Annotated in this window: 50 protein-coding genes and 4 tRNA genes (1 of these 54 only partly in view); 33 read left to right on the top strand and 21 right to left on the bottom strand. The window is 68.0% G+C overall.

The features are described from left to right. Together resB and ccsB are read left to right on the top strand one after the other, a co-directional pair. Positions 1-533: the 3' portion of a cytochrome c biogenesis protein ResB gene (resB, locus tag M3C25_RS00270; protein ID WP_259854474.1), read on the top strand. The gene continues 1,021 nt to the left of window position 1, outside the view; only the last 533 of its 1,554 coding nucleotides appear in the window; its start codon lies off the left edge, out of view; it ends in the stop codon at positions 531-533. Continuing rightward, positions 530-1,612 (top strand): c-type cytochrome biogenesis protein CcsB, encoded by a 1,083-nt coding sequence (gene ccsB / locus M3C25_RS00265; RefSeq protein ID WP_259854472.1) that lies wholly within the window; start codon positions 530-532, stop codon positions 1,610-1,612. Before resB ends, ccsB begins: the two co-directional genes overlap by 4 nt. A gap of 71 nt (positions 1,613-1,683) precedes the next feature. Here ccsB and M3C25_RS00260 read toward each other — a convergent pair whose 3' ends face one another. Then, entirely contained in the window at positions 1,684-2,253 is a 570-nt protein-coding gene (locus M3C25_RS00260) for a PLD nuclease N-terminal domain-containing protein (protein WP_259854464.1), read from the bottom strand. A gap of 135 nt (positions 2,254-2,388) precedes the next feature. Between M3C25_RS00260 and M3C25_RS00255 the strand changes: the two genes are divergently transcribed. Continuing rightward, positions 2,389-2,685 carry a DUF4229 domain-containing protein gene (locus M3C25_RS00255; RefSeq protein WP_170273243.1) on the top strand — a complete coding sequence of 99 codons (297 nt, stop codon included), beginning with the start codon at positions 2,389-2,391 and terminating at the stop codon, positions 2,683-2,685. A 30-nt stretch (positions 2,686-2,715) separates the two neighbouring features. Here M3C25_RS00255 and M3C25_RS00250 read toward each other — a convergent pair whose 3' ends face one another. The 3 genes from M3C25_RS00250 to M3C25_RS00240 all read right to left on the bottom strand — a co-directional run bounded on the left by M3C25_RS00250 (position 2,716) and on the right by M3C25_RS00240 (position 5,965). Beyond that, complete coding sequence (locus M3C25_RS00250) at positions 2,716-3,651, bottom strand: 1,4-dihydroxy-2-naphthoate polyprenyltransferase (RefSeq protein ID WP_102161378.1); 936 nt, start codon at positions 3,649-3,651, stop codon at positions 2,716-2,718. Between the two features lie 132 nt (positions 3,652-3,783). After that, entirely contained in the window at positions 3,784-5,028 is a 1,245-nt protein-coding gene (locus M3C25_RS00245; RefSeq protein WP_259854461.1) for an AMP-binding protein, read from the bottom strand. A 19-nt stretch (positions 5,029-5,047) separates the two neighbouring features. Further along, positions 5,048-5,965: a 1,4-dihydroxy-2-naphthoyl-CoA synthase gene (locus M3C25_RS00240; RefSeq protein WP_259854459.1), complete on the bottom strand. Its 918-nt coding sequence runs from the start codon at positions 5,963-5,965 to the stop codon at positions 5,048-5,050. Between the two features lie 59 nt (positions 5,966-6,024). Between M3C25_RS00240 and M3C25_RS00235 the strand changes: the two genes are divergently transcribed. Beyond that, positions 6,025-7,110, top strand: coding sequence for an o-succinylbenzoate synthase (locus tag M3C25_RS00235; protein WP_259854458.1), 1,086 nt, complete (start codon positions 6,025-6,027; stop codon positions 7,108-7,110). 4 nt (positions 7,111-7,114) lie between these two features. Here M3C25_RS00235 and M3C25_RS00230 read toward each other — a convergent pair whose 3' ends face one another. Further along, positions 7,115-7,762: a sensor domain-containing protein gene (locus tag M3C25_RS00230; protein WP_259854457.1), complete on the bottom strand. Its 648-nt coding sequence runs from the start codon at positions 7,760-7,762 to the stop codon at positions 7,115-7,117. A 73-nt stretch (positions 7,763-7,835) separates the two neighbouring features. Here M3C25_RS00230 and M3C25_RS00225 point away from each other — a divergent pair, with 73 nt between their 5' ends. Beyond that, positions 7,836-8,852: a GNAT family N-acetyltransferase gene (locus M3C25_RS00225; RefSeq protein ID WP_259854456.1), complete on the top strand. Its 1,017-nt coding sequence runs from the start codon at positions 7,836-7,838 to the stop codon at positions 8,850-8,852. Positions 8,853-8,897: 45 nt separating this feature from the next. On the opposite strand, the gene M3C25_RS00220 is transcribed toward M3C25_RS00225, so the two are convergent. Both M3C25_RS00220 and M3C25_RS00215 read right to left on the bottom strand, forming a co-directional pair. Then, positions 8,898-10,373 (bottom strand): alpha/beta hydrolase, encoded by a 1,476-nt coding sequence (locus M3C25_RS00220; protein ID WP_259854455.1) that lies wholly within the window; start codon positions 10,371-10,373, stop codon positions 8,898-8,900. Between the two features lie 97 nt (positions 10,374-10,470). Then, entirely contained in the window at positions 10,471-11,430 is a 960-nt protein-coding gene (locus M3C25_RS00215) for a CPBP family intramembrane glutamic endopeptidase (RefSeq protein WP_259854454.1), read from the bottom strand. A gap of 89 nt (positions 11,431-11,519) precedes the next feature. Here M3C25_RS00215 and menD point away from each other — a divergent pair, with 89 nt between their 5' ends. Continuing rightward, positions 11,520-13,181, top strand: a complete 1,662-nt coding sequence (gene menD, locus M3C25_RS00210; protein WP_259854453.1) for a 2-succinyl-5-enolpyruvyl-6-hydroxy-3-cyclohexene-1-carboxylic-acid synthase — start codon at positions 11,520-11,522, stop codon at positions 13,179-13,181. A gap of 21 nt (positions 13,182-13,202) precedes the next feature. Here the strand turns inward: menD and M3C25_RS00205 are convergent, their stop codons facing one another. After that, complete coding sequence (locus M3C25_RS00205; RefSeq protein WP_259854452.1) at positions 13,203-13,721, bottom strand: hypothetical protein; 519 nt, start codon at positions 13,719-13,721, stop codon at positions 13,203-13,205. Beyond that, on the bottom strand, positions 13,714-15,183 hold the full coding sequence (locus M3C25_RS00200) for an isochorismate synthase (RefSeq protein WP_259854450.1): 1,470 nt from the start codon (positions 15,181-15,183) through the stop codon (positions 13,714-13,716). Before M3C25_RS00200 ends, M3C25_RS00205 begins: the two co-directional genes overlap by 8 nt. A gap of 107 nt (positions 15,184-15,290) precedes the next feature. On the opposite strand from M3C25_RS00200, the gene M3C25_RS00195 reads away from it, so the two are divergent. From M3C25_RS00195 to M3C25_RS00185, 3 genes are read left to right on the top strand one after another with little or no spacing between them, the layout of a single operon-like run. Further along, entirely contained in the window at positions 15,291-16,019 is a 729-nt protein-coding gene (locus tag M3C25_RS00195) for a demethylmenaquinone methyltransferase (RefSeq protein WP_259854447.1), read from the top strand. Further along, entirely contained in the window at positions 16,016-17,335 is a 1,320-nt protein-coding gene (locus tag M3C25_RS00190; protein WP_259854446.1) for a geranylgeranyl reductase family protein, read from the top strand. Before M3C25_RS00195 ends, M3C25_RS00190 begins: the two co-directional genes overlap by 4 nt. A 17-nt stretch (positions 17,336-17,352) precedes the next feature. Beyond that, positions 17,353-18,384 carry a polyprenyl synthetase family protein gene (locus tag M3C25_RS00185; protein WP_259854444.1) on the top strand — a complete coding sequence of 344 codons (1,032 nt, stop codon included), beginning with the start codon at positions 17,353-17,355 and terminating at the stop codon, positions 18,382-18,384. A gap of 23 nt (positions 18,385-18,407) precedes the next feature. Here the strand turns inward: M3C25_RS00185 and rarD are convergent, their stop codons facing one another. Next, positions 18,408-19,481, bottom strand: coding sequence for an EamA family transporter RarD (rarD, locus tag M3C25_RS00180; protein ID WP_311200460.1), 1,074 nt, complete (start codon positions 19,479-19,481; stop codon positions 18,408-18,410). Between the two features lie 121 nt (positions 19,482-19,602). Here rarD and M3C25_RS00175 point away from each other — a divergent pair, with 121 nt between their 5' ends. Both M3C25_RS00175 and M3C25_RS00170 read left to right on the top strand, forming a co-directional pair. Then, positions 19,603-21,024 carry an FAD-dependent oxidoreductase gene (locus tag M3C25_RS00175; RefSeq protein ID WP_259854442.1) on the top strand — a complete coding sequence of 474 codons (1,422 nt, stop codon included), beginning with the start codon at positions 19,603-19,605 and terminating at the stop codon, positions 21,022-21,024. Positions 21,025-21,026: 2 nt separating this feature from the next. Beyond that, on the top strand, positions 21,027-22,340 hold the full coding sequence (locus tag M3C25_RS00170; protein ID WP_259854440.1) for an alpha/beta fold hydrolase: 1,314 nt from the start codon (positions 21,027-21,029) through the stop codon (positions 22,338-22,340). Here the strand turns inward: M3C25_RS00170 and M3C25_RS00165 are convergent. Continuing rightward, positions 22,331-22,822: a YajQ family cyclic di-GMP-binding protein gene (locus M3C25_RS00165; RefSeq protein ID WP_259833742.1), complete on the bottom strand. Its 492-nt coding sequence runs from the start codon at positions 22,820-22,822 to the stop codon at positions 22,331-22,333. The genes M3C25_RS00170 and M3C25_RS00165 overlap by 10 nt on opposite strands. A gap of 125 nt (positions 22,823-22,947) precedes the next feature. Between M3C25_RS00165 and M3C25_RS00160 the strand changes: the two genes are divergently transcribed. Continuing rightward, positions 22,948-23,029: transfer RNA gene (locus M3C25_RS00160), tRNA-Tyr, on the top strand. A 104-nt stretch (positions 23,030-23,133) separates the two neighbouring features. On the opposite strand, the gene M3C25_RS00155 is transcribed toward M3C25_RS00160, so the two are convergent. From M3C25_RS00155 to M3C25_RS00140, 4 genes are all read right to left on the bottom strand, one after another. Continuing rightward, a complete protein-coding gene (locus tag M3C25_RS00155; protein WP_259833735.1) occupies positions 23,134-23,478 on the bottom strand; it encodes a transcriptional regulator in 345 nt (114 codons plus the stop codon). Positions 23,479-23,513: 35 nt separating this feature from the next. After that, positions 23,514-23,969 carry a hypothetical protein gene (locus M3C25_RS00150; protein WP_259854438.1) on the bottom strand — a complete coding sequence of 152 codons (456 nt, stop codon included), beginning with the start codon at positions 23,967-23,969 and terminating at the stop codon, positions 23,514-23,516. A gap of 109 nt (positions 23,970-24,078) precedes the next feature. Next, positions 24,079-24,867: an LPXTG cell wall anchor domain-containing protein gene (locus tag M3C25_RS00145; RefSeq protein WP_259854436.1), complete on the bottom strand. Its 789-nt coding sequence runs from the start codon at positions 24,865-24,867 to the stop codon at positions 24,079-24,081. Then, the gene (locus M3C25_RS00140; protein WP_259854435.1) at positions 24,860-25,198 is read right to left on the bottom strand and encodes a S24/S26 family peptidase; all 339 of its coding nucleotides are present in this window, start codon (positions 25,196-25,198) and stop codon (positions 24,860-24,862) included. Before M3C25_RS00140 ends, M3C25_RS00145 begins: the two co-directional genes overlap by 8 nt. A gap of 266 nt (positions 25,199-25,464) precedes the next feature. On the opposite strand from M3C25_RS00140, the gene glsA reads away from it, so the two are divergent. From glsA to M3C25_RS00120, 4 genes are all read left to right on the top strand, one after another. Next, positions 25,465-27,258: a glutaminase A gene (gene glsA, locus M3C25_RS00135; protein WP_259854433.1), complete on the top strand. Its 1,794-nt coding sequence runs from the start codon at positions 25,465-25,467 to the stop codon at positions 27,256-27,258. Beyond that, a complete protein-coding gene (locus M3C25_RS00130) occupies positions 27,258-28,052 on the top strand; it encodes a glycerophosphodiester phosphodiesterase (protein WP_259854432.1) in 795 nt (264 codons plus the stop codon). Before glsA ends, M3C25_RS00130 begins: the two co-directional genes overlap by 1 nt. Positions 28,053-28,108: 56 nt before the next feature. Beyond that, positions 28,109-28,181: transfer RNA gene (locus tag M3C25_RS00125), tRNA-Thr, on the top strand. A 26-nt stretch (positions 28,182-28,207) separates the two neighbouring features. Continuing rightward, positions 28,208-28,281 (top strand) — tRNA-Met (locus M3C25_RS00120). 56 nt (positions 28,282-28,337) lie between these two features. Here the strand turns inward: M3C25_RS00120 and M3C25_RS00115 are convergent. After that, on the bottom strand, positions 28,338-29,969 hold the full coding sequence (locus tag M3C25_RS00115; RefSeq protein ID WP_259854431.1) for a class I adenylate-forming enzyme family protein: 1,632 nt from the start codon (positions 29,967-29,969) through the stop codon (positions 28,338-28,340). Between the two features lie 29 nt (positions 29,970-29,998). Beyond that, the gene (locus M3C25_RS00110; RefSeq protein ID WP_259854430.1) at positions 29,999-30,952 is read right to left on the bottom strand and encodes a cyclase family protein; all 954 of its coding nucleotides are present in this window, start codon (positions 30,950-30,952) and stop codon (positions 29,999-30,001) included. A gap of 376 nt (positions 30,953-31,328) precedes the next feature. Between M3C25_RS00110 and M3C25_RS00105 the strand changes: the two genes are divergently transcribed. From M3C25_RS00105 to M3C25_RS00085, 5 genes are all read left to right on the top strand, one after another. Continuing rightward, positions 31,329-31,790 carry a pyridoxamine 5'-phosphate oxidase family protein gene (locus tag M3C25_RS00105; RefSeq protein WP_259854429.1) on the top strand — a complete coding sequence of 154 codons (462 nt, stop codon included), beginning with the start codon at positions 31,329-31,331 and terminating at the stop codon, positions 31,788-31,790. 94 nt (positions 31,791-31,884) lie between these two features. Then, positions 31,885-32,775, top strand: coding sequence for a TetR-type transcription factor C-terminal domain-containing protein (locus M3C25_RS00100; protein WP_259854428.1), 891 nt, complete (start codon positions 31,885-31,887; stop codon positions 32,773-32,775). A gap of 124 nt (positions 32,776-32,899) precedes the next feature. Then, complete coding sequence (locus M3C25_RS00095; protein ID WP_165884664.1) at positions 32,900-33,355, top strand: FAS1-like dehydratase domain-containing protein; 456 nt, start codon at positions 32,900-32,902, stop codon at positions 33,353-33,355. Then, complete coding sequence (locus M3C25_RS00090) at positions 33,352-33,843, top strand: MaoC/PaaZ C-terminal domain-containing protein (protein ID WP_102161435.1); 492 nt, start codon at positions 33,352-33,354, stop codon at positions 33,841-33,843. Before M3C25_RS00095 ends, M3C25_RS00090 begins: the two co-directional genes overlap by 4 nt. Then, positions 33,840-34,970 carry a UDP-N-acetylmuramate dehydrogenase gene (locus M3C25_RS00085; RefSeq protein ID WP_259854427.1) on the top strand — a complete coding sequence of 377 codons (1,131 nt, stop codon included), beginning with the start codon at positions 33,840-33,842 and terminating at the stop codon, positions 34,968-34,970. Before M3C25_RS00090 ends, M3C25_RS00085 begins: the two co-directional genes overlap by 4 nt. 35 nt (positions 34,971-35,005) lie before the next feature. Here the strand turns inward: M3C25_RS00085 and M3C25_RS00080 are convergent, their stop codons facing one another. After that, positions 35,006-36,028, bottom strand: a complete 1,023-nt coding sequence (locus M3C25_RS00080; RefSeq protein WP_259854426.1) for an adenosine deaminase — start codon at positions 36,026-36,028, stop codon at positions 35,006-35,008. Positions 36,029-36,134: 106 nt separating this feature from the next. Between M3C25_RS00080 and M3C25_RS00075 the strand changes: the two genes are divergently transcribed. From M3C25_RS00075 to rplL, 8 genes are all read left to right on the top strand, one after another. Continuing rightward, positions 36,135-37,874: a metallophosphoesterase family protein gene (locus tag M3C25_RS00075; RefSeq protein ID WP_259854425.1), complete on the top strand. Its 1,740-nt coding sequence runs from the start codon at positions 36,135-36,137 to the stop codon at positions 37,872-37,874. A 107-nt stretch (positions 37,875-37,981) separates the two neighbouring features. After that, a tRNA-Trp gene (locus M3C25_RS00070) sits at positions 37,982-38,054 on the top strand. Between the two features lie 94 nt (positions 38,055-38,148). Further along, entirely contained in the window at positions 38,149-38,346 is a 198-nt protein-coding gene (gene secE / locus M3C25_RS00065) for a preprotein translocase subunit SecE (RefSeq protein WP_217007169.1), read from the top strand. A gap of 92 nt (positions 38,347-38,438) precedes the next feature. Continuing rightward, positions 38,439-39,206: a transcription termination/antitermination protein NusG gene (gene nusG / locus M3C25_RS00060; RefSeq protein WP_259793569.1), complete on the top strand. Its 768-nt coding sequence runs from the start codon at positions 38,439-38,441 to the stop codon at positions 39,204-39,206. Positions 39,207-39,444: 238 nt separating this feature from the next. Further along, entirely contained in the window at positions 39,445-39,882 is a 438-nt protein-coding gene (gene rplK / locus M3C25_RS00055) for a 50S ribosomal protein L11 (protein WP_102161444.1), read from the top strand. 103 nt (positions 39,883-39,985) lie between these two features. Continuing rightward, a complete protein-coding gene (gene rplA / locus M3C25_RS00050) occupies positions 39,986-40,681 on the top strand; it encodes a 50S ribosomal protein L1 (protein ID WP_102161446.1) in 696 nt (231 codons plus the stop codon). A gap of 953 nt (positions 40,682-41,634) precedes the next feature. Then, positions 41,635-42,171, top strand: a complete 537-nt coding sequence (gene rplJ, locus M3C25_RS00045) for a 50S ribosomal protein L10 (RefSeq protein ID WP_102161448.1) — start codon at positions 41,635-41,637, stop codon at positions 42,169-42,171. Between the two features lie 71 nt (positions 42,172-42,242). Then, positions 42,243-42,635 carry a 50S ribosomal protein L7/L12 gene (gene rplL, locus M3C25_RS00040; RefSeq protein ID WP_102161449.1) on the top strand — a complete coding sequence of 131 codons (393 nt, stop codon included), beginning with the start codon at positions 42,243-42,245 and terminating at the stop codon, positions 42,633-42,635. A 104-nt stretch (positions 42,636-42,739) separates the two neighbouring features. On the opposite strand, the gene M3C25_RS00035 is transcribed toward rplL, so the two are convergent. Next, positions 42,740-43,081, bottom strand: a complete 342-nt coding sequence (locus M3C25_RS00035) for an MGMT family protein (RefSeq protein ID WP_259834635.1) — start codon at positions 43,079-43,081, stop codon at positions 42,740-42,742. Continuing rightward, on the bottom strand, positions 43,074-46,304 hold the full coding sequence (locus tag M3C25_RS13085; RefSeq protein WP_311200458.1) for a hypothetical protein: 3,231 nt from the start codon (positions 46,302-46,304) through the stop codon (positions 43,074-43,076). The genes M3C25_RS00035 and M3C25_RS13085 overlap by 8 nt, the downstream gene beginning before the upstream one ends. A 167-nt stretch (positions 46,305-46,471) precedes the next feature. On the opposite strand from M3C25_RS13085, the gene M3C25_RS00025 reads away from it, so the two are divergent. Both M3C25_RS00025 and M3C25_RS00020 read left to right on the top strand, forming a co-directional pair. After that, positions 46,472-46,618, top strand: a complete 147-nt coding sequence (locus M3C25_RS00025; RefSeq protein WP_180964714.1) for a hypothetical protein — start codon at positions 46,472-46,474, stop codon at positions 46,616-46,618. A gap of 246 nt (positions 46,619-46,864) precedes the next feature. Beyond that, positions 46,865-47,431 carry a hypothetical protein gene (locus tag M3C25_RS00020; RefSeq protein WP_102161458.1) on the top strand — a complete coding sequence of 189 codons (567 nt, stop codon included), beginning with the start codon at positions 46,865-46,867 and terminating at the stop codon, positions 47,429-47,431. A gap of 45 nt (positions 47,432-47,476) precedes the next feature. Here the strand turns inward: M3C25_RS00020 and M3C25_RS00015 are convergent, their stop codons facing one another. After that, positions 47,477-48,277 (bottom strand): MBL fold metallo-hydrolase, encoded by an 801-nt coding sequence (locus tag M3C25_RS00015; RefSeq protein WP_102161460.1) that lies wholly within the window; start codon positions 48,275-48,277, stop codon positions 47,477-47,479. Between the two features lie 313 nt (positions 48,278-48,590). Here M3C25_RS00015 and rpoB point away from each other — a divergent pair, with 313 nt between their 5' ends. Together rpoB and M3C25_RS00005 are read left to right on the top strand one after the other, a co-directional pair. Further along, positions 48,591-52,067, top strand: coding sequence for a DNA-directed RNA polymerase subunit beta (gene rpoB / locus M3C25_RS00010; protein ID WP_259854424.1), 3,477 nt, complete (start codon positions 48,591-48,593; stop codon positions 52,065-52,067). 107 nt (positions 52,068-52,174) lie between these two features. Further along, positions 52,175-56,047 carry a DNA-directed RNA polymerase subunit beta' gene (locus M3C25_RS00005; RefSeq protein ID WP_102161464.1) on the top strand — a complete coding sequence of 1,291 codons (3,873 nt, stop codon included), beginning with the start codon at positions 52,175-52,177 and terminating at the stop codon, positions 56,045-56,047. Positions 56,048-56,106 lie beyond the last annotated feature (59 nt).

Genomic DNA, 56,106 nt, shown 5'->3' with positions numbered 1-56,106 from the left:
TCGGCTTCGTCGGCATCCTGCTGCCGACCGCCTCACAGAACGAAAAGGGCGAGCTCGTCTCCCAGTTCGCTGAGCTGCGCAACCCTTACCTCGTGATGAACGTCTTCGCCGGCGACCTCGGCCTCGATGCCGGGATCGCCCAGTCGGTCTACGAGCTCGACACCGACAACCTCGACCAGCTCGCCGGGCCCGACGGGCAGCCGCTGCAGCTGTACCTCAAGCCCGGGGAGACCGCCGAGCTGCCCGATGGGCTCGGCAGCGTCGAACTCGAAGAGATCAAACGCTACGTCGCTCTCGACATCCGGCATGACCCCACGCAGGGGATCATGCTCGGTTTCACGATCTTCCTGCTCGCCGGCCTCGGGCTCTCCCTGTTCGTGCCGCGCCGGCGCATGTGGGTCCGCGCCGCCGACACCGGCGACGGGGTGGCCACCGAGGTCGCCTCGCTTGCCCGCGGAGAGGACCCGCGCGTGGTGCAGGCGGCCGAGAGCCTTGCAGTAGAATTGAACAACTCACCCAGTCGAAAGGCATGACCTCCATGGACGTCAACGTCACGCTTGCGACGTGGTCGAATCTCCTGATCTACTCGGCGATGGCCGTGTACGCGATCGCCTTCCTCCTCTACTCCAGCGACCTGTTCGCCGGCCGCACCCTGGCCAGCAGCGGGAAGAAGGCCACCGCCCGCAGGGCCGGTGCGAAGACGAGCGCGAAGGCCTCAGCACCGGTGCGCACCACACGCAACTCCTCCGTCGCCGTCCTCGACCGCGAGGACGACGCCGAGACTGCTGATGCAGGGGCAGCAGACGCTGAGACCGGCGGGCCCGAGGAGAAGGCGACCGGCGCCTCGGGAACGGCCGGACGCCGCACCGCCGCCCGCATGGCGACCGCACTGACGGTGCTCGCGACCGGCCTGCACGTGGCCGCCGTGCTCACCCGCGCGCTCTCGGTCACCCGCGTGCCGTGGGGCAACATGATGGAGTACGCGCTCACCGCCTCCGCACTCGCTGTGCTCGTCTACATCGTTGTGCTGTACTTCGCCGACATCCGCTACCTCGGCACCTTCGTCGCCGGCGGCGCGCTCGTCACCCTGGGCCTGTGCATCACCGTCTTCTACACCCCGGCCGCGCAGCTCGTGCCGGCGCTGCAGTCGTACTGGATCTGGATCCACGTGCCGATCGCGATCCTCTCGACCGCACTGCTGAGCGTCTCGGCGATCCTCGCGATCTTCCAGATCCTCAAGGCCCGCACCGAGAAGAAGGACACCGTCACCGGGCTTGCGCGCATGTTCAACCGGGTGCCGGCCAGCGAGGCCGTCGAGCAGCTGTCCTACCGGATCGCCGCCGTCGGATTCGTCACCTGGACGTTCACCGTCATCGCCGGCGCGATCTGGGCTGAGGTCGCCTGGGGCCGCCCGTGGGGCTGGGACGCCAAGGAGATCTGGTCATTCGTCGTCTGGGTCGTCTACGCCGCCTACCTCCACGCACGCGCGACCCGCGGCTGGTCAGCCACCCAGGTGGCCGTGCTCAACATCGTCGGCTTCTCCAGCCTCATCTTCAACTTCGCCATCGTCAACGTCTACTTCGACGGCCTGCACTCCTACTCCGGGCTGTGATCGGCCGTGGCGTGAGCTGAATGCAATGATCCGCAGGACCCCACGGTCCTGCGGATCATTCTTCTGTCTGCTTATGATGAGCGGCCGTTGGCGGAGTTGGCGCCGTTCTCGCCGCTCTCCGGGTGATCGTCCGGGGTTTCGCCGGCGGCGCGCTCCTCGCGTTCGCGTTCGGCCAGCCAGCGCTCGAACTGCTCGTGCGGGCTCAGCTCCTCTTCCGGGGCCTCCGGCTCGGCTGCCGGTTCGTCAAAGGGTTGGGGCGTGGCGGGTGCGTCGACGTCCTCCTCCGACTGGGCCTGGGTGCCGTGCGCCGCGGCAGTGCTGCCGGTGGACCTGCGGCGGCGCTCGAACTCCTCGCGGCGCTTGCGGCGCTCGGCCTGTTCGACCTCATCGGCGATCTTCTGCAGGTAGTCGGGATCATCATCCGGGGCCACCGGGCCGGCCGAGCGGCGCCGGCCGAAGCTGGAGCGGCCGAACAGGAACCACAGCAGCAGCCCGAAGACCGGGACGAAGAGGATGACGAGCAGCCAGCCCCATTTGGGCAGGACTCGAATGTGGGCGCGGTCGCGGACGACGCAGTCGAAGAAGCTGTACAGCGTGACAGCGACGAGAATCAGTGCGGCGGCTACCAGAATCCTTGTCATATTGCCTATCAGGATAGTCGATCGGCGCAGGCGGACGGAAACGATTGAGCATCTCAGATGCGGCCTCTCAGCGCGGACTCAGGTGCGCCTCCCGCGTTCGGACGGACCGCCGGCACCGGTACACTGGTGGGCATCATGCGTGACTATCTGATGTACCTGCTTGCCCGCCTCGCTGTGCTCATGGGCACGATCGTCGTCGTCTGGTGGATCGCGGGCCCCGGCCTCATCTCGACGATCGCGGCGATCATCATCTCCGCCCTCATCAGCTATCTGGCGCTCAGGCCGCTGCGCGATTCGGCGACCGGTTCGCTCATCGCCTGGCAGGAGCGCCGCCGGGCCCGCAGCGGGAAGGTCAAGGCGCGCACCGTGAAGAAGGGCAGCGACGAGGACCTGGAGGACCGGGAACTCGACCGCAGAGATCCTGACCGCTGACGTCTGCTGGCCCAACATCCGTCTGCACGCCTACAGTGCCAGGCCGAGCGCCAGCAGCGCCGCATAGGCCAGAGCCGCGAGCCCCGTGTGCTTGATCGGCGGGATGAGTGCTGTGCCCTCCGAACCGGAGAGCACCACCTGCAGGGGTGAGATCGTGAGCACCAGCGACAGCGCCGCGAGCACCGCAGCCGGATGTCCGGTGAGAATCGGTACGAGCAGCAGCGCATACGGGATGAACACGAGCAGCGTGTAGGCCAGCCGCGCCCGCTTCTCACCCAGCAGCACCGCCAAAGTCAGTTTGTCGGCCTGCCGGTCGGTGGGGATGTCGCGCAGGTTGTTGACCATGAGCACCGCGCAGGCGAACAGCCCGATCGCGACCGCACCGGCGATCGCGGCCGCTGAGATCGTTGAGACGAGCGCATAGGTCGTCCCGAGCGTGGCGACGAGGCCGAAGAAGATGAAGACGAACAGCTCGCCCATCGCCCGGTAGCCGTACGGCTTCGAACCGCCGGTGTAGAACCAGGCCGCCCAGATCGCGGCGGCACCGACCGGGATCAGCCACCACGCCTGGGAGATGATGACGAGGATCGCACCGGCGGCCACAGCGACGCCGAAGCTGATGAATGCCGCCCGCTTCACCGCCTCGGGCGCAGCTGCCCCGGAGGCGGTCAGCCGCAGTGGTCCGACTCGCACGTCGTCGGTGCCGCGCACGCCGTCGGAGTAGTCATTGGCGTAGTTCGACCCGATCTGCAGGGCCAGGGACACGATGAGTGCGAGCGCCGCCTTCAGCAGCAGGAACGACAGTGAGACATCAGGGTCCGGGTCGTCGAGCATGCTGCCGATGACGAGGGCCGACAGACCGCCGAGCACACCGAGCGCGGCTCCGGTCCCCAGCAGCACGGGGGCGACAGCCAGCGGCAGGGTGCGCAGCCGAGCTCCCTCGACCCACTGCTGGAAGGTTGCCATCGACGTCCTCAATGTCAGTCAGATCATGCCATGGTCAGTGCGCTGGCCAGCAGTTTCGCTGGCCGCAGACCAGTCTAGTCTGCCACTGCGTCAGGCCGTTTCCCAATGCGGCGCATCACAACTCGGTTGCAGTCAGGTGCGCTCGGCCAGTCCGAGACGCTCAACCAGCTGGCGGCGCAGGGCACGCCTGTCCGGTTTGCCCAGACCGGTCGCCGGCAGCGCATCAAGTTCGACCGCATAGACCGGACGGTGCAGGCTCGGCTGGTCCGGCACCGCGGCTGTGAGCCGGTCGGCGAGTGACCGTGCGGCGGCGACGGGGTCGCCGTCAGTCGTGCCGGGGCGGTCAGTGACGATCGCGCAGGCGAGCACCTCACCCCATTCGGCATCCGGCACCCCGGTGACGAGCACCTCGCGCACCCCTGCCGGTTCGAGGGCGACGAGCAGTGTGTTCTCGACGGCCAGCGGGCTGATGTTCTCCCCACCGGAGATGACGACGTCATCGGCCCGGCCGAGGACGCTCAGCACACCGTCGGTGATCGTCCCCAGATCACTGGTGACGAACCGGCGGGTCCCGTCCTCACCGGTGGTGAACCCACTGCCGGTCCAGGGATCGGGGAGTGCGCGCAGCCGACCGCCGGTGACATCGACATAGCCGTCGGCGAGCACATCGCCGGCCAGCACCACCCGGCCGGTGTCGTCGATGCTGATGTCGACGTCTGCGAAGGGGACCCCGTCGTAGACGCAGCCCCCGCAGGTCTCGCTCATCCCGTAGGTGCGCACGATGTTCAGGCCGGCTGATGCGGCGCGGGCGAGCAGGCTGGGGGAGATCGCCGCCCCGCCGAGCAGGATCGCGTCGAAGGAGCGCGCGAGCTCAGCGGCGACCGGATCGGCCATGATGCGGGTGAGCTGGGTGGGCACGAGCGCGGTGTAGAGCGGTCCGGGCGGGCCGGATGAGGCGATCATGTGCAGGGCCGCCTCCTGCAGCGCCATGACATCGGCGCTGAAGGACTGCGCGGTGAACGGCCCGCGCGCGGCGAAGGGCACCGTCTGGGCCTGCAGCGAGCGCAGCACCACCTGCGTGCCGGCGATGTGGTTGACCGGCAGCGCCAGGTACCAGCGGCCGGGCCCGCCGAGGATTCCCTCGGTCGCCCGCGCCGAGGCGGTGAGTGCCTGAGCAGAAAGCGCCACTCCCTTGGCCGGTCCAGTGGTGCCCGAGGTGTGGACGACGAGGGCCGGGGGCCGGCGGCCGGTGCCGGCGTCGTCGTAGTGGTGCGGGTCGACGACGGTGATCTGCCCGTCGCGGGTGGGCGGCAGCACGACGGTGTGTGCGCCGGCGAGTGCCCGGCGCAGCAGTTCGGCGAGTTCGGTGTGGTCCATCGAGCGGGCCCTCACCGGCTCAGTAGTACCAGGGGAACGGCGACCAGTCCGGGTCGCGCTTCTCCAAGAACGCATCCCGGCCCTCGACGGCCTCATCGGTCATATAGCCGAGGCGGGTGGCCTCACCGGCGAAGACCTGCTGGCCGACGAGACCGTCGTCGACGAGGTTGAAGGCGAACTTCAGCATCCGCTGGGCGTTCGGGGACTTGCCGAGGATCTCGCTGGCCATCGTCAGGGCCGCGGTTTCGAGCTCGGCATGGTCGACGACCTCGTTGACCGCGCCCATCTCGGCCATCTCCTGGGCGGAGTAGGTGCGGCCGAGGAAGAAGATCTCCCGGGCCCGCTTCTGCCCGACCATCTTCGCCAGATACGCCGAACCGTAGCCGGCATCATAGGAGCCGACGTCGGCGTCGGTCTGCTTGAACTTCGCATGCTCACGCGAGGCGATCGTCATATCGCACACGACGTGCAGGCTGTGGCCGCCGCCTGCCGCCCAGCCGGGAACGACGGCGATGACGATCTTGGGCATCGTGCGGATGAGCCGCTGGACTTCGAGGATGTGCAGGCGCCCGGCGCGCGCCGGGTCGACGGTCTCGGCGGTCTCGCCAGCGGCGTACTGGTAGCCGGAGCGTCCGCGGATGCGCTGGTCGCCACCGGAGCAGAACGCCCAGCCGCCGTCCTTCTCGCTCGGTCCGTTGCCGGTCAGCAGCACACAGCCGACGTCGGGGGTCTGCCGGGCGTGGTCGAGGGCGCGGTAGAGCTCATCGACGGTGTGCGGGCGGAACGCGTTGCGCACCTCGGGCCGGTCGAAGGCGATGCGCACACAGCCGATGTCGGCGCCCTCGGCGTCGATGGCCCGGTGGTAGGTGATGTCGGTGAAGTCGAAGCCGGAGACCGCGCGCCAACGGCTGGGGTCGAAGATCTCAGAGACAGACATGCCCTAACCCTAACGCTTGGGCCCGTCGCAGGTGCCGGTGCGCGGCGTAGTGTGGAGGCATGATCCCAGACTGGCTGGCCGACCTCGTCACCGGCACCGACGACCTCGATGAACTGCTGCCTGAGCGCCGCGTCGTCGAGCTGCCGATGATCACCCGCTTCCGCGGCATCACCTCCCGGCAGGCCCTCATCTTCCAGGGGCCTGCCGGCTGGTCGGAGTTCTCACCGTTCGTCGAATACGCCGCGCCCGAGGCGGCACGCTGGCTGGCAGGTGCGCTCGAGTTCGGTCACCGGCCGGCTCAAGAACCCCTGCGCGATGCCGTGCCGCTCAACGGCACCATCCCCGACTGCCCGCCAGAGGCGGTGCCGGGTCTCATCACCCGCTATCCGGGTGCGGGAACGTTCAAGATCAAGATCGCAGCAGATGGGATCGCGAGCCTGAACACGGATCTCGCGCGCATCCGGGCCGTGCGCGCCCACGCTCCGGCAGCCCGGCTGCGCTTCGACGCCAACGCCGGCTACCCGCTCGCCGACGCCCAGCAGCTGTGTGCCGCCGTCGCCGAGCTGCCTGAGGTGGGCGACTGGCTGGAGTACATCGAGCAGCCCGTCGCCGCGGTCGAGGATCTCGCCCGGCTGCGGGAGTGGATCGCCGCCCGCGGGCTGCCTATCCGCATCGCTGCCGATGAGTCGATCCGCAAGGCCGATGACCCCTACCGGGTCGCAGCTCTCGGGGCGGCTGATGTCATCATCGTCAAGGCCCAGCCGCTCGGCGGCGCCCAGCATGCCGCAGACGTCGTCACCGGATGCGGGCTGCCCGCTGTCGTGTCATCAGCTCTGGAGACCGGCATCGGGCTGCGGGCAGGTGCGCTGCTGGCCGCCAGCCTGCCGGTCGACTCCGCTGCAGAGGCGATCTTCGCCGGCCCGCCGGCCTGCGGGCTGGGCACTGGGGCGCTGTTCACCGAAGACATCATCAGCGACTCCGGCACACACGGCCCTGACGATCCGGGCACTGCCGCAGTCCTGCCCGCGGCCCGCACGCACCCTGACCCAGGCCTGCTCGCCGCCCACACCGCAGACGCCGAGACCTGCGCCTGGTGGGACGCCCGGGTGCGCGACTGCCTGTCCGAGCTGCGCCGCCTAGCCTGAGCCCTCAGCCGAAGACGCCGAGGGCCTCACCGGCGATCGCCTGCAGATCGGCCCGGTAGGCCTCATCATCGATCGGCGCCGGCGAATCCGGTGCCCCATACGCAGACACCAGCGTGTTGCCGGCCTGGGCGTAGACGTAGAGGAACACGAACCCGTCCGCCTGCTTCTCCGCATAGCCCAGCGCCGCATCAGCACCGTCGACCTCGACGTCGAAGGGCGTGAGCGTCGAGGACGCATAGGTCTCCCCACCGCTCGTGCGCTCATAGCTGGCACACGACTCGACATAGGCACGCACCTGCTCAATGCCCGCCTCGGCGGCGTCGGCATCGGGGTAGCTGGTCGCATCGAGATCAGCGCGCGGATGCTCACCGTGGGAGAAGTGCTCATGCATCTGCACCTGCTCACGCTGCACCGCCGTCAGCGCGTCGGCACACGCAGAGTCCGCGATCTCCTCGGAGATGAACCCGATCTCCTCCTCACTGGGCACCGTCTCATTGCCGTGCGCGGTGAACGCCTCACCATCGAAGCTCACCTGGTCGATCCTCTCCGAGATCGCATCCGACTCCAGCTGCTCATCGCCACCGGCACCGCAGCCGGCGAGCAGGAGCAGGGAAACAGCAGCGCAGGCAGTGACAGCACGACGGGTTCGCATTCCCCCAGCCTATCGGGCACCGGCATGCACCACACGGCATATGCGCAACCTGCCGCGCGCCTAGGATCGCTGCATGGACACCGTCTTCGATCCCGCACCCCACGCCGCGCTCGCCCGGCTCACCACTGAGCAGACCGCCCGACTGGCCGCCCTCGACCCGGCCTGGGCGCCCCTGGAGGTCCCGCAGCTTGAGCCTGGGGATGCGGTCGTCGGTGCCGATCCGGCTGCTGCCGTGCCCGAATCGCCGGCCGCTCTGGCCGTCGTGCGCACCCATGTCTCCGGTCCCGACACCCCGGCTGCCGTGTGGGGCACCCGAGTGGCGCACACCATCCAGCTGCGCGTCGGCACCGATGCCGATGCCGCCGGAATCGCCGCGGTGCTCGCCGCTGCCGTCGCAGAGGCGCGGGCCCGGGATGCCGATACGGCCCGCGGGGCCGGCAGCAGGTTCGGTGACGGGGAGACGATCGACGACGAAGACCGGTCGATCCGCGTCTCGATCCCCGCCCGCGAGGCGGCCATCGCCCAGGCGCTGGCGGCCACCGGCTTCCGCCTCGACTCCATGGACGGACTGCGGGTTCTCGACCGCGACGCACCCGAGGTGCCGGCTGGGGATGTGCCGTTCGCTGCGCCGGAGGAGGCTGATGAGGACGCGCTGACGGCGGGGATGGTGAAGCTGCAGGCATTCGATGCCGCGTTCATGTCCAAGCTCATGCGGGAGAGCACCGAGGAAGCCATGCGCCAGTATGCGCGCGAGGCGATCGCCGCCGGTCCCGGCTGGTCGGCGATCGTGCGCGGCCAGGAGCCGGGCACCATCGACGCCTACCTCACCATCACCCCACCCGAGGAATCAGCGTGGGCCGCCGGCCTCACCGTGGGTGCCAGCGCCTATGTCGGCTTCGCCTGGACCGAACCGCACCTGCGCGGCACCGGGCTGGCCAGCCGGATGCTCGCCGCCGGAGAAGCCCACGCCCGGGCACAGGGCGTCGACACGCTGCTCATCGGCTACGCGGCACAGAATCCGCTCTCAGGGCCTTTGTGGATCCGGCGCGGCTACCGTCCGGTCCGCGCGCACTGGCTGCTGCACCCGTAACCATCACCAGGGCTGCCACCGGGATCCCTCACCCGGGTGCGGAGGTCAGAGTTTCTCGGCGGCGTCCCCGCGGTGACGCTTCCGGGTCGTGGATGCGGCCGGCACCGGTTCGCAGGGTGCGATTGTCACATGGGTGATCTCGTCCTGGCCCCAGGTGCGGTAGTGGCGGGTGCGCCGGCCGGGCACGATCGGGTCGTGCAGCGCACCGGCCATCCGGCCGGTGAAGTCGAGCCGGCCCTGCGCATCGGCGCGCAGCGTCGAGACTGACTCCGACAGCGGCGAGGAGATCCGCAGCTCATACATCTCACCCGGGTGGTACAGCGCAGGAGTGCGGATGCGGAACGTGCCCGCCCCGTTGAGGGTGAACCCGGCAGTCGTCACCTGCCCGAAGGTCACCAGCTGCGCGCGCCGGCGGGAGATCGAGACCTCCCAGCCGTGCACCGAGAACACCGGCAGACCGGTGATGAAGGTGAACGCTGCGCCATCGGAGACCTGCCCACCACCTCGGGAACGGCGGCCGGCGGCAGCCTGAGCGGTCAGCCGCTGCGGCAGCGCAGTGAGCCACTCGCCGAGTTCGCGCTGCCAGGCGAACCAGTTGTGCAGCCCGGTGGCGCGCGGCGTCCACATGTGCCTGATGCCCAGCTCGCTCAGCCGCCGGTGGAAGGACTCACCGTGGTGGCTGACGCTGGCCTCCAGCACGTCGACGTGCTCCTCGGCCTCCTCGGGGTCCGGGTCGCCGGAGCCGGCGGTGAACCACAGATCGGTGGCGGCGAGGTTCTCCGCCAGGTGCAGCGGGGAGTTGGCCAGCCATTCGGCCTTATCGCGGCGCGGATCGCCGAACAGCGAACGCGGTTCGCCGCCCTCGCGCAGCGAGATGATGTCCATGAGCGGCACGGCGGCCAGCGGGTCGAGCGGGGAGGAGAATGCGGCGGCCGCGCAGTAGCGGTCGGGATGCCAGGCGGCGTACTTCATCGCCGCATATCCGCCCATCGACAGGCCGGCCAGGATCTGGCCGCCGCGTTCGGCGTTGACGGAATAGCGGCCGGTGACGAAGTCGACGAGCTCCCCGGTGTGGAACTTCGGCCAGTCGAGCAGCGTATCGCCGAAGGCATGCGTCGAGTAGCTCGCCGCCCCGGCATCGGGCATGACGACGAGATACGGGCTCTCAGCGGTGATCCGCTCAGCAGCCCCGAGGTCGGTCCAGGAGCGGAAGTCATCGCCGGAGCCGTGGAAGAGGTAGATGACGTCGGCGACCTCGCTCGGGGTGCCCGGCAGCAGCACCCGCAGCCCGACAGTGCGCGACAGGGCGGGGGAGTAGACGAAGAACTCGCGCAGCCGGCGGGAGAGCTTGCGCTTCTCCCGCACATGGAAGCGGGCGGCGTCCTCACCGGTGGGCTCAGGGCCGAGGAAGGTGAGCGTCTGGTTGCGGCCGGGGAACTCGCCGGCCCGGTTGCGGGCAGCGGTCAGGGCGCGCACGGCGCGCGCGCCGACGGAGAGCATGATGTGACGTCGCTGGATCATAAACGTCCTCGCAGGGCTCGGCAGAGGTGGGCGCGACACGGGGTCTCACCGCTCACGATAGGACGTGTGGGTGAACGGGAGGAGACGGGCGTGCGACTCAGTGCTGGGGATTGGCTGCCCGGCGGCGCTCGGTGCGCACGCTCGGCAGCAGCTGGCCCTGCCGGTGGGCGAGGAAGAGCATCGCCAGGCTGGCCAGCGAGCACACCATGACGGTGATGACCGATCCCTCCATGCCGAGGTCCCCGCCGGTCAGCCAGTCCGGCCCGGAGAATGTCGCAGCGAACAGACCGTCCCCGGAACCGACGCCGGAGACCGGGGAGCTGAAGATGCCACCGGAGAGGAAGTTCCACGTGGCGTGGATGCCGATCGGCAGCCACAGCCGGCGGGTGAGCAGATAGGCCCCGCCCAGCAGCAGACCGGCCTCCACAGCGATCGCGGTCGCACCCCACCAGCTCGAGCCGGGATTGCCCAGATGCGCGGCACCGAACAGCGCTGAGGAGATGATGAGTGCTGCCCATGAGCCGAACCACGCATCGAGGATCCGCAGCAGGATCCCGCGGAAGACGATCTCCTCGATGACACCGGCGCTGATCCCGCTGGCCAGGCCGATGAGGATCCCGTCACTGAGCTGGATGCCGGTGATCCGGTAGCCGCCGAGCAGCGCGATGATGCCGATCGCTGCGAGGATGACCGCGACACCGACGGTGATGCCGAAGAGGAACTCGATGGTCTTCGAACCGCCGCGCAGCCCCTGACCCGGATCACCGCCGATCCAGCCGACGATGAGCCGGTAGAGCAGCAGCCCAACGGCGGCGGCCGCGCAGGCGCTGCTGACGCCGATCCAGCCGGGACGCGCGATGGTGCCCGGATCGGTGATCTCGATCGGGCGGCCGGAAAGGTTCAGCAGCGCCCAGTCGACGGTGAGCAGCACGACGCTCGTGAGGATGAACAGGACGATCCCGGCGAGCAGCTGCAGGATCCGCCGCCTGTCCGTGCGCTGCGTCGTGGGCTCCTCAGGCTCAGAGCGCAGCAGATAGGGATGCGGCGGGTAGGTCATGAGCACATTCTAAGCTGTCCCGCAGAGCGCCCGGCACGCTGCCACCGGAGCAGGAACAGCTTTCGGGAGGGCGTGGTTGAATCGAGGTGATGAACACCTCTCCTGATCAGCAGCTGCAGCCCTCGACCGCGGTGGCCCGCGCCGTCGTCCGCGCCCTGACCGCCGCTGGGGTGCGCGATGTCGTCATCTGCCCCGGCTCCCGGTCAGCACCCCTGACCTATGCGCTCGCGCAGGCAGCCGCGGCCGGCCGGATCGACACGTTCGTGCGCATCGACGAGCGCTCGGCAGCGTTCCTCGCCCTCGGCCTGGCCAAAGGCCACCGGATCGCAGGGCACCCCCGCCCGGTCGCCGTCGTCACCACCTCGGGTTCGGCGGTCGCGAACCTCCACCCGGCGTTCGCCGAAGCCGCCTACGCCCACCTGCCGCTCATCGCGCTCACCGCCGACCGGCCGGCCCGGCTGCGCGGTACCGGCGCCAATCAGACTCTCGATGCTCAGGCGACGATGCTGCCGGAGGCGCTCACCGGCTGCGATATCCCCGCCGGCGCCGCTGATGCCGAGGCGATCGCCGGGCGCTGCCTGGCAGCGGCCTGCGGTGCCGGGCCGGGTGGGCAGCCGGGACCGGTGCAGATCAACGTCCAGTTCGACGTCCCGCTCGTGCCCACCGCCGTCGAGGCGGCAGACGACTGGGCAGCAGAGCTCACGTGCCCGCCGGTCCCCGCGCCCGAGGCGGTGGAGACCGCGCAGATCACCGCCGCTGCCGAAGCGCTGACTGCCGCGGCCGGGGAGACGATCGTGCTCGGCGGGGATGTCCACGGCTTCCCGCTTGCAGGTGTCGCCGCAGCATTGGAAGCCACCGGTGTGCCGATCCTGGCCGAACCCTCCTGTCCGCTCGTCGACTCCAGCGCCGCGGTGCCGGCCCACCCGCAGGTCCTCGAGGCGCACTCAGAGCTCCTCGACGCCTGCCGGCGGGTCGTGGTCATCGGCAAGCCGACTCTGTTCAGGCCCGATGCGAAACTGCTGGCCTCCGACCGGCAGATCATCCGCATCCCCGCCGGCGCCGAGGTGGGTCTCGCCGCAGCACTGGATGCTGAACGCGAGGCCGGGTGCAACGCCGAACGTCCTGCTGGTGTGGGCAGCTGGTTGGGCCGCTGGAGCGAGGCTGGCCGGAAGCTCACCGGAACCGGCGGCAGGCGGGCGGAGATCGTGCAGGCGGCGCTCACCGCCGCGGGCGATGTGCGCCCGCATGTCTATGCAGCCAGCTCCTCGGCCATCCGCGTCATCGCCGAGACCATCCACGCTGTACCGGTCGAGAAGCGCGCGCATGTGCATGCCTCGCGCGGACTGGCCGGCATCGATGGGCTCATCTCGACAGCCACCGGGTTCTCCCGGGCTCTTGACTCGACCGTGCCGGTGCGGCTCATCATCGGGGACCTGGCGATGCTGCATGAGATCGGCGGGCTGCTGCGCGAAGCCGGCGAAGAGCTGCCAGCACTGCAGATCATCGTGCTCAATGATGACGGCGGGCAGATCTTCGCCGGACTCGAACACGGTCAGGATCACCTCGTGCCGTACTTCCAGCGCTTCTTCGCCACCGCGCACGGCCGGGACTTCGCCGACCTGGCTGCTGGCTACGGCTGGCCGTACACGCGGGCCGGCAGTCCTGCTGAGCTCGCTGAGGTGCTTGCGGCCGGTGAGCCGGGCATCATCGAGGTGCCGCTGCCACCGGTCGTGAGTCCCGCGGTGCGCTGATTCTGCGGTCAGCCGCTGGGTTCAGGCGCTGCCGCGGCGGCGCTCGGTCCGCCTGCGAGAAGCGGCGATGAGAGTGAGCGCGACTCCGGCGATGAGGATGACGCCGGCTGCGAGCATGATGACCGCGGCGGTGGTCGCCCCGCCGTCGGATGGGGCGAAGAGGTCGGTGACGTAGCCGATGAGGAACGTCCCGGCCCCGGCGTAGACGACGATGTTGGCGACCTGGCCGAGTCCGGTGGCCGGGTTCTCGGCTGAGTCGGTGAACTCGCGGCGCGAATCGTCGTGCCGGGTGCCGCCGGAGGTGACGTCGTGCTCGGCATCGCCGTCATGGTCGCCGGTGCCGTCATCGAAGGATCCGGCGACCGTGCTCGCCACCTGCAGGCCGAAGCCGGTGGCGATGAGCACGGCCGCGACGGTGAGGACGAACTCCTGACCAGCCGGCACCCCGTCGCCGAAGAACCCGAGCAGCAAGCTGATGAGCGCACTGAACGCGACGATGACCGCACCTGCGAAGATCGCCAGATACCCCGACCTACGCATGACTGTCCTCCCGCACGGCAGCCGTAGGTGCTGCATCCGTCGGCATGGCCGCCGCACGCTCCTCGGCGATCGCGGCCTGCGGGTCGATGCCGAGGGCGGTGCGCATCGGCGCGAACTTCGCACCGGTCTCGACCAGTTCGGCCAGCGGATCGGAATCGGGCATGATCCCAGCCCCAGCGAAGAGCCGGATGCGGTTGCGGGCCTCGAATTGACCGCACCGCAGGGCGATGCCGAACTGCCCGTTGCCGGCTGAGTCCATCCAGCCCACCGGCCCGGAGAACCGGCCCCGGTCGGTGTGCTCGTACTCGGCGATCGTCGCGGCAGCCAGCGGCGTCGGCACCCCGCCGATCGCAGCAGTCGGATGGACCGCCTCGGCGACGGCCAGTGCAGTCGGCATCTGCCCGTCGCGCACCGTGAGCGTGCCCGAGGCGTCGGAGGCCAGGTGGATGACATTGGCCAGCTGCAGCAGGTGCGGCTCCGCATCGACATGCAGCTGATCGGTCAGGCGGGCCAGCGGCGCGACGATCGACTCGATCGCATAGCGGTGCTCCTCCTGATCCTTCGCCTTGCCCAGCAGCTTGCGGGCGGCGGCGAGTTCGGCGCGCGGATCGTCCTCGACCCGGTAGGTGCCGGCGAGCACCCGGGTGGTGACCCGGCCGTCCTCGACGCCGACGAGCAGCTCGGGGGTCGCACCGATGAGGCCTGCGACATCGAAGGTCCAGCAGCCCGGATAGGCGGTATTAAGTGCCGCCAGCAGGGCGCGCACATCGATCTCATCAGGAGTCTCGATGAGCTCATCGCGGGCGAGCACGACCTTCTTCAGCGCCTGCGCACCGGTCTGCTCCCGCATGAGCGCGCTCGCCTGGGCGACGATGTCGAGGTAGTCCGACCCGGTCGTGTGACCGGGTTTCCGGGCCGCGCCGACCGGCCGGCGGATCGGGGTCGGGGCGAGGACGAGCTCCCCATCGTCACTGCCATCGCCGTTGCCCGCCGGGTCGGCTGTGTGAGCATCGAGCGGTTCGATCGAGGTCAGCCACACGCGCCCGTCACGACGGCCGAGCAGATAGCGGGGGATGTCGATGACCGAGGTGGTCTGCGACTGGGCGGAGAACGTCACCGCTGAGAAGCACATGAGTCCCGAACCCGGCAGGCCGACCGGATCGTCGATCGTCGAGGTCGCCACGATCCGCTGCCAGGCCCGGTCGAGGTCAGCGAACCGGCGGGTGCCGGTGGCGGTCAGCCGGGCTGCCCGGCCGAACCCGACGAGCCCGGAGGTGTGCCGCACCCAGCACGAGAATCCTGCAGCCGGCAGCTGGGAGATGAACTCCTGCGGCGTCGTCGGCAGTCCGTGGGTGAAGGGCACTGGGGCATGGGGGCTGAGGCCGTCGATGAACCATGAACGCACCGCGAACCGCGGCAGCCCAGGGTCGTCGTCGCTCACATCGATCCTGTCCATAGTCATGCCATCCTACGTGCTCACCGGACCCGGCGGCAGGCACCTCGAGCCGTCCGCGCCACGACACCGGGCCCCGATTGGCTCCCGGGCGGCTCAGTTGAGACGATAGGGCAATGAACCGGGCCCAGCTGGACAAACAGGCCGCCGACGTCGCGTCGATGTTCGACGACGTCGCCGAGCGCTACGACCTCACCAACGACGTCATGACCTTCGGGATCTCACGCCTGTGGCGCATCGCCAACACCGAGGCGGTCGACCCCAAGCCGGGTGAGAAGATCCTCGACCTGGCCGCCGGGACCGGCGCCTCGTCCGTTCCGTATGTGCGCGCCGGCGCCGAGGTGGTGGCAGGCGACATCTCCGAGGGTATGCTCGCTGTCGGAAGGAAACGCTACCCGGACATCGAGTTCGTCTACGCCGACGCCCTCGACCTGCCGTTCGCCGATGATCATTTCGATGCGGTGACGATCACCTACGGCATCCGCAACTTCCAGGATGTCGACGCTTCCCTGACTGAGATCCTGCGCGTCCTCAAGCCCGGCGGCCGGCTTGTCATCGCCGAGTTCTCCACCCCGACGTTCGCACCGTTCGCTGTGGCGTACAAGGAGTACATCATGGCCGCGCTGCCGGCCCTGGCGAAGGCCGTGAGCTCGAATCCCGATGCCTACGTCTACCTCGCCGAGTCGATCCGCGCCTGGCCGGACCAGGACACCTTCGCCCGGCAGATCTTCGCTGCCGGCTACGACCAGGTCAAGTACCGCAACCTCACCGGCGGCATCGTCGCCATCCACCACGCCCTCAAACCCGCCGCCGGACCCAACCCGGCTGGCAGCGCGACGACATGACCCGCATCGACGCCGATGTCGTCATCGTCGGTGCAGGACCGGCTGGCTCGACCGCAGCCGCCCACCTCGCTCAGGCGGGCTTCGACGTCGCGCTTCTGGAGAAGGCCTCCTTCCCGCGTGACAAGATCTGCGGCGACGCGCTCACCCCCAGGGCGGTGCGCGAAACCCAGCGCCTCGGCATCCCGACCCGGGCCGAGGACGGCTGGCACCCCAACCGCGGGCTGCGGCTCATCGGCGCCGGCCACCGCCTGGAGATCGACTGGCCCGATGTGCCGGGCATGCCCGATCACGGGCTCACCCGTTCGCGCATGAAGTTCGACGCCGACCTCGCCGGCTTCGCAGCCGCGTGCGGCGCGCACCTGCACGAGAACACGATGGCCACCCATCCGATCCTCGGCCCCGACGGCTGGGTCACTGGGGTCGCCGCCCGGGCCACCGATGAGCGCGGCCGCAGGACCGGCCCCGAGCTGACCTTCCGCGCCCCGGTCGTCATCGCCGCCGACGGCGTGTCCTCCCGCATGGCCGTCTCCCTGGGCATCGAGAAGCGCAACGACCGCCCGATGGGCGTGGCCGTGCGCACCTACCATTCCTCCCCGCGCCATGACGATGACTACATCGAAAGCTGGGTCGAGCTCACCGCACCCACCCAGACCATCGCCTCGGGCCAGGCGACCGGCGGCGAGGTGATGCCCGGCTACGGCTGGCTGTTCCCGCTCGGCGACGGCACCGTCAACGTCGGACTCGGGATGCTCAACACCTCCCCGGCCTTCGGCCAGGTCGACTACCGGGCGGTGCTGCGTGACTGGATCGCAGCCATGGGTCACGAGTGGGACATCGACGAGACCACCGAACTGACCCCGGTGCGCTCAGCGGCCCTGCCGATGGCCTTCAACCGCACCCCGCACTTCAACCGCGGCATGCTGCTCATCGGCGACGCCGGCGGAATGGTCAACCCCTTCAACGGCGAAGGCATCGACTACGGCATGGAAGCCGCCCGCATCGCCGCCGAGGTCATCTCCACCTACGCCCGCTATCCCGAGGCCGCCCGCCGGCACCGCCTGGCCGAATACCCGGCCGCCGTGCGCGAGAGCTTCGGCTCCTACTTCACCCTCGGACGGGTGTTCGCCGGGCTCATCGGACGCCCCGAGCTCATGAGCCTCGGCATCAAGTACGGTATGAGTAGCAGACTGGTGATGACCTTCGTGGTCAAGCTGCTGGCGAACCTCTACGACGACGGATCCACCACCGATCGGGACGCCTACGACTATGTCATCACCGCGCTGACGAGGCTGACACCGGCGACGACGAACGACTGAGGGCTGAGGGGACGGACATGACGAAGCATTCGACACCCATGACGGGTCCGCTGTCGCCGGTCTCCTTCACCGGCGCCGGATCCGAGCTCAGCGCTGCCCTGACAGCGCGCCTGGATGAGGTCGAGGAGTTCCTCGACATCGCCGTCACGCAGACCGACAAGCTGCCGAACGAGACCTCCCATCATCTGCTGCGCGCCGGCGGCAAACGGGTCCGGCCGATGCTCGTGCTGCTCGCCGCCGAATACGGCGACTCCAGCACCCGCGATGTCGTCAAGGCCAGCGCGGCCGTCGAACTCATCCACCTCGCGACCCTCTACCACGACGACGTCATGGACGACGCCCCGGTGCGCCGTGGCGCGCAGGCCGCACACGAGGTGTGGGGCAACTCGGTGGCGATCCTCACCGGTGATCTGCTCTTCGCCCGCGCCTCGCTGCTCTCAGCCGAACTCGGCCTCGCCGCCGTCGAACTGCAGTCGCGTACCTTCGAACGCCTCGTCCTCGGCCAGCTCAACGAATTCGTCGGCCCCCAGCCCGGTGACGACCCGATCGAGCACTACCTCAAGGTGCTGGCTGACAAGACAGGTTCGCTCATCGCAGGCTCCTGTGAGTTCGGGCTGCTCGCCTCCGGCGGCCCAGCCGAGCTCGTGCCGGTGCTGCGCGACTACGGCGAACGCGTCGGTGTGGCCTTCCAGCTCGCCGATGACATCATCGACCTGACCTCCGACGCGCAGACCTCCGGCAAGACGCCCGGCACTGACCTGCGCGAGGGCGTGCCGACCCTGCCGGTGCTCTACCTGCGCCGGGCTGCCGCAGCCGGTGACGTTGAGGCGCAGCGCATCGTCGAGCTGCTTGCCGCCGACCTGTCCTCCGATGACGCACTCGAGACCGCCCGTGCAGCGCTCGCCGCCCACCCGGTGACCGCTGAGGCGCGCGCCGAAGCACGCCGCTGGTCCGATGCCGCGGTCAGCGCCCTCGAAGCGCTGCCGGCCGGCTGGATCAAGGACAGCCTCGCCGCGTTCGCCGACACCGTCGTCTCCCGCGTCGCCTGAGGCTCACCCGGCAGGCGACTGCCCTATGCGCGGTGGCCGGCTGCCGGCGGTTCGTCTGCCTCCGGACGATTCGCGTCCACACCTTCGGTAGCCCTCGCATCCCCAGCCGCTGAGACATCCGGAGTCCCAGTTGCCGCCGGCAGAGGAGGTTCGGGCCGGTCGGCCTTGCGGATCTCACGGCGCCGCTGAGCCTGGGTGGCGCGCAGCATGTCGACGGTGAGCATGACGACGGCGATCCAGATGATGATGAACCCGATCCAGCGGGCCAGCGGCATCTGCTCGCCGAGCACCGTGATGCCGAGGATGAACTGGATCGTCGGGGTGACGTACTGCATGAGCCCCACCCACGACAGCGGCACCCGCCGGGTGGCGGCGCCGAAGAGGATGAGCGGGATCGCGGTGATCGGGCCGAGCGCCAGCATGATGAGCAGATGCCCGGTGTCCTCGGAGCCGAAGTGCGAAGCACCGGTGGCGGTGAGATAGATGATGTAGGCCCCGCAGACCGGGGCGAGCACCGCAGTCTCGACTGTCAGCCCCTCGAGCGCGCCGACCTTCCCGCCGACCCGGTTCTTGATGAGCCCGTAGAAGCCGAAGGAGAACGCCACGAGCAGCGCCAGCCACGGCATCTGCCCGTAGCCCACGGCGATGACCACGACGGCCAGGCAGCCGACGATGACCGCCGCCCACTGCAGCCTGCGCAGTCGCTCGCCGAGGAAGACCACCCCGATGAGCACAGTGACGAGCGGATTGAAGAAGTAGCCGAGTGAGATCTCGACGACGCGATTGAGGCTGACGCCGAGGAGGAAGCCGAACCAGTTGATCGAGACGACGATCGCGGCCAGGGCGAGCGTGCCGAGCACGCGCAGGTCGCGCACCGCGGCCAGGACGCGGCGGAACCCGCGGGCGAAGATGAGCAGGATGGTGCAGAACACCAGAGACCACACGATCCGGTGGGCGAGGATCTCGATCGGCGTCGCCGGGGCCGCAGCGGCGAAGACGAGCGGCATCCCTCCCCAGAACAGGTAGCCGGAGAGACCGAGCATCAGGCCCGAGCGGCGGCGGGCGGATTCCTCGTCAGTCAGCGGGCGTTCAGTCACGAACGGCAGTCTAGTCCACAGCAGGATCGCTGCTGTGACTTCCCACATACTGACCGCCCGAGATGTCGACATCAGGCGCCTGGACGTTAGAATCGTGAGTTGACTAGGTGAAAGGTGTGTTATGACTCGTCCTCTCCGGGTGGCCATCATCGGCGCGGGCCCGGCCGGCATCTACGCCGCAGACCTGCTGACCAAGGCTGAACGGGAATTCGACGTCAGCATCGACCTCTTCGAACGCCTCCCCGCCCCCTTCGGGCTGGTGCGCTACGGTGTGGCTCCTGACCACCCGCGCATCAAGGGCATCACCAACGCACTCATCAAGGTGCTCGACCGCGGGGACATCCGGCTGTTCGCCAATGTGGACTACGGCACCGACATCACGCGTGAGGAGCTGCAGCAGCACTACGATGCCGTCGTCTTCTCCACCGGCTGCTTTGTCGACGCCAAGCTCACCATCCCCGGCATCGACCTGCCCCGCTCCTACGGCGCCGCTGACTTCGTCAACTGGTACGACGCCCACCCCGATGTCTGCCAGGACTGGCCGCTGGACACCAAGGAGGTCGCCGTCATCGGCAACGGCAACGTCGCCCTCGACGTGGCCCGGGTGCTGGCCAAGCAGGCCGACGATATGCTCACCACGGAGATCCCCGACCACGTCTATGAGGGACTCAAGCGCTCCGAGGTCACCGATGTCCACGTCTTCGGCCGCCGCGGCCCGGCCCAGGCGAAGTTCACGCCGCTGGAGCTGCGCGAACTCGGCCACGTCAAGGACGTCGACATCATCGTCTACCCCGAGGATTTCGAGTTCGACGAAGCCTCGATGGCTCAGATCCACTCGAACAACCAGACCAAGCAGGTCACCAAGACGCTGACGGACTTCACGCTGCGTGAGCCAACCGGTGCCAAGCGACGCCTGCACCTGCACTTCCTCCACGCCCCGGTCGCCGTGCTCGGCGACGAGGACACCGGCGTCACCGGCCTGCGCACCGAACGGCAGGAGCTCGACGGCCGCGGGGGAGTCAACGCCACCGGCACCTTCGTCGACTGGCCGGTGGACGCGATCTACCGGGCGGTCGGCTACTTCGGCACCCCGCTGACCGAACTGCCCTTCGACGAGCTCAAGGGCGTGATCCCGAACCACGAGGGCCGCGTCGTCGATGCGCTCTCGCAGTCGGAGTCGGCTGATGCGCCGTGGATCCCCGGCGTGTACGCTACCGGCTGGATCAAGCGCGGACCCGTGGGGCTCATCGGTCACACGAAGGGCGATGCGCTCGAGACGATCACCCACCTCATCGAAGACCATGTCGCCGGCCGGCTGCCGACCCCGTCGGCCCCGGGCGAGAACGCGATCACCGAACTCCTTGCCGCCAAGGGCGTCGACTACGTCGACTGGGAGGGCTACCACCGGCTCGAAGCCGCGGAGAAGCAGCTGGGCGAACCGCACGGCCGTGAGCGGATCAAGATCGCCACCCGTGAGGGCATGCTCGCCGAAGCCCGCCGCGCCGTCGAGGCCGCCGACCCCGTCGCCGTCGGCGAAAGCTGATCGTGGGTGCAGTGGAGCGGGCCGAGCACATCGTCCGCTCCGTGCGCGGGCTGCGCCGGGTGCGCCGGCCAGCCACCGCCTCGGGCCCGGAGTTCGACCTCCACTACGTCCGCCAGCCGGTGACCGGCACCCGCCCAGCAGGCCTGCCGATCGTCATCATCCCCGGCGGGCCGGGTCTCGGCTCCCTCCTGCTGTTCACCGGGCTGCGGGCCCGTGCCGCCCGCGCCGGTCTCGAGGTCATCATGATCGAGCACCGCGGCATCGGCCTGTCCCGCACTGACACAGACGGCGCAGATCTGCCGCTTGAGGCGATGCGCGTGGCTGCGGTGGCCGATGACATCGCCGCTGTCCTGGATTCGGAATCCGTTCCCGAGGCGGTGCTCGCCGGATCCTCGTACGGCACCTATGTGGCCCAGGCCTTCGCGGCCGACCATCCCGAGCGCACCGCCGCTCTCGTCCTCGATTCGGCGATGATCGACGCGGGCTTCCCGCAGCGCATCGAGGACTACAGCCTCCAGCTGCTCGTCGAGGGCCGCCCGCCAGCAGAGCTGAGCGAGATCGGCCCGGTGCCCGGCATCGCCGGGCCGGTCGACCCGGCCGCTGACCTGCCCGGGACCGAGCGGGTGGCGATGAAGATCCGCGACCTCACCGGCTCCCAGCTCATCGGGCAGCAGGACCTCGGCCGCATGGTGCGCTCGGTATTCGAGTTCGCCGGAGTCAGCACACTCGACCGGCTGCTCAACCAGATCGCCCTGGGCCGCGCCGGGTGGACGCAGGCGATGCTGACCACGCTCATCACCGGCGAGCTCGAATCGCGCAGACCGCATATCATGGAATTCGACCTCGTCGGTGAGATCGCGGTGCGCGAACTCGGCTATGCACTGCCGGGCCGCGGCAGCCTCTTCGACTCCTCCGCGGACTTCGGAGACGCAGGCGGCCGCTTCACCCCGTTCGCCGGAGAGTCCTATGATCTGCCGGCAGCGCTCAAGCGGCTGCAGGCCCCGGTGACCGTGATCTCCGGGAATCGCGACCTGCGCACTCCGCGCAGCATCGCCGCACGCATCGCAGCTGACGCACCCGACGGCGCGCTCATTCCGGTCCCCGACCACGGGCACAGCGCTCTCGACACGCACGCTGGGCTGTTCCTCGCCGTCGTCACCGCCCACGCTGCCGGCCGGCGCCCGCGGGCAGACGAGCTGGCTGCGGCCAGCGGCCGGCGTCCCGGTTCAGGCTCGCACCGCCTCGGCGGGATGCTGCGCGCCAGCCTGCTGGCCGACCGGCTGCGACCGGTCAGTCAGCGTCCCGGTCAGCGGTAGTTGGTGAACTGCAGGTCGACGTCGAGGTCCCTGCCCTTGAGCAGGGCGATGACCGCCTGCAGGTCATCGCGCTTCTTCGAGCTCACCCGCAGCTCCTCGCCCTGGATCTGGGCTTTGACGCCCTTGGGGCCCTCATCGCGGATGATCTTCGCGATCTTCTTCGCGTTCTCCTTGTCGATGCCCTCCTTGAGGTGACCCTCCAGTCGGTACTCCTTGCCCGAGGCGTACGGGTCGCCGGTCTCGAGGGACTTGAGCGAGATGCCGCGGCGCACGAGCTTGGACTGGAAGACATCGAGCACGGCCTTGACGCGGTCCTCGCTGACCGCCTTCATCATGATCGACTCGCCGGACCATTCGATCGAGGCGTCGGTGCCCTTGAAGTCGTAGCGGGAGCGGATCTCCTTCGCTGCCTGGTTCAGGGCGTTGTCGGCTTCCTGCCGGTCGACTTCAGAGACGATGTCGAATGACGATTCGCTGGCCATGGATCCTCCTGCAGACGGTGACGTTTCGCACACCATTCTAGGCGCTGAGGCGATTGGCGTTTCTGCCGCGGAGCTAGTATTCTTCCATAGGTGCTTGAGCGCGCATGCGCCTCAAGCAGACACCTGGCAGGTTGCCCGAGCGGCCAAAGGGAGCTGACTGTAAATCAGCCGGCATTGCCTTCATAGGTTCGAATCCTATACCTGCCACAGCCAAGGCCCGAGGCGTTCTCGCCTCGGGCCTTTGCCGTCGCCGGGACTATGCCGTCGCCAGGCCTGTGCGGTCGGGTTTGCAGGGTGGTGCCGGCTGCGGCTCACCTGGTGCTCGGTTCGTTCTCCGCTTCGGCCTCGCTGAACGCCAGGCCCGCGATCTGGCGCAGCCCGGCCATATGCGCGTCATAGACCTTCCGGCCGGCTGGGGTGAGGCTCAGCCACGTGCGCGCCCGCTTGCCGATGAAGCCCTTGCGGACTGCCACGATCTCCTCGTCTTCGAGGGTGGAGATGTGCTTCGACAGCGTCGAATCGCTGACGCCGAGCTGCTCGCGGATCGTGCGGAAATCCGCCCGCACACAGCCGTGGAGTCCGGCGACGAGGGCCAGCCGCGTCGGGTTCGTCAGCAGCGGGCACAGCTGTGCAATCGCATTCTGCGGGGTGGTCATGATCGTCTCCTGTCTGCCGGTTCATGTACGCCGGCTCATGCCCGGCGGCGCAGCACGGCCATCGCCACGGTCGTGCCGAGGATGATGAAGCCGGCGGCCAGGTCCGCGTACAGCGGGGCGGAGAGCAGGTTCGCCGCCATCGCTGCGGCGATGTAGGCACCCACCTGCAGGAGCAGCACGGTGACGAGCAGGATAGTGTCCCGGCGCGCCCACGAGCGAGCGGCGGAGTAGATGACTCCACCGGGGATCAGCAGAGCGAGGGAGAGCAGGATCCGCAGGATGAACAGCGGTGAGCCTCCCGCCTCGGCGTCAGCGGCGACGACGAGTGATCCGGCGGTCATCGCAGCCCCGGAGGCCAGGAGGCCGGCAGCCAGAGGAAGCGTGTTGGCCTGCGCGGAGGCGGTGCGCGCCTGTTCGGCGGCGGCGAGTGATGCGCGGGCTTCGACTGGGTCGGGGTGCTGGTGGGCGTGCGCTGAGGTGTTGTCGGTCATCGTGACTCCTACATCTCATCGTCTGTCGTCTTCTGCGGCTGATGTCACACTAACAACCACTTTCCATAGTGGCACGTTGTTGAGGCGAGGGCATCTGATCGGCTGTGCCTCAGCGCTGTGTGATGTCCTCTTCGGCATCGCGGCGCCGACGGCGGGCCGCGAGCACCGCAGTGATGCCGGCGCCGATCGCCGCCAGCCCTGCCACCAGGAGCAGCAGCGTCTCCGCTCCGGTGCGCGGCAGCGGTGCCCAGCGGTCGGCCTCGTCATCGCGCGGCAGGCTGCGCTCGCCGTCCTCGGAGTCGCTTTCAGGTCCCGGCGGGGTGGACGAGGCGGGCGGGTCCGGCCTGGGCTCACCGCTCGGGCCGGGATCGTCGTCGCCGCTGAGTTGGAGGACGAGGTCGAGATCGAGGTACCGCGACTGCGTCGCATTCGGCGCCGAGAACGGAAGCACGGCCTCGGCGTCGAGACGGGCAGTGGCCTGCGGGGCGAGCTTACCGAGGTCGACTGTCAGAGGTTCGGCCCGCAGCTGGCGGACGGTCGCAGAGCTCCCGTTCATGCCCACCACGAGAACATCGTCGATCGCTGCCGTGTCTGCCGGCCCGATCCAGCGCATCTGCACGCGGTCGGCGATCGGCGCAGCGGTGGCATTCCGCAGCCACACCGCGTCTTCGACGCGGTCACCGGGAGAGAGGCGATCGACGCTGTCGAACAGCTGCCGGGGCAGCTTTGGCGCCCAGTTCTCACCGTCGACGGAGACGTCGATGGGAGCTGATGCCGAGGCGGTTGTCGCCGTGGCAGGCAGCACTCCCAGGGCAAGAGCGAGGGCTGCGAGGGCAGCCAGCAGGGCGCGTGCGACCCGGCGCGCGAGAGCGTGCTGTGAGGCGGAGGTCTCAGGCATCGGTGCGCGCCTCCTCGGCGTCGGTGCAATGCTCACCGGGTGCGGTCTCATCCTCGGAATCCGGGTGGTGCCGTACGCGGTCGCGGCCGGCGAGCAGCAGCTGCCAGATCGCGTAGCCGATGAATGCCAGGCCGATGACGGTGATCGCGGCGATCTTCGCCGGTCCGTCGATGCCGAGTGCGATGTGTCCGACGTAGGGCAGGTGGTAGACGACAACGCCCTTGATCTGCTTGGGCATGAGCGGTTCCGGATCTGGGGCGTTGTTGGCATCGCCCTGGATGCAGATGAAAGCGCAAAATCTTTTTGGAGCCGCTTCTGCGACAATATTCATGAATGCATGCTTGAGCCACGCATTACTGCCGAGTAGAAGCAGGTGAGTGATGAGCAGGCAGCAAACGGTCATGGGTGCACACCTCTGCGGGGTGACCGTGAGTGCCTTCGCAGATGTAAAGGGCTCACCTTGCCGCCCACTGGTCGCTCACTCGTCGAACAGGTGCCCACCGGTCTCTGCCGTGCGACCGATGCATCAACGGTGTTCACTGTCCCCGCCGTGCGAACAGTCAGCGTGGGACAGGATGCGTCGGCTAGCCTGGAACCATGCAATCGCCCATTCAGCAGTACCTCGACTCCGTGCACGAGCGTCTCTTCGATGTTCACGGCGGTGAACAGCCGAAGAACAACCCCTCCCTCGCCGAGGCCGACCCCGATCTGTGCGGCCTGGCGATGACGACCGCTGACGGATACACCTACACCTCTGGCGACGCCGAGGTGCCCTTCAGCATGCAGTCGATCTCCAAAGTGTTCTGCTACGCCATCGCGCTGCAGGACCGCGGCTTCCGGTTCATGGACGCGAAGATCGACGTCGAGCCCTCGGGCTCCTCGTTCAAGGACCTTTCCAGCGAGGCCAACACCGGCAGGCCGAAGAACCCGCTCATCAACATCGGTGCGATCGCTGCGACCGCGCAGATTCTCCCGGACTCCGACGGCGAGGTCTTCGACAAGATCCTGCGCGTCATGTCCGACTGCGCTGCACGGGACCTCGAAGTCGACGAGGTCTCCTATGAAGCAGATCGCGACGGCGGTATGCACAACCGCGCGCTGTCGTGGTTCCTCGCCTCATGGGGCATCATCGACGGCGATCCGCTGCCGGCCTTCGACGACTACAGCCGCCAGTGCGCCATCCTCACCAGCGCGAAGGACCTGTCGATCATGTCCGCGACGCTGACCAACCTCGGCGTCAACCCGGTCACCGGCAAGCGCGTGTTCTCCCGCCAGGTCGCCCAGCGGGTGCTGTCGGTCATGCTCACCTGCGGCATGTACGACGACTCCGGTGACTGGGTGTCCTCGGTCGGCATGCCGGCCAAGAGCGGCGTCGGCGGCGGCATCATCTCCGCTCTGCCCGGCCAGCTCGGCATCGCCACCTACGCACCGCCGCTCGACCAGCATGGTTCGAGCGTGCGCGGTCTGGCCGCCCACCGGATCCTCTCCCGCGACTTGGAGCTGCACTTCGTGCGCACCTCCAAGGCCGGTCTGTCGACGATCCGCACGCACGACACCATCGACCATGTGCCCTCGACGACGCGTCGCCCGGAAGCCGCCGAGGCGGTGCTCGCAGAATACGGCGAGCGCGCCCATGTGCTCGAAATCATGGGCGACCTGCTGTTCTCCGGCATCGAAGTGCTCTCCCGTGAGGTCGCGACGTTCGACAGGAACACCGTCTGCGTCGTCGTCGACCTCTCGCGTGCCGATCACATCGCCGAGGTCTCAGTCAAGGCGATCTCGCGGCTGGCCGCCGCGCTCGCCGACGTCGACACCGCACTCGGTCTCGTCGACCCGTTCGACCGGCTGGCGAACCTCCTCGTGCCCGTCGATATGCGGGTCGAGATCTTCGAGGACCGCAACGATGCCCTCTCGTGGGCTGAGGATCAGATTCTCCGCCAGTACGGCGACGAGGACTGCTTCCCCGACGAGGCGATCTCCACTCCAGTGCTGCTCGAGGGCATCGACGAGCAGATCCGTGAGAAGGTCGTCAGCCTGCTCAAGCGCGAGGAGTACGACACCGGCGATATCGTCCGCAAGGTCGGTGACGAGTTCGACGGCATCCGGTTCATCGTCTCCGGCGAGGTGCACACCCTCAATCCTGAGGATGAGGGCGGCGACGTCAACGCGCAGCTCGTCGCCGGCATGTCCTTCGGTGAGCTCGCCCTCAATGAGACCTACCATCAGCCCTTCGACGTCCGCGTGGCTGAGCCGACCGTTGTCGAACTGCTGTCGAAGTCCGCGATCGAGAAGCTGGAGAAGTCGGATCCGGAAGCCGCGGCCATGCTGTGGCGCGCGATCGCGGTCGAAGGCTACAGCCGCCTCGGGCAGGTCATGCGAGGAGTCAACTGATGTTCGAGGCGTTCCTCGCCGATCACGGGTACCCGCACGCTCCCGGTGGGGAGCACAAGCCGTGGGTCATCGCCCACCGGGGCTACTCGGGAGTCGCACCGGAGAACACCCTCGTCGCTGTCGAAGCTGCCCGGGTGCTCGGATCCGACTGGATCGAGATCGACATCGGGATCAGCGCTGACGGGACCCCGATCGTGCTGCACGATACGACGCTGAACCGCACCACCTCGGCGACGGGAACCGCAGCGCAGATGAGCGACGAACGGATCTCGTTAGCCGATGCCGGCTCATGGCTGGGCCCGGGCTTCATCGGCCAACGGGTGCCGAAGCTGCGCACCGTGCTCGCCAATCTGGCAGACTTTGACGGCAACCTGCTCTTGGAGTTCAAAGACGACTGGTCACCCGGTGCGATCGCGAAGGTTGCCGACGACATCATGGCCACCGGGATGGCTGACCGGATGATCCTGCAGAGCTTCTCGCCCAAGACGCTCACCGCCGTGCGCGACCTCATCCCGATGGTCGCCCGCGGGCTGCTGCGCATGGTGCCCCGGCCAGAGGACAAGACGCTGGCCGCCGACCTCGATGTGACGTTCTACAACCCCTCACGTCGCGGATTCTTCCTGCGTCAGGCGCTGCTGGAGGAATTCATGGCCGAAGGCTACGGCTGCCTCGTGTGGACGTCGAATGTGCCGGCCGACTGGGAGCGTCTCATGGCCGCCGGCGTGCACGGCATCATCACTGATCATCCGGGTCGTCTGCAGGGCTATCTGACTGCCAAGTACGACGCAGACTGACCGTCAGGACGCCGATTTTGTCAGCACCGGGAAAGTGTGTATAGTATTTTCTCGTTGCCCCGATAGCTCAGTCGGCAGAGCATCTCCATGGTAAGGAGAAGGTCAAGGGTTCGATTCCCTTTCGGGGCTCTCGTGCCGCTCAAAAGCGGTACTGCGGCGGGGTAGCTCAGGTGGTTAGAGCGCACGACTCATAATCGTGAGGTCGCGGGATCGAGCCCCGCCCCCGCTACGGCAGAAGAACGGCCACCACACAGCGCGTGTGGTGGCCGTTTCGCGTCTGCAGGTTCAGGGCGTGCGCAGCTGGCGGCGTAGGATCTTGCCGGTGGCCGTCTTGGGCATCTCGTCGAGGATCTCGACCTCGCGCGGATACTTGTAGGCCGCCATATTCGCCTTGCAGAAGGCCACCAGTTCCGCAGGCTCCACCTGCTGCCCGCTCTGCAGCGTCACGAAGGCCTTGACCGTCTCGCCCCGGTACTCATCGGCCACCCCGATGACCGCCGCCTCGGCGACGGCCGGATGCGTGTAGAGGACGTCTTCGACCTCGCGCGGCCACACCTTGTAGCCGGAGGCGTTGATCATGTCCTTCTTCCGGTCGACGAGGTAGAACCAGCTCTCGTCGTCGACGAAGCCGATGTCCCCGGTCTTGAGCCAGCCATCGACGAAGGCGCCCTCAGTCGCCTCGGGCTTGTTCCAGTAGCCCGGGGTGATCTGCGGGCCGGTGATGACGATCTCGCCGTACTCACCCGGCGGGAGGTCGGCGAGGTTCTCGTCGACGATCCGCGCGCGCGTGTCATAGACCGGCTTGCCGATCGACAGGGCACCCGAGGTGGGATCGACCGGTGCGCGCTGGCCGCGCGGCACCAGATGCGTCGGAGAGGCTGTCTCGCTCATCCCGAAGATGTTGTGCACATACGCGCCATAGATCCTTTCCAGGCGATCACCGAGCGACGGCGCGATCGGGGCGCCGCCGGAGTAGATCGTGCGCAGGCTGGTGAAGTCCTCGGCCCTCGCCTCCGGGCTGTCGGCCAGTGCCATGAGTGCAGTGATCGCACCGACGGTGAAGGCCGGGCGGGTGCGGCGGATCGCCTCGAGCATGACGCTGGGGTGGAAGCGGTGGGTGATGACGATCGGGGTGCCGAGCCGCAGCCCGAGCATGACGTGGCCGACCATCCCGGTGATGTGGAACAGCGGCGCGACCGCCAGGATCGCCTCGCCGGGTTCGAGCGCGGAGATCTGCACATAGGTCTCGGCATTGAACGTCAGGTTCCCGTGCGTGTTCATCGCACCCTTGGGCTTGCCGGTGGTTCCCGAGGTGTAGGTCAGCAGCGCGACATCGTCGCCTGTCAGCTCGGCCGGTTCGTAATCCGAGCCGGCCGGCAGGTCATCAGCCGAGCACACGACAGCCTGACCAGCCGGTTTGAGGAGCTCGTCTGTCACCTCCGCGCGGGACTGCTCCGGCCGGTCGCCTGTCATCCGCCACTCATCGTGGCCTGCGACGATGACGAGCTCGACAGCGCCGATGCCGGCAGTCACGACCTCACGGGCGACGAGCGACCACAGACCCGGCAGTGTGATGAGAGCCTTCGCCCCTGAGTCCTCCAGCTGGTAGCCCAGCTCGCGGGCCGTGTTCATCGGATTGACCGGCACCGCAATGGCACCGAGCTTCCAGGCTGCCAGCAGCCCGGTGATGAAGATCGGGTCGTTCTGGGCGAACAGCGCGACCCGGTCGCCTGCGGCGATCCCGTGCGCGGCGAACACACGGGCGAGGCGCTCGGCTTCCGCCTCGGCGTCAGCGCACGTCCACGTGCGGCCGAAGCAGTCGATGAGTGTGGCTGACGGACGCTTGGCCACGGTGGCGGCGAACATCTGCGGCACTGTGGCGTAGGGGACTGGCAGGTGCTGATCGAGGGGCAGCATGTCTGACATGGAATCTGACGTGGGTGTGTTCATAGCAGTGCAATCGGGTTGACGGGTGAGCCGGTGGCGCGGTGGATCTTGAGCGGGGCTGCGATGTAGCAGAACTTGTAGCGGCCTTCGCGGTCGCAGGCTTCGGCGAGCGATTCGAGGTCGCAGATCTCGGTGAAGGCGATGCCGAGGTTGCGCATGAGCGCGTTGTGCAGGACGAGGGCGGCGCCGGTGGAGGGGTCCATCGTCACCTCGTTGGCGATGGTGTCGGTGACGAGGTTGGGGATCTCCATATCGGCGAACCACTGCACGAGCTCCGGGCTGTACTCCAGGCCCGGTTCGCAGAAGTCCTCGTAGAAACTCTCGCCCTGCTCGAAGAACAGCTGCAGGTGGTTCGTGCGGATGAGCAGGATGTCGCGCTTGTCGATCGTGACGCCCTGGCGTTCGGCGCAGGCGAGCAGATCGGTGTGGTCGAAGGTGTGCTTGGCCTCCATCGCCTCGACGCCGAAATGCCGGGCCATGTCGAGCAGTACGCCGGTGCCGACGACGCCGCGCTGGGCGATCGGCTCGACGCTGGCCTTGTCCATGCCGCCGACCGTGGTCCGGGCGTCATAGCCGTTCCACAGCTTGCCGTCGTACCAGACGTGGCCGAGCGCGTCGTACTGCGTGGACCCCTGCAGGAACGCCTCGATCTTGTCATCGGCATAGTGCAGGCCGCCGGGGAACTGGGGTGCGTCCTCGCGGTCCCAGATGGATTCGTCCATCACCATCTCGCGCTCGGCAGGCGAGCGGCCAGGCCACACCGGGTCGCCCTTCGGATCGCCGATGAGGCGCTGGAGTGTGTGGACCTCTCCTGAGGTGACATGCGAGATCGCCTGCAGCACACTGGCCGGAGTCAGGTAGTTGAGTGACCCCACTTCGTCATCGGGTCCCCATTTGCCCCAGTTGGTCGGTGCGTTAGCGAGCAGTTCGGTGAGATTGGGTACATCGGTCATGGCATTCCCTCCAGGGGAGTTCGGCGGATACGAGCCATTCATCGGGTGCGCCGATGCCGACGGCGGTGCGCGACGCCGAGCACCCGGTTTTAATGTTTGGCGAACAATCGTTCAGTCTTTATCCTTTGATTTTTGTGCGCAGGCGCCGGGGTGTCAATACCCCAGGCGCGCAATTTTGCGAGCCGAGACAGGTTCCGCGCTTGTGCGGCCGCTCACCCCAGGTCGCAGTGAAAGCCCGTTGCCGCTCCCGAGGGGGGTGTCTGGGTGAGTGCGGCATCAGTCCTGGTGGCCGTGCTGGGTTCGGGAATCTGAGCCAACCGGTTCCGCCTGGCGGCCACCCGCTCCGCATGAGGTGTGCCCGGGCTCACAATGGACTATGGAACAGATCACGCAGAACCCCGAGAAGACCGCCCCGCCGCCGATTGAGACCCTCAGCCTCGATGAGTGCTGGGTGCTGCTGGAATCCGAGAGCTTCGGCCGGCTCGCCGTCGCCGTCGACGGTGAGATCGAGATCTTCCCCGTCAACTACGCCGCCTACGACGGCGCGCTCTACATCCGCACCGCCGCCGGCACCAAGCTCGCCGCCGTGACGATCAGTGACCGGGTCGCCTTCGAAGTCGACCGCATCGCCGCACCCGGCGCCCGCAGCGTCGTCGTCAAGGGCCGCGCCGAGGTGCTCGAGACCGCCGCCGACATCGCCGCGGCCGAAGAGGCCGGACTGCGCCCGTGGGTGGCGAGCACCAAGTCCCGCCACATCCGCATCCGCCCGACCGAGGTGACCGGCCGCAGCCTGCGCTTCGGCCCCGAACCCGAGGTCGAACCCGACGTCACCTGCTGAGCCGAACGCTCATTCGGCAACTGGGCCACGCTGACCCGGAAACGCGCGGTGGACATGCCTGCAGACGGCGCGTGAGTGCCGTATCCTGTTTAGTATGGTTAAAGTTCATGGGGTTGAAGGCGGATCGGGCATCGGCGGCCGCGTCCGTGCGGCCCGAACACAGGCCGGTTTGACGCTGGAGGAGCTCAGCTCGCAGATCGGCGTCAGTCCCGCCACCTTGTCCCTCATCGAGCGCGAACGCGTCTCGGTCACCGTCGAGCGAGTCTCACGGCTGGCCGAGGTGCTCGGCCTCGAACTCGAAGACCTCATGTACTCCAGCGAGTTCGAGCCCAGTGCGGTGCGCACCGGGCCCGGCGGCCGTGAGCACGCCGGTGCCCCTCACCTCGTGCGCGGTGCCCCGGACGCCCCGCATCCGAAGATCGTCGAGGCGGTCATCGACTGCTTCGTCCGCTGGGGCTACCACGGCACCTCGATGCGGCAGATCGCCCAGGCCGGCGGGGTGAGCGTGGCCGGCGTCTACCACTACTTCACCTCCAAGCAGCAGATGCTCGTGAGCCTCATGGACGTGACGATGTCCGAGCTCATCAGCCGGATGGACGAGGCCCTCAAGGAGGCAGAGGGCCAGCCCGTCGAGGAGCGCTACCGGCGGGTGGTGCGCGAGCTGGCGCTGTTCCACCTGGAGCAGCGGCGCAAGGGATTCATCGGCGCCAGCGAGATGCGCAGCATCGACGAACCCGACCGCTCCCGCATCGCAGGGCTGCGCCGCGATGTGCAGCACACCGTCGACGCGCTCGCCCGCGAGGGCATCGAGTCCGGCGTGTTCACCAACCCCGACTGGCGCTTCGCCGGCCGCGTGGTGTCGAACATGTGCACCTCGACCTCGCAGTGGTACGACCCTGAGGGCCCGGTGTCCAAGGACGCCGCTGCCGACAACCTCGCCGAGTACGCCCTGGCGATGATGCGAGTGCCCGGCCCCGGGCGATAGACTCGCAGCAACGGGGCTGCCGCACGTTCCCGGCCTGAGGCCAGGAGGTGCCGGCAGTCTGTCCACCTGAGCCGGACGAACCCGCACGGGCGCAGCGCCTGTGCCCAAGGAGGTACATCTGCCGATGGCTGTCAACACCGAGTTGCAGGGTGCGAGCTACGCCCTGCCGGAGCCCTATGAGGTCTCCCGCGAGGCGATCATCGAGTTCGCCCGCGCGACTGGGGCGACGAACCGCGCCCACCGCAGCGCTGAGGCCGCAGCTGAGTTCGGCTACGCCGACGTCGTCGCTCCGCCGACGTTCGCCGTCATCGCCTCCCAGCGCGCCGAGGCGCTCTACATCTCCAGCCCGGAGGCCGGCATCGACTTCTCCCGCGTCGTCCACGGCTCCGAGCAGTTCACCTACACCCGCCCGATCGTCGCCGGTGACAGGCTCAACGCCGTCTGCCATGTCGACGGGCTGCGCGAGGCCGGCGGTCACGCGATGATCACCACCCGCACCGAACTCACCGACGCGAACAGCGACGACGCGCCCGTGGTCACCGTGACCTCGACGATCGTCGTGCGAGGAGGAGAAGCATGAGCGAGTCTGTCGAACGCGAGGAATACCGTCCCTCCGGCACCGACCTGGCGCCGAAGCTGCGCGACCAGGAGGTCGGCCGCACCGTCGTCTCCGCACGCATCCCGCTTTCGCGCGCTGATCTCGTCGCCTACGCCGGCGCCTCGGGAGACCACAACCCGATCCACTGGAACGAGCGCTTCGCCCGCGAAGTCGGCCTTGATGACGTCATCGCCCACGGCATGCTCTCGATGGGATCGGTGCTGGCCCGCATCACCGAATGGGCAGTCGACCCCGGCGCGATCATCGACTGCCGCACCCGCTTCACCGCCCCGGTCGTCGTCGCCGATGCTGACTCCGGCGCCCCGGACACCCCGACGGCCTACCTCGACATGGCCGCCGTCGTCGGCGCGATCGACGAAGAGGCCGGCACCGTGCGCCTCGACATCTCCGTCAGCTGCGGTGAGGACACCGTGCTCGGACGCACCCAGGCGAAGGTGCGACTGGCGTGAGTCAGACACAGCTGGCGGACTATGCGACGATGCGCGTCGGCGGCCCAGCCGCCGACCTCACCGTTGTGAGCACCCGTGAGGAACTGCTCGACTTCCTCGCCGCCCACCCGCTGACCGCCGACCGGGCCGCCGAATCCCGCGGCGGTGAGCAGGAGCCGGCTGGCGGCGGGCAGGGGCTGAATCCCGATGTGCTCTTCATCGCCGGCGGCTCGAACCTCGTCATCAGCGATGTCGGCTTCGCAGGCCCGGTCTGCCTCATCCGCACCAGCGGCATGGAGTTCACCGAGCTCGGCGGCGACCGGGTGCTGCTGCGCGTGGCCGCTGGTGAGAACTGGGACGACTGTGTGGCCGAGACCGTGGCCCGCGGGCTCTCCGGGCTCGAGGCGCTCTCCGGAATCCCCGGCTCAGCCGGTGCGACCCCGGTGCAGAACGTCGGCGCCTACGGTGCCGAAGTCGCTGACACCCTCGAATCCGTCACCGTCTACGACCGGCTCTCCGGCGACATCATCACGTTGCCGCGCGCCGAACTCGAATTCGGCTACCGCACCTCCCGGCTCAAGCGCACCACTGCCGAGATCGGCACCGTGCGCTTCGTCGTCCTCGACGTCAGCTTCGTCCTCACCGCCTCGGCAGAGTCCGCGCCGATCCGCTACCAGCAGCTCGGCGGCGCCCTCGGCGTCGACCTCGAAGACCGCGTGCCGCTGGCCGAAGTGCGCGAGGCAGTGCTCGCCGTGCGCGCCTCCAAGGGCATGGTCCTCGACTCAGAGGACCACGACACGTGGTCATGCGGGTCGTTCTTCACCAACCCGATCATCCCGGTCGCCACCCCGCTGCCCGAGGGCGCACCGGAGTACCCGGTCATCGACCCGCTCACCGGCATGCGCGATGAGCACCGGAAGAAGACTTCGGCCGCCTGGCTCATCGACCGGGCCGGCTTCCACAAGGGATTCGGGATCGGCGATCACCGTGCCCGCCTGTCGACGAAGCACACCCTGGCGCTGACGAACCGCGGTCAGGCCCGCACCGCCGACATCCTCGACCTCGCCCGGCACATCCGCGACGGCGTCGAAGAGGCCACCGGCATCCGGCTCGAACCCGAACCGAACCTCATCGGCTGCCGGATCTGAGCCTGCGGACCTGGTCCGTGGGCCCGCAGGGCTGTTCAGCCTGCGGCCTCCCAGCGGTCGATGTCGGCCGCGGCGGCCTGCCGGATCCGCGCAGGTGCCAGCGAGATCGCAAAGGACTGCCGTGCCAGCTCAGCGATCTCTGCCCGGGTGAGACCCGCCTCGGCGGCGGCGACATACTGATCGACCAGCCGCGAATCGAAGATGAGCGGGTCATCGGCGCCGAGCGCGATCTGCGCACCGGAGTCGTACAGCCTGCGCAGCGGCACATGCTCGGGCGTCGCGTACACCCCGAGTGAGACGTTCGAGCCGGGGCACACCTCCAGGCCGATGCCGGCCTCGACGATCTGGCGCAGCAGCTGCGGATCCTCCACCGCCCGCACCCCGTGCCCGAGGCGGTGGGGGTGCAGGTGCGCGATGACCTCGCGGATGTGCGCGGGACCCAGCAGCTCCCCGCCGTGGGGCAGGGAGGCCAGGCCCGCCCGGCGGGCGATGCGGAAAGCGTGCCGGAACTCCGCGGTGTCGCCGCGCCGCTCATCGTTCGACAGCCCGAAGCCCACCACCGTGGCGGCCTCATCGCCGGCGTACTGGGCGGCAAGCCGGGCAAGCGTCCGGGCCTCGAACTGGCTGCGGGTGCGGGAGGCGGCGACGATGATCGCGATGCCGAAGTCCGGCCCGGATTGGCGGGCGGCCTCATCGAGGACGATCTCCAGAGCCGGGGTGATGCCGCCGACAAAGGGGCCATACGAGGTTGGGTCGATCTGCAGCTCCAGCCAGCGCGAGCCCTCGGCCCGGTCGGCAGCTGCGGCCTCGGCGACAACCCGGCGCATGATCGTCTCCCCGCGCACCACGGCACGGGCGGCATCGTAGAGGCGCTGGAAGCGGAACCAGCCGCGCTGGTCAGGGGAGAGGTTGGCCGGAGTCGAACCGACGATGCCGCGCGGCAGCCGGATATCGGCCTCGGCGGCGAGCTCGGCGAGCGTCTCATCCGCCAGTGAGCCGGTGAAGTGCAGGTGCAGGTGGGCTTTGGGAAGTGCGCGCAGATCCTCCCGTGTCACCATGACGACAGTCTAGTCGATGGCGTGTCGCGCCTGCCGCCGGCTGCCGGCATCTGCCCTGATGGGCTGGCCTGCCACCGGGTGGCAGGCCGCTCGTATAATTGCCCGCATGGTCTCAGCTCCGCGCCCCGCACGCCGGGCCCTGTCCCGCCTTGCATCCGTGGCGCGGTTCCTGGCCGCAGCCCTCGGGCTGTTCCTGGCAGGCGCCCTGCTCGCCGCACCGTGGGCGGTGACGACCGCCAAGACCGAGGCGGCCTTCGGCCCGCACGATGCAACCTATGCGGTCACGACCGACGGGGCGATCACCATCGACCTCGGACCGATCGGCCAGCTCGTCATCCCGGCAGGCGACAGGCTGCCGCTGGGCCTCGGCGTCGACGTCACCGTCGAGGAGATCCCCAACCATGCCGGCGTGCCGGTCTCGACGATCGATGAACTCGCCCAGGACGCCTCTTCCTACGCCAGCCTGTTCGGCGACATCGACGCCCTCGTCACCGTCGTGCGCAACGGCATCATCGCCGATGCGCTCACCCGCGACCTCATCGCCGCCGGTGTCGTCACTGTGGTGGCCGGCGCATACCTGCTGCACAGGCGCACCCGCCTGCAGCCCGAGACCGCCAGCGAGCGGGACCCGGCCGACGGGCCGATGACCGCGCTCGTGCTCAGCCTCGCTGCGGTGCTCATCGCGATCATCGCCGTGCCGGTGAGCGCGCCCAAGCAGATCACCCCGAATCCGGTGTTCGAGCGCACACCGCTGGCCGGATCCGAGGTGACCGGCAGGTTCTCCGGCGTCATCGACGAAGTCGCCCGCGTCGTCACCGACTACTACAACGACAACGAGACCTTCTACGACACCGCCCGCACGAGCCTGGACGTCGCCTGGCTTCAGCGCCCGACCAGCCCGCGCACCACCTCGGGCGCGGACCTGGTGCCCCGGCCCAACTGGGACCAGCCGCTGGATGGTGACCAGTCAGCCGATGGCGACGGTGCCCAGGCCGCCATCGGGAGGACGGCCACCGGGGAGGGGGCCACCGGCGGGGCGGCCCAGGCGGGCGGGCAGGCCGGCGCACAACAGGGTGAGCCGGCTGGCATCATCACCGTGCTCATGGCCTCCGACATCCACTGCAACACCGGCATGTCGCGGGTCCTCGCCCGCGCCGCCCAGCTGTCGGGGGCCGACCTCTACCTCGACGGCGGAGACATCACGATGACCGGCACCACCGCCGAGAACATCTGCGTCGACTCCGTGCACCAGGCGCTGCCGCACGGCCTGCCGCGCCTCTACGTCAAGGGCAACCACGACTCGGCCGATACCGCCGCCCACGCCCGCTCACTCGGCTGGCAGGTCCTCGACGGCCAGCCGGTGACCGCCGCCGGGCTGACGTTCTTCGGGCTGCCGGATCCGCGGCGCACCGTCTTCCCCACCGGTGACGTGCTCGAACGCGGAGAGACCGGCGCGGAATTCACCGACAGAGTCGCAGCCGAGGCGTGTGCGGCCGAGAACATCGACACCCTCGTCATCCACGACCCCAGGCAGGCGACTGCCGCCCTCGGAGACCGTTGTGCAGGCTTCGCCGTCTCCGGGCACTGGCACCGGCGGGTCGGGCCCGAGGCGTTCGGCCCGGCCACCCGGTTCGTCAACTCGACGACCGGCGGGGCACTGGCCAATGCGCTGACGCCGGGACCGCTCAAGATGCCCGCAGAGTTCTCCTTCATCCGCTACGACGCGCAGACCCGCAAGCCCATCGACATCCAGGTCGTCACCGTCGACATGGACGCGCATGTGAGCTTCAGCCCGTGGATGCCCATCCCGCAGCCGGGCCCCTGGGCGCCTGCAGAAGCGGAGTGAACCGTCGTTAGACGGATGAGACATCGAGCGTGTATGCTCGTACCTTGGCGGAAGCCGACCCGGGTCTCCGGGTCTGTTTCATGTCCCGGCTGTGCCCGCATGGCCGAAGGGGTGTGGCGCAATTGGTAGCGCAACGGTCTCCAAAACCGTAGGTTGCAGGTTCGAGTCCTGTCACCCCTGCTGAGAACGGCGAAGCACAACGACCCCCGAGTGAGGAAGCGTGAGCGAGACACCCGCAGGAACCTCTGAGAAGCGCGGCTTCTTCGGCACCATCATGCAGTTCTTCCGCGAGGTGATCGGCGAGCTCAAGAAGGTGGTCACGCCCACCCGCAAGGAGCTCATCAACTACACGCTCGTCGTGCTCGGGTTCGTCATCTTCATGATGCTGCTCGTCACCGTCCTGGATCTGCTGTTCGGAAAGCTCTCCGGCTTCGTCTTCGGCGGCTCGCCGATCTGGCCTCTGTGGGGTTAGTCGGCTGATCCAGCCGCCGAGCGGCGACACAGCCGCAGACGCGCCCCGCACACGCCAGACCACGCCCCACGACCTAAGCACAAGGAGAACAGGTGTCGGACAACACCCCGGAAACCGAGAACCTCGACGCAGGCGCAGAGCCGACTGCCGATGAGGCTGTCACTGAGGAGACTGCCAGCCAGCCGGCCGCCGACGAGGCGACCGAACAGGCACCGGCCGCCGAGGACACCGGCGACGAGCACGATCCGGCGGAGGAGTTCAAGTCCGAGCTGCGCATGAAGGACGGCGACTGGTACGTCATCCACTCCTATGCCGGCTACGAGAACCGCGTGAAGGCCAACCTCGAGAACCGCATCATCTCGCTGGACATGGAAGACTACATCTTCGAGATCCAGGTGCCGATGGAAGACGTCATCGAGGTCAAGAACGCCCAGCGCAAGCAGGTCCGCCGCGTGCGCATCCCCGGCTACGTACTCGTGCGCATGGAGCTGACCGACGAGTCATGGGGTGTTGTCCGCCACACCCCGGGCGTCACCGGCTTCGTCGGCAACGCCTACGACCCCGTCCCGCTCACCATCGACGAGGTCTTCTCGATGCTCGCCCCGGTCTTCGAAGAGGAGCAGGCCAAGGCCGCTGCCGAAGCCGGCGAGCAGGCCAAGGCCGCCGCTGAGGGAACCGCCTCCTACGAGGTCGAGTTCGAGGTCGGCGAATCGGTCATGGTCAAGGAGGGCTCCTTCGAGGGCCACCCGGCCACGATCCAGGAGATCCGCCCCGAATCCCAGAAGCTCACCGTCCTGCTGTCGATCTTCGAGCGCGACGTGCCCGTCGAGCTCGGCTTCGACCAGGTCGCCAAGATCTGAGCCGCACCACAACGTTCGCCGGCACGCATCCGCGCCCGAGGTGAGAACCGCCTCGGGCGCGGTGGCGTCTGTGAGCCCTGGGGCTGGATTTAACAACCGCGGGCTGTTCATGGAATAATGGTGTGGTTTGCGCCTGCGACATTCATCGGATCGCGGCGCGATACCCCTGACGCATCCCGCGCAGGGAACGACCCTCGGCAGCCGCCGAGGGCTTCATCGAAGTATTAAGGACCGAAGAATGCCTCCCAAGAAAAAGGTAGCCGGCCTGATCAAGCTTCAGATCCAGGCTGGTGCGGCCAACCCCGCACCGCCGATCGGCCCCGCGCTTGGTCAGCACGGCGTCAACATCATGGAGTTCTGCAAGGCGTACAACGCCGCAACGGAGTCCATGCGTGGCAACGTCGTCCCGGTTGAAATCACCGTCTACGAAGACCGCTCGTTCACCTTCATCACGAAGACTCCGCCGGCTGCGGAGCTCATCAAGAAGGCCGCCGGTCTCAAGTCGGGCTCGGCCACCCCGCACACCGACAAGGTCGGACACCTGACCAAGGACCAGGTGCGCGAGATCGCCGAAACCAAGATGCCGGACCTCAACGCCAACGACATCGACGCTGCGTCGAAGATCGTGGCCGGCACCGCCCGCTCGATGGGAATCACCACCGACGTCGAAATGTGACCAACGGTGCCGCCGGCCCGGTGAAACCGGCCGGTGACGGCACCGACGTCACGTGGTAGGAGCAGCGCGCTCCCCGACACCACAACTGCAAGGAGAGAAGCAGATGGCAAAGCGCTCAAAGGCCTATCAGGCCGCCGCGGAGAAGATCGCGGCTGACACATACTACGAACCGGCTCAGGCAGTCTCCCTGGCCAAGGACACCTCTGTCGCGAAGTTCGACGCCACCGTTGAGGTCGCTCTGCGCCTCGGCGTCGACCCGCGCAAGGCTGACCAGATGGTGCGCGGCACCGTCAACCTCCCGCACGGTACCGGTAAGACCGCTAAGGTCCTGGTGTTCGCAGCCGGCGACCGTGCCGAAGCAGCCCGCGAAGCAGGTGCCGACTACGTCGGCTCCGATGACCTGCTCGAGAAGGTCGCTGGCGGCTTCACCGACTTCGACGCAGCCGTCGCCACCCCGGACATGATGGGCAAGGTCGGACGACTCGGCAAGGTTCTCGGCCCCCGCGGCCTCATGCCGAACCCGAAGACCGGCACCGTCACCATGGACGTTGCGAAGGCTGTCTCGGACATCAAGGGCGGAAAGATCGAGTTCCGCATCGACAAGCACTCGAACCTGCACTTCATCATCGGCAAGGTGTCCTTTGACCAGAGTGCACTCGAGGACAACTTCAACGCTGCGATGGACGAGGTCATGCGCCTCAAGCCTTCCTCGTCGAAGGGCCGCTACATCTCGAAGGCGACCATGACGACGACGAACGGCCCGGCCATCCCGATGGACGTCTCCGCCCTGCGCAAGTGACATCGGAGGCGCGACCCGGCCGCCAGTCGGTCTGAGGTCTGCAGCCACACCCCGCAGGCCCCGCCTGCCCCACACCGTTGGGGACAGGCGGGGCCTGTGGCGTTGAGCGCAGTCTGTCCGGCTCCGGAATTTGTGCTCGCACATGCCCGGTCGCTGCAGGCCGAGAAGCTGCGCGGGGATCTGTCGGGGACGGTCTGCGCATCGCCGCCCGGCCCGAAGGGCTCGACCAGCAGGATCTCGACGCCGCTCATGCCCGGTGGGCCGGGCACGGGATCGGCGCTTGTGCGCTTGCCGGCCGGATCGTCGATCTTGCCGGGGCGCTCGTCCTGCTCTCGATCGCCGCCCGCGACCTCGACGCCGTCGAACGATCTGCATTCCAGGCTCAGGACTGGGCCCGGCAGCGCCGAAGCGGGGCACCGGCGTCGGCGCGAGCAGGGCCGCGGAAGCTGTGCGCTTTCGACCCGACGCACGGGGAGTCAAACGGCGAGGTGTCTGTTGCCCCTCGTGCGGCGGACTGCGATGGCGACCGCGGCCACACCACCGGCGACGAGGAGTGCGAGCAGTGCGAGAACGGCCATGGCGATGACATAGACAATCGGGGCCGTGGGAACTCCGCTTGCGATTCCAGGGCAGGGGCGCACATCGCCAGCCTGCTGCCGGGGCACGGGAACAGCGCTGGCCCCGATTTGGAATCTCGGCCCGCTGTGCTCTATGCTGATAGCTGCCCAAGACCGTCGGTCTTCACAGGGACTCACATCTCACCTCCGCGTGCAGCTGTGTGCCGCTGTGAACGAAGACTCGCAAGAGTGGCCAGCGCAGGTGTTCAGTGGATGACTGTCCCGGTGATCCGGCTGCGATGCAGCTGTGAGGATCCGGATGTGCAAGCGTTCCGTGCCACCTGCGCGGGACGCTTTTTTCGCGTCTGACGCACCGACATGTACGAAAGGAATACCATGGCGAGGCCTGACAAGGCAGCCGCAGTAGCCGAACTCAAGGAACTCTTTGAGAACGCTCCTGCTGCAGTGCTGACCGAGTACCGCGGTCTCACCGTGGCGCAGCTCAAGGAGCTGCGCCGTGGTCTCGGTGAGAACGCCTCCTACGCCGTGGTAAAGAATACGCTGACCGCTATCGCGGCTAAGGAAGCCGGCATCGAAGCGCTCGAGGGACAGCTCACTGGCCCCTCGGCTATCGCCTTCGTCACCGGTGAACCCTCCGAAGCCGCCAAGGTCCTGCGTGACTTTGCCAAGGCGAATCCGCAGCTGGTCATCAAGGGTGGTTACTTCGAAGGTAACGCCATGACCGCTGAGGACATCACGAAGCTCGCCGACCTCGAATCCCGTGAGGTGCTGCTGGCCAAGGCCGCCGGTGCCATGAAGGCAAGCATGTACAACGCTGCCTACATGTTCACCGCTCCGCTGGTCAACGCCGCACGCACCGTCGACGCTCTGCGCGAAAAGCAGGGCGGCGAAGCGGCTGCCGAGGACGCCTGAGTTTCACTCAGACCCACAGACAATCCATTCACGGCTGAATAGTCAGCCACGTACGGAAGGACATAGCCACCATGGCTAAGCTCACCCCCGAAGAGCTCATCGAAGCGTTCAAGGAGCTCTCCCTCATCGAACTGTCGGACTTCGTCAAGAAGTTCGAGGAGACCTTCGAGGTCGAGGCAGCCGCTCCGGTTGCTGCCGTTGCCGCTCCTGCTGCCGGCGGTGCCGGCGGTGGCGATGCCGCTGCTGAAGAGAAGACCGAGTTCGACGTCATCCTCGAGTCGGCCGGCGACAAGAAGGTTCCGGTCATCAAGGAGGTCCGCGGCATCACCTCGCTCGGACTGAAGGAAGCCAAGGACCTCGTCGACAACGCTCCGAAGGCCGTCCTCGAAGGCGCCGACAAGGAGACCGCCGAGAAGGCCAAGGAAGCCCTCGAGGGCGCAGGCGCCACCGTCTCGCTCAAGTGATCTTCCACCCGGCCAGGTAGCGCACACGCGCAGCCTAGCCCGGGATCACGTCAACAGCCCCGTTGCCAGCTGGCAGCGGGGCTGTTGCTATTCACTGCTGCAGTTCATCGTGCGGGCAGATCAGCGCATGCGGCCTGCCAGGCAGCCGCCAGCTCGGCCGCATCCGCCCGAGCGCGCGGCATCGAGACTCCGTGCCGGTCGGCTGCCAGGGGAGTGCCCTCAGCCGCCCACTGCTCTAGGGCGCGGATCGTGATCGCCTCCGGCAGCCGGCCGCTGGCGTTCGTCACCCGCCACCAGGCCACGTTCGCGCCCCAGGTGGCCATGATCCGGCCGACGAGCCGTGGGGAGGCGCCGACGAGCTCGGCGATCATGCCGTAGCTGACCACCTGTCCGGCCGGTACGCATTCGGCAGCGCGCAGCACCCGTTCGACGAGCAGGTCATCCATCGTGGCGCGGTCCCTGCCACGTCCCTGACGGAGGGGCAGGCGGAGGCGGAGTGGGCGGCTGCCAGTTCCGTTCCCGAGGCGGTGACTGGTCGGGCCCGCCGGGCTCTTGGCCAGGTGGCTGGGGAGGTGCCGGCGGAGGTGGACCCTGCCGCGGCGGGGCCTGCGGCGGTCCATAGCCGTGGGCCGGGCCGGCCGGCGATTGTGGGATCTTCGGCTTGCGCAGCAGCTGCCAGACCACGACGCCGATGATGAACACGGCGATGATGACAAGGGCCAGCCACATGAGATCGCGCAGGAACCACACGATGCCGGCGCTGACCCCGGCCAGACCCCACCACAGCGCCCACGCCTGCAGCAGCACGGCGCCGGCGATGAGGAGGGCGGCATGGTCGATGAGGAACAGCAGGGAGTAGCCGGCATGATCGGCAGTGAATGCCGCGATAGTGCCGGTGAGCGTGATGAGCGCCATCGGGATGACAGTGCGCAGGTCGACGCGGAGGAACTGGGCACCGCGCCCGCTGTGCGCCGGCTGGCTGCGAGCGTAGAAGATCGCCCAGCCGATCGCTGCGGCCAGCAGCACATGCAGGGGCACGACGAGGCGCAGCTGCCAGATTCCGGCCAGTGCGATCATCCCGCCGAGCGCGCCGATGTAGGTGGCGACCTCAGCGGTGATGCGGCGCGTGAGCTGGTGCGGGAACCGCTGGGCCAGCAGCACGAGCATGAAGGCCGGCATCATGAGGGTGATGCCGGCGATGAGCATCGTGAGCGAATTGAGTGCAGGCACCTCGGCGTCGACGAACAGCGCGCTGATGAAGGCGGTGAGCATTGCAATGAATGCCACGACCAGCGGGGACAGCGACCAGCGGGAGAAGCCGGCGAAGAGGTGCTGGGCGCTCGGCTTGCGGTCATAGGCGACCGAGATGAACCAGTACAGCGCATAGGCCAGCATCCAGACCAGCCATGCCGCCAGCAGGTGCGCCAGCGCCGCATCAGTGATGCCGAGACCGGCGAGGACGCGGACACCGTGGTAGAGAGCGAGGAACCCGAGCAGTATGACCTCGGGGACCCGTGCGGCGAACGCGTGGGCGAAGGCGATGGCCGCCAGCAGTAGAAGCACGACGGCTGCTGCCACGCGCACGTGCTCGACCGAATGGACCGTGATGATGAGGAGGGTGGCGAGGAACGCCGCCACTGCTGAGATGCTCAGCGGCAGCAGCCGCAGCTCAGCGAAGCGCAGCCTCAGCCCGGCACCAGCAGATGCCAGTCTGCGGCTGGCCCAGTGACCGGCGGCGAGCAGCCCGACGGTGATGAGCAGGAGGATCGGCCCGGCGGTGTAGGCGGCCTGGCTGTCCTCAGTGCCCATGGTGAAGATCCTGAACAGCAGCCCGAGGCCGAAGAATCCCGCGAGGATGCCTGCGGTGATGACGGCGTAGCGGGCCCGCCAGGTGCGTCCGCGCCGGCGCAGGCCGACCTCGGCAAGGGCCAGCCCGCCAAGGGCTGTCGCCAGGATGATGAGGTACCCGCCGGCGACGACCGCGGTGGCGACACTCGATCCCAGGCCGAGTGCCTTCCAGATGTCACCGAGCACGAAACCGAACGCCAGCGCCACCGGCACAGCGCCGGTGACGAGCAGCGCATTGCGCGCCCACCAAGCGCACAGGCCCAGCGCCGCCACTGACGCGATGACGATGAGTGCGCTGAGCGGCGAGTCGATGTCGGCAGCTGCCATCGGTGCCGGGATCAGCAGCAGGAGAGCGGCAGCAGGCATGAGCAGAGGCATGCCGGTGCGCAGCACTGTGAGGTGACGGGCTCGGCGAGAGGTGATGATCGAGCTGAACCAGGCGAGCCCGATGAGCAGCAGCGCGTACCAGATGAACCCGGCGCTCGTCGCCACCCCATCCGGCAGCTGGTCACCCAGCGGCGCATCCTGCGGGCCGAGGTCCATGACCTGGTAGACGATGAACGCCCCGACCCGGGCCGCGACTGCGATCCCGGCGCCAAGCGGCAGCAGCGCATCGGCGCGCAGGGCCGCGAACACGGCGGCCCCTGCCGCCAGCAGCCCGGTGACGCTGATGAGGATCGTGGCGATGGTGCTGCCCGGATCGGTGTAGGGCACCTCGGCGAGCACGATACCGGTGGCGTAGAGGAATCCGCCGGCGAGCATGAGCGCGATGTGCGCAGCCGTCGCCCCTGTGGCAGGAGCGGCCATGGCCTCCGGCCGCTCGGACGCACCCGGCAGCGGGGCAGGGTCGCCTCGGCGGGCCGGGCGGCGCAGGGCGGCCTCGGTGAAGAAAGCCGCACCGATGAGGAAGGCCGCGACCGTCGTCAGCGGGCGGTTCCAACTCGAGTGCACGCCGATCATCTCGTTGTGGACCAGCCCGCTGATGATGAGCAGGATGGCCAGCGCGAAGCTGAACCGCGCCCCGACCCCGCGCAGCGGCGAGCGGCGCAGCAGCGCGCCGACGAGGAAGTGCACACCAAGGGCCGCGAACAGGATGCCCCACTCCAGGCGGGTCGGCGACGGGTCGATGAAGACGGCGCCGACGACAGCCAGGGGTGCGAGCACATCGCCGAGGATGATCTGCGGGCGGATGTACTTCTCAGCCAGCCGGCCGCGCAGCAGCACCGCCAGCAGCGCCAGGGGAGCGGTCGTGAGGATGAGGACGACGAAGTACCACACGACCGGTGCCGGGGTCAGGGCGATCGCCGACATCGTCAGCGAGAACGTAAACGCCACGCTGAGCCAGGTGACGAGCTGGGAGCGCAGCACAACCGCAGCCCCCAGGTAGGCGAGCACACCGGCGGCCGAGGAGATGAACCAGGCCAGCGTGCCGGAGGTCAGCTGCCAGCCGCCGAGGCCGAAACCGGCGATCGGGATGATCGCCAGGCCGATCGCCGTGAGCGCGAAGCCGACCGGCCGCAGTTTGGCGACGAACGAGTAGACGATGAGCCCGGTGGCGTAGAAGACGACGGCGACGACCCACAGGCTCACCGCTTTGACGAGAGTCGAGGAGGCGACGGTGATGAAGATGATCGCCGCAGTGATCATGAGCAGCGCGGCGACCCCGAGCAGGATGTTGAGGTACAGGCTGGTCCGGTCGATCGGTGGTCTCACCGGGCCCGAGGCGGTGGCTGGCTGACCCGGGTGCCGGCCGCCGGCATGCGGCGGGTAGGGCAGCCGGGGTGCGCCGGGCGGACCGGGCGGCGGACCCGGATGCGGCATGCCCGGGCGCATGGCAGGCCCGGCAGGGGCCCGCATGCCCGGTGGCGGCGGGGGAGGAGGGAACCGGTTGCCCGCCTGCGGCGGACGCTGGTGAGGGTGCACACCCTGGTGCGGGCCCGGATGTCCAGGTCCCGGATGCCCCGGTCGCGGCGGATCTGATCGCGGCGGTGCTGATCGCGGTGGAACTGGTCGTGGAGGCGCTGGCGGCGGTGGTGGTCCTGGTCTGCCGGGTACCGGCTGCCTGCCAGCCGGTGGCTGCCCGGGTGCCGGGCGGTGGAGTGCTGTTGCCGGGGTCGGCCGCGGTCGGTCTTTGACGCGGGCAGTCGTCCAGGCCGCGAACCACGCCACCGTCGCATAGGCCACCAGCAGCAGTGTGAGGATGAGGCTGATGAGATTCAGTCCTGCTGCAGCTGAAGCGTTCACGGCAGACTCGCTTTCGACGGGGGTGCTGTGCCTCACCCTAACGAATGTCAGCGGCCAGAACCGGTTATCCACAGCCGGGAGTGCGACATGCTGACATGCCTCCCGCCTCGGGCGCGGAAGCATCCTAGGATCGGATCATGATCCGACTGCTCCGAAACCGCAGGCGCCTGGCCGCCGGTGCGCTGGCGCTTGCGCTGGTGAGCGGGCTGTCGGGGTGCACGCTGCTCGGCCCGGTCGAGGTCGGCACGCACGATGCCGGGATCATCGCCCGCTTCACCGATCCGCGCACCGGTGCGGCCAACCGCAGCTGGGTCATCGAGGCCGTCCCGGAGAAGGCCGCCCTGCGTGTGCACGCCCACGAGGAGTTCTTCGGCTATGAGCGCGTCGACCTGCCCGCCGAGGTGTGGTCCGAGGTCGCCACCGCCGCTGAGGCCGCCCAGGAGCGGACGAACTTCATCCCCGAGCAGGGCTGCGAAGGCGCGCGTGAGATCGAGGTCGAACTGTGGCGCGGGGACAAGCAGATGAAGACGCTGACCGCCAACAACTGCGGCAGCGACGACACCTACTACGACCTGTACATCGCCGTCACCCAGCCGCTCATCGACGAGTTCGATCCTGCGCAGCTCAACCCCAACGTCGAGCCGGGAGAGACCCAGCCGCGCACGACGATGAGCCGCGAGGTCAGCGGGCCGCCACGGCCGTAAGCGCTCTGCGGCTGGGCACATGCAGCAGCTTCGCGGTGCAGCTGCTCAGCGCAGGCGGCGCACACCTGCAGGCAGGCCGGGGCTCTCAGCGAAGGCGAACGGCTCGGCGCTCAGCGCGGTGAGCTCATGGTCGGGATCGGCAGCGAGAACTGCGATGTCCTCGGCCTGACGGCGGACGAACCCGGCGTCGACCGGCTGGCCGTGACCGGGTGCGAACACCTCGGCGCCGGGAAGTGCCGCAAGCTCCCGCAGCCCAGCGGCCCAGCGGCTCGGGGTGGCGTCATCGCCGGCCTGGGGTGGGGCACCCTCCTCGACGAGATCGCCGGTGAAGACGACATCGGCGCAGGCGAGGACGAGATCGGTGTCCGTGTGCCCAGGCATTTCGTAGGCGTGCAGCTGCCAGCTGCCGATGTCGAGCACCGCGCCATCGGCCAGCGCGGTGACCTCAACAGCGAGCTCACTCGGGTCAGCCGGCAGATGCGGTTCGGCCTCCAAGGGCACGGCGTGGAACTGCAGCCAGGCAGACCCGGACTGATCGCGGGCGAAGGCCGGTGAGCCGAAGAACTCCTCGACACCGCAGGCTGCGAAATGGGCGTTGCCGAAGAAGTGATCCCAGTGGTCGTGGGTGTTGACGGCGACGATCGGCAGCTCGGTTCCCCGGCCGGCATCACTGTGTTGGGCGAGCACGGCGGTGAAGGCGTCGAGGATGCCGGCGGCCTGGGCGGGGCCTGCACCGGTGTCGATGATGACAGCGCGCTCGGTGCCGATGATGAGATAGGAGTTGAGCGCGGCCGGCTCGGAGGTGTGGACGAAGATCGCCGGGGCCGGAAGGGAGGGCTCAGACATGCCCGCAGACTATCACCGGCTCACCAGGGCAGATGGGGCGGCAGAGGCGAAAACTCAGCACTCTACTACACCGGCTTGCCACATGTGGGCGCTGCGACTATGCTAGTTCTTTGCGTTGCTTTGTCTTTGTGGTGCCTTCATATAGCGGTGGGCTCACGCACAGCGCCTGACGGAAGCGGAACCAGCCAACCCTCAATCACCCGGGACTCTACCAGCCACTGCGAGCTGTGTCCGGTGTGTGCGGCGGCGCGTCTCCTCTCCGGCTCAGGCAGGCGAAGCGAACTGACCAGGTGAACCACTCGGAAGGATCCCATTGGCCGCCGCCAACGAACACACCAGGACCGCTAACCCACCCACGCGCGTTTCTTTCGCGAAGATCAACGAGCCGCTGCCGCTGCCGAATCTCCTCGGCCTGCAGACCGACAGCTTCGACTGGCTGATCGGCAACGAGAAGTGGCAGGACCGCGTCGCCGAGGCCATCGAGACCGGCGATGACTCCGTTGCCACCACCTCGGGCCTGGAGGACATCTTCGAGGAGATCTCCCCGATCGAGGACTTCTCCGGCGCGATGAGCCTGTCGTTCCGCGAACACCGCTTCGAGCCTCCGAAGTACTCCATCGATGAGTGCAAGGAACGCGACATGACCTACTCGGCGCCGCTGTTCGTCACCGCCGAGTTCATGAACAACAACACCGGCGAGATCAAGAGCCAGACCGTGTTCATGGGCGACTTCCCGCTCATGACCGACGAGGGCACCTTCGTCATCAACGGCACCGAGCGCGTCGTCGTCTCCCAGCTCGTCCGCTCGCCCGGCGCCTACTTCGAGGCCGCTGCCGACAAGACCTCGGACAAGGACATCTACACCGCCAAGATCATCCCGTCGCGCGGTGCCTGGCTTGAGTTCGAGATCGACAAGCGCGATCAGGTGGGTGTGCGCCTGGACCGCAAGCGCAAGCAGTCGGTCACCGTGCTGCTCAAGGCCCTCGGCTGGACCAGCTCGAAGATCCTCGAGGAGTTCGGCGATTTCGAGTCGATCCGCGAGACGCTTGCCAAGGACACCGTCGAGACCCGCGAAGACGCGCTGCTCGACATCTACAAGAAGCTGCGCCCGGCTGAGCCTGCGACGATCGAGGCGGCAGAGAACCTGCTGAAGAACCTCTACTTCAACGCCAAGCGCTACGACCTCGCCAAGGTCGGCCGCTACAAGATCAACCGCAAGCTCGGCATCGATGCGCCGCTGTCGGATTCGGTGCTCACCGTCGACGACATCGCCCAGACGATCCGCTACATCGTCTCGCTGCACGCCGGCAAGGACACCATGACCGGCCGCCGCGACGGCGCAGACGCCGACATCCGGGTCGCCCTCGATGACATCGACCACTTCGGCAACCGCCGCATCCGTGCGGTCGGCGAGCTCATCGAAAGCCAGGTGCGCACCGGCCTGTCGCGCATGGAGCGCGTCGTGCGTGAGCGCATGACGACTCAGGACGTCGAGGCGATCACTCCGCAGTCGCTCATCAACATCCGCCCGGTCGTCGCTGCGATCAAGGAGTTCTTCGGAACCTCCCAGCTCTCGCAGTTCATGGACCAGAACAACCCGCTGGCCGGCCTGACCCACAAGCGCCGCCTGTCGGCACTGGGACCCGGCGGTCTGTCGCGCGACCGCGCCGGCATGGAAGTCCGCGACGTCCACCCGTCGCACTACGGCCGCATGTGCCCGATCGAGACGCCGGAAGGCCCGAACATCGGCCTCATCGGTTCGCTGGCCTCCTACGGCCGGATCAACCCGTTCGGCTTCATCGAGACCCCGTACCGCAAGGTCGAGAACGGTGTCGTCACCGACAAGGTCGAGTACCTCACCGCCGATGACGAGCTCGAGTTCGACATCGCGCAGGCCAACGCCCCGCTGACCGAGGACAACGAGTTCGCTGAGGAGTTCGTCCTCTGCCGTCCGGCCGGCGGCTCCGGTGAGGCCGAGCTGCTGCCGGTCGACGAGGTCGACTACATGGACGTCTCGGCACGCCAGATGGTCTCGGTGGCCACCGCGCTCATCCCGTTCCTCGAGCACGACGACGCCAACCGCGCCCTCATGGGTGCGAACATGCAGCGTCAGGCTGTGCCGCTCGTGCGCAGCGAGTCGCCGCTGGTCGGCACCGGCATGGAGTACCGCTCCGCCGTCGACGCCGGCGACGTCATCCTCGCCGAGCAGTCCGGTGTCGTCACCGACGTGTGCGCCGACTACGTGACCGTCATGAACGACGACGGCACGACCATGACGTACAAGGCCGAGAAGTTCCGCCGCTCCAACCACGGCACCTCCTACAACCAGCGCATCCTCGTCAACGAGGGAGACCGCGTGGAGGCCGGTGCCGTGCTCGCCGACGGACCCTCGACCCAGGACGGCGAGATGGCCCTGGGCAAGAACCTGCTCGTGGCATTCATGTCGTGGGAGGGCTACAACTACGAGGACGCCATCATCCTGTCCCAGCGCATGGTGCAGGACGACGTGCTCTCCTCGATCCACATCGAAGAGCACGAAGTCGACGCCCGTGACACCAAGCTCGGTGCCGAGGAGATCACCCGGGACATCCCGAACATCTCCCCGGACGCGCTGGCCGATCTCGACGACCGCGGCATCATCCGCATCGGCGCCGAGGTCACCGACGGCGACATCCTCGTCGGCAAGGTCACCCCGAAGGGTGAGACCGAGCTGACCCCGGAGGAGCGCCTGCTGCGCGCGATCTTCGGTGAGAAGTCCCGCGAAGTCCGCGACACCTCGCTCAAGGTCCCGCACGGCGAATCCGGCACCGTCATCGGCGTCAAGGTCTTCGACCGTGACGAAGACGACGAGCTCTCGCCCGGCGTCAACCAGCTGGTGCGCGTCTACGTCGCCCAGCGCCGCAAGATCACCATCGGTGACAAGATGGCCGGCCGCCACGGCAACAAGGGCGTCATCTCGACGATCCTGCCGGTCGAGGACATGCCGTTCCTCGAAGACGGCACCCCCGTCGACGTCATCCTCAACCCGCACGGCGTGCCGCGTCGTATGAACATCGGACAGGTGTTCGAGGTTCACCTCGGCTGGATCGCCAAGCAGGGCTGGAAGATCGAAGGCAACCCCGAGTGGGCCACCGAACTCCTCGATCACGGCTTCGCCGCCGAGGTGGAGGCCGGCACCAACGTCGCCACCCCGGTGTTCGACGGTGCGCACGAAGAGGAGCTGCGCGGACTGCTCGAGGCCACCCACCCGAACCGCGACGGCGACCGCCTCGTCGATACCTCGGGCAAGGCGCGCCTGTTCGACGGCCGTTCCGGCGAGCCGTTCCCGTACCCGATCTCGGTCGGCTACATGTACCTGCTCAAGCTGCACCACCTGGTCGACGACAAGATCCACGCGCGTTCGACCGGACCGTACTCGATGATCACCCAGCAGCCGCTGGGCGGTAAGGCGCAGTTCGGCGGTCAGCGCTTCGGTGAGATGGAGGTGTGGGCACTGGAGGCATACGGTGCCGCCTACACCCTGCAGGAGCTGCTGACGATCAAGTCCGACGACATCCCGGGCCGCGTCAAGGTCTACGAGGCGATCGTCAAGGGCGACAACCTGCCGAATCCGGGAATCCCGGAATCGTTCAAGGTGCTCATCAAGGAGATGCAGTCGCTGTGCCTCGACGTCGAGGTGCTGTCCTCGGACGGCATGCACGTCGAGATGCGCGACTCCGATGATGAGGTGTTCCGTGCAGCCGAAGAGCTCGGCATCAACCTGTCGCGTCACGAAGCACAGACCGTCTAAGAAGTCTGATCGCCCCTGCCGGCCCGCACGCGGGCCGGCAGGCACAAGCCTGAGTATTCGAGAATTCCGACAGCTGTCCGTCAGCTGTCAAGAGAAAGAGGATTTACGTGCCTGACGTCAATTTCTTTGATGAGCTGCGCATCGGCCTGGCCACCGCTGATGACATCCGCCGCTGGTCTCACGGTGAGGTCAAGAAGCCCGAGACGATCAACTACCGCACCCTCAAGCCGGAGAAGGACGGCCTGTTCTGCGAGAAGATCTTCGGACCGACTCGCGACTGGGAGTGCTACTGCGGCAAGTACAAGCGCGTGCGCTTCAAGGGCATCATCTGTGAGCGCTGCGGTGTCGAGGTCACCCGCGCCAAGGTCCGCCGTGAGCGCATGGGCCACATCGAGCTCGCCGCCCCGGTGACCCACATCTGGTACTTCAAGGGCGTGCCCTCCCGCCTGGGCTACCTGCTCGACCTGGCGCCGAAGGACCTGGAGAAGGTCATCTACTTCGCCGCCTACATGATCACCTCCGTTGACGAGGAGTCCCGCCACCGGGATCTGCCGACCCTGCAGAACCAGATCGACGTCGAGAAGAAGCGTATCGGCGACCGCCGTGACGCCGACCTCGACCGCCGGTCGAAGAAGCTCGAAGAGGACCTCGCCGAACTCGAGTCCGAGGGTGCCACTGCAGCTGCGAAGAACAAGCTGCGCACCCAGGCCGAGAAGGAGATGAACAACCTCCGCAAGAACGCCGATCGCGAGATCGACCGGATCGAGCAGGTGTGGGAGCGCTTCAAGGGCCTCAAGGTCTCCGACCTCGAAGGCGACGAGAGCCTCTACCGCGACATGGTCGCCCGGTTCGGCATCTACTTCACCGGTGCGATGGGCGCTGAGGCGATCCAGAAGCGCCTGCAGGACTTTGACCTCGAAGGCGAGTCCGATAAGCTGCGCGAGCTGATCAAGACCGGCAAGGGACAGCGCAAGACCCGTGCGCTCAAGCGCCTCAAGGTCGTCAACGCCTTCCTGTCGACCGACAACAGCCCTGAGGGCATGGTGCTCGACGCGATCCCGGTCATCCCGCCGGAGCTGCGCCCGATGGTCCAGCTCGACGGTGGCCGCTTCGCCACCTCGGACCTCAACGACCTGTACCGTCGCGTCATCAACCGCAACAACCGCCTCAAGCGCCTCCTCGACCTGGGTGCGCCTGAGATCATCGTGAACAACGAGAAGCGGATGCTGCAGGAGGCCGTCGACTCGCTGTTCGACAACGGTCGCCGCGGCCGTCCGGTCACCGGACCGGGCAACCGCCCGCTCAAGTCGCTGTCGGACATGCTCAAGGGCAAGCAGGGCCGGTTCCGCCAGAACCTGCTCGGCAAGCGCGTCGACTACTCCGGCCGTTCGGTCATCGTCGTCGGCCCGACCCTGAACCTGCACGAGTGCGGTCTGCCCAAGACCATGGCGCTCGAGCTGTTCAAGCCCTTCGTCATGAAGCGGCTCGTCGACCTCAACCACGCGCAGAACATCAAGTCCGCCAAGCGCATGGTCGAGCGCCAGCACGCCCAGGTGTGGGACGTCCTCGAAGAGGTCATCTCCGAGCACCCGGTGCTGCTCAACCGCGCACCGACCCTGCACCGCCTCGGCATTCAGGCCTTCGAGCCGCTGCTCGTCGAGGGCAAGGCCATCCAGATCCACCCGCTCGTCTGCTCGGCGTTCAACGCCGACTTCGACGGTGACCAGATGGCTGTGCACCTGCCGCTGAGCGCTGAGGCCCAGGCTGAGGCCCGCATCCTCATGCTCTCGGCGAATAACATCCTCAAGCCCTCGGACGGCAAGCCCGTCACGATGCCGTCGCAGGACATGATCATCGGCCTGTACCACCTCACCAGCGAGCGCTCCGGCTCGGAGGGCGAGGGACGCGAGTTCGCCTCCATCGCCGAGGCGATCATGGCCTTCGACCGCGATGAGCTCAACCTCGGTGCGAAGATCAAGCTGCGCATCGACGACATCGTGCCCTCGCGCACGATGGAGATGCCCGAGGGCTGGGAGCCGGGTCAGCCGGCGATCGTCGAGACGACGCTCGGCCGCGCCCTGTTCAACGAGACGCTGCCGGCGGACTACCAGTACGTCAATTCGACGGTGGACAAGAAGGCGCTGTCGAAGATCGTCAACCGCCTGGCCGACCTGTACCCGAAGGTCGAGGTCGCCCACACGCTCGACCAGTTCAAGTCCGAGGGCTTCTACTGGGCCACCCACTCGGGCCTGACCGTCGCGATGTCCGACATCGTCTCCCCGGAGTCGAAAGCCGGCATGCTCGACGAGGCCGAGGAGCAGGCGTCCCGCGTGCAGGAGCAGTACGACTTCGGTGCGCTCACCGACGATGAGCGCCGCAGCGAGCTCGTCAAGATCTGGTCGGACACCTCCGACCAGGTTGCCGAGGCGATGCAGAAGAACTTCCCTGAGGAGAACTCCGTCGTCCGCCTCGTCAACTCCGGCGCATCGGGCAACTGGACCCAGGTCCGTCAGCTGGCCGGTATGCGCGGCCTGGTGACGAACCCGAAGGGTGAGATCATCCCGCGTCCGATCAAGTCGAACTACCGCGAGGGCCTGTCCGTCCTCGAGTACTTCATCGCCAGCCACGGCGCCCGTAAGGGCCTGGCCGACACCGCTCTGCGTACGGCAGACTCCGGCTACCTGACCCGTCGTCTCGTCGACGTGTCGCAGGATGTCATCATCCGCTCGGAGTCGACCGATTCGCCCAAGGGCATCACGCTGCCGGTCGCGCAGCGCGGCGTCAACGGCGAACTGGAGCCGCACGAGTTCGCTGAGACCAGCGTCTACGGCCGCCTGACCGTCTCGGACATCACCGACGCTGACGGCAACGTCATCGTCCCGGCCAAGACGGACGTCGGCCCCGACGTCGTCGACACCCTCGTCGCCGCCGGCATCGAGGAGATCAAGGTCCATTCGGTGCTCACCGCCGATTCGGACGTGCAGATCTCGGCGATGCACTACGGCCGCTCGATGGCCACCGGCAAGCTCGTCGACATCGGCGAGGCGATCGGCACCGTCGCAGCCCAGTCGATCGGTGAGCCGGGCACCCAGCTGACGATGCGCACCTTCCACACCGGCGGTGTCGCCGCCGGCGGCGGAGGCGACATCACGCAGGGTCTGCCGCGTGTCACCGAGCTCTTCGAGGCCCGTACTCCGAAGGGCTTCGCTCCGATCGCCGAGGCAACCGGCAAGGTGAAGATCGACGACAGCCGCAAGACCCGCTACGTCATCGTCACACCGGACGACGGCTCGGAGGAAATTGAGCACCCGGTCGGCCGCCGTGCGCAGCTGCTCGTCGAGGACGGACAGCGCGTCGAGGCCGGATCGAAGCTCGTCGAGGGCGCCATCGACCCGAAGCAGGTCCTGCGCATCCGCGGTCGCCGGGAAGCCGAGCGCTTCCTCGTCGACGAGGTGCAGAAGGTCTACCGCTCCCAGGGTGTGGGCATCCACGACAAGCACATCGAGGTCATCGTCCGTCAGATGCTCCGGCGGGTCACCGTCATCGAATCCGGCGACACCAACCTGCTGCCCGGTGAGCTGGTCGATCGCGGCCGCTACCAGGAGGAGAACCGCCGTGTCGTCGCCGAAGGCGGCAAGCCGGCTTCGGCCCGTGACGAGCTCATGGGTATTACGAAGGCCTCGCTGGCGACTGAGTCGTGGCTGTCGGCGGCCTCCTTCCAGGAGACCACCCGCGTCCTCACCGAAGCAGCGATGGAGGGCAAGACCGACCCGCTGCTCGGCCTGAAGGAGAACGTCATCCTCGGTAAGCTCATCCCGGCTGGCACCGGTATGCATAAGTACCGCGACATGATCGTCGAGCCGACCGAAGAGGCCCGCCAGGAAATGTTCTCCAACTCCTACAACGACTTCTACCCGTCGCTGGCAGGAGAAGGGGCGGCCATCCCGCTGGAGGACTACGACTTCGGCGCCTTCAGCTGATGATCTGACCGGCAGCCCTCGGCTGCAGGCCTGAACCGCACGGGGCGGGGGGGCCGGCC

This window comes from Brevibacterium luteolum (assembly GCF_025147615.1).
Taxonomy (GTDB): Bacteria; Actinomycetota; Actinomycetes; order Actinomycetales; family Brevibacteriaceae; genus Brevibacterium; species Brevibacterium luteolum.
The sequence above is the reverse complement of the archived record's forward strand: the minus strand, read 5'-3'. Positions and strand labels throughout refer to the sequence as shown.

Bases quoted from the DNA above. Each gene is read 5' to 3' on its own strand.
- ccsB (WP_259854472.1), top strand. From the start codon at position 530: ATGACCTCCATGGACGTCAACGTCACGCTTGCGACGTGGTCGAATCTC.
- M3C25_RS00260 (WP_259854464.1), bottom strand. From the start codon at position 2,253: ATGACAAGGATTCTGGTAGCCGCCGCACTGATTCTCGTCGCTGTCACG.
- M3C25_RS00255 (WP_170273243.1), top strand. From the start codon at position 2,389: ATGCGTGACTATCTGATGTACCTGCTTGCCCGCCTCGCTGTGCTCATG.
- M3C25_RS00250 (WP_102161378.1), bottom strand. From the start codon at position 3,651: ATGGCAACCTTCCAGCAGTGGGTCGAGGGAGCTCGGCTGCGCACCCTG.
- M3C25_RS00245 (WP_259854461.1), bottom strand. From the start codon at position 5,028: ATGGACCACACCGAACTCGCCGAACTGCTGCGCCGGGCACTCGCCGGC.
- M3C25_RS00240 (WP_259854459.1), bottom strand. From the start codon at position 5,965: ATGTCTGTCTCTGAGATCTTCGACCCCAGCCGTTGGCGCGCGGTCTCC.
- M3C25_RS00235 (WP_259854458.1), top strand. From the start codon at position 6,025: ATGATCCCAGACTGGCTGGCCGACCTCGTCACCGGCACCGACGACCTC.
- M3C25_RS00230 (WP_259854457.1), bottom strand. From the start codon at position 7,762: ATGCGAACCCGTCGTGCTGTCACTGCCTGCGCTGCTGTTTCCCTGCTC.
- M3C25_RS00225 (WP_259854456.1), top strand. From the start codon at position 7,836: ATGGACACCGTCTTCGATCCCGCACCCCACGCCGCGCTCGCCCGGCTC.
- M3C25_RS00220 (WP_259854455.1), bottom strand. From the start codon at position 10,373: ATGATCCAGCGACGTCACATCATGCTCTCCGTCGGCGCGCGCGCCGTG.
- M3C25_RS00215 (WP_259854454.1), bottom strand. From the start codon at position 11,430: ATGACCTACCCGCCGCATCCCTATCTGCTGCGCTCTGAGCCTGAGGAG.
- menD (WP_259854453.1), top strand. From the start codon at position 11,520: ATGAACACCTCTCCTGATCAGCAGCTGCAGCCCTCGACCGCGGTGGCC.
- M3C25_RS00205 (WP_259854452.1), bottom strand. From the start codon at position 13,721: ATGCGTAGGTCGGGGTATCTGGCGATCTTCGCAGGTGCGGTCATCGTC.
- M3C25_RS00200 (WP_259854450.1), bottom strand. From the start codon at position 15,183: ATGACTATGGACAGGATCGATGTGAGCGACGACGACCCTGGGCTGCCG.
- M3C25_RS00195 (WP_259854447.1), top strand. From the start codon at position 15,291: ATGAACCGGGCCCAGCTGGACAAACAGGCCGCCGACGTCGCGTCGATG.
- M3C25_RS00190 (WP_259854446.1), top strand. From the start codon at position 16,016: ATGACCCGCATCGACGCCGATGTCGTCATCGTCGGTGCAGGACCGGCT.
- M3C25_RS00185 (WP_259854444.1), top strand. From the start codon at position 17,353: ATGACGAAGCATTCGACACCCATGACGGGTCCGCTGTCGCCGGTCTCC.
- M3C25_RS00175 (WP_259854442.1), top strand. From the start codon at position 19,603: ATGACTCGTCCTCTCCGGGTGGCCATCATCGGCGCGGGCCCGGCCGGC.
- M3C25_RS00165 (WP_259833742.1), bottom strand. From the start codon at position 22,822: ATGGCCAGCGAATCGTCATTCGACATCGTCTCTGAAGTCGACCGGCAG.
- M3C25_RS00155 (WP_259833735.1), bottom strand. From the start codon at position 23,478: ATGACCACCCCGCAGAATGCGATTGCACAGCTGTGCCCGCTGCTGACG.
- M3C25_RS00150 (WP_259854438.1), bottom strand. From the start codon at position 23,969: ATGACCGACAACACCTCAGCGCACGCCCACCAGCACCCCGACCCAGTC.
- M3C25_RS00145 (WP_259854436.1), bottom strand. From the start codon at position 24,867: ATGCCTGAGACCTCCGCCTCACAGCACGCTCTCGCGCGCCGGGTCGCA.
- M3C25_RS00140 (WP_259854435.1), bottom strand. From the start codon at position 25,198: ATGAATATTGTCGCAGAAGCGGCTCCAAAAAGATTTTGCGCTTTCATC.
- glsA (WP_259854433.1), top strand. From the start codon at position 25,465: ATGCAATCGCCCATTCAGCAGTACCTCGACTCCGTGCACGAGCGTCTC.
- M3C25_RS00130 (WP_259854432.1), top strand. From the start codon at position 27,258: ATGTTCGAGGCGTTCCTCGCCGATCACGGGTACCCGCACGCTCCCGGT.
- M3C25_RS00115 (WP_259854431.1), bottom strand. From the start codon at position 29,969: ATGCTGCCCCTCGATCAGCACCTGCCAGTCCCCTACGCCACAGTGCCG.
- M3C25_RS00110 (WP_259854430.1), bottom strand. From the start codon at position 30,952: ATGACCGATGTACCCAATCTCACCGAACTGCTCGCTAACGCACCGACC.
- M3C25_RS00105 (WP_259854429.1), top strand. From the start codon at position 31,329: ATGGAACAGATCACGCAGAACCCCGAGAAGACCGCCCCGCCGCCGATT.
- M3C25_RS00100 (WP_259854428.1), top strand. From the start codon at position 31,885: ATGGTTAAAGTTCATGGGGTTGAAGGCGGATCGGGCATCGGCGGCCGC.
- M3C25_RS00095 (WP_165884664.1), top strand. From the start codon at position 32,900: ATGGCTGTCAACACCGAGTTGCAGGGTGCGAGCTACGCCCTGCCGGAG.
- M3C25_RS00090 (WP_102161435.1), top strand. From the start codon at position 33,352: ATGAGCGAGTCTGTCGAACGCGAGGAATACCGTCCCTCCGGCACCGAC.
- M3C25_RS00080 (WP_259854426.1), bottom strand. From the start codon at position 36,028: ATGGTGACACGGGAGGATCTGCGCGCACTTCCCAAAGCCCACCTGCAC.
- M3C25_RS00075 (WP_259854425.1), top strand. From the start codon at position 36,135: ATGGTCTCAGCTCCGCGCCCCGCACGCCGGGCCCTGTCCCGCCTTGCA.
- secE (WP_217007169.1), top strand. From the start codon at position 38,149: ATGCAGTTCTTCCGCGAGGTGATCGGCGAGCTCAAGAAGGTGGTCACG.
- rplK (WP_102161444.1), top strand. From the start codon at position 39,445: ATGCCTCCCAAGAAAAAGGTAGCCGGCCTGATCAAGCTTCAGATCCAG.
- rplA (WP_102161446.1), top strand. From the start codon at position 39,986: ATGGCAAAGCGCTCAAAGGCCTATCAGGCCGCCGCGGAGAAGATCGCG.
- rplJ (WP_102161448.1), top strand. From the start codon at position 41,635: ATGGCGAGGCCTGACAAGGCAGCCGCAGTAGCCGAACTCAAGGAACTC.
- rplL (WP_102161449.1), top strand. From the start codon at position 42,243: ATGGCTAAGCTCACCCCCGAAGAGCTCATCGAAGCGTTCAAGGAGCTC.
- M3C25_RS00035 (WP_259834635.1), bottom strand. From the start codon at position 43,081: ATGGATGACCTGCTCGTCGAACGGGTGCTGCGCGCTGCCGAATGCGTA.
- M3C25_RS13085 (WP_311200458.1), bottom strand. From the start codon at position 46,304: ATGCCGCATCCGGGTCCGCCGCCCGGTCCGCCCGGCGCACCCCGGCTG.
- M3C25_RS00020 (WP_102161458.1), top strand. From the start codon at position 46,865: ATGATCCGACTGCTCCGAAACCGCAGGCGCCTGGCCGCCGGTGCGCTG.
- M3C25_RS00015 (WP_102161460.1), bottom strand. From the start codon at position 48,277: ATGTCTGAGCCCTCCCTTCCGGCCCCGGCGATCTTCGTCCACACCTCC.